This window comes from Mesorhizobium sp. M1329 (assembly GCF_040318035.1).
Taxonomy (GTDB): domain Bacteria; phylum Pseudomonadota; class Alphaproteobacteria; order Rhizobiales; family Rhizobiaceae; genus Mesorhizobium.
In genome coordinates this window covers 1-56218 of sequence record NZ_JAMYLN010000001.1, presented here as the reverse complement: position 1 = coordinate 56218, position 56218 = coordinate 1, and the positions used below count along the sequence as shown (strand labels likewise).

The following is a 56218-nucleotide window of genomic DNA, read 5'->3' as shown; positions in this document are numbered from 1 at the left end:
TCGAAGGCTTTTTACGACAGGGCGATGGCGCCGCTCGGTGCCTCGCTGCTTTACATGGTGCCGCAGGAATATACCGGCGGCGCCAAGGTCGGCGGCTACGGCCGCGACCGGCCGGTGTTTTGGCTGCATGCCGGCAAGGACAAGCCGAAGGATCATCAGCATGTCGCTTTCACCGCGCGCAGCCGCGCCGAGGTCGATGCCTTTCACGCCGCGGCGATCGCCGCCGGCGGCAAGGACAATGGCGGGCCGGGCCTGCGACCGCACTACCACCCCAACTATTACGCTGCCTTCGTCTTCGATCCCGACGGCAACAATGTCGAGGCGGTCTGCCATGCTCCGGAGTAATGCGCGATGAGCCTCGACAACAAACCAGTGTATTCAGGCGGCTGCCAGTGCGGCGCGGTGCGCTTCCGCGTCGAAGGCGCGCTCGGCGATGCTTCCGTCTGCCATTGCCGCATGTGCCAGAAGGCGAGCGGCAATTTCTACCTGCCGCTGGTCTCGGTGCGCGGCGCAAGGCTGGACTGGACGCGCGGTGAGCCCAAACGTTTCCGCTCGTCCAACGCGGCTTTGCGCGGTTTCTGCGCCGAATGCGGCACGCCGCTGACGTTCGAAGCGCCCGACGGCGTGGCGCTCGCCATCGCCGCATTCGACCACCCCGAGGAGATCGCGCCGACGATCCAATGGGGTGTCGAAGCCAAGCTCCCCTACGTAGATCACGTCCACGAATTGCCCGGTGAGGAGACAATGGCCGACGTTTCGTCTGCCTCCTATCTCGCCGATCTCGTCTCCTACCAACATCCCGACCACGACACCGAACAATGGCCGCCGGAGGAAAAATCATGACCGAAACCGTTCGTACCGGCGGCTGCCAATGCGGCGCCGTGCGCTTCCGCATCCACGGGGCGCTCGGCCGCCCGTCCATTTGTCATTGCCGCATGTGCCAGAAACAGTTCGGGTCGTTTTTCGGCGCGCTGGTGACAGTGCCGAGCGACGGCGTTGAATGGGTGCGCGAGGAGCCGAGTTACTTTCAGTCGTCGGTCAACATCGATCGCGGCTTCTGCGCCCGCTGCGGCACACCGCTGACCTACCGCCAGCCCGGCGCGCTGGAGATCGCCATCGGCGCCTTCGACGACCGTTCCGATCTGGCGCCGCAGATCCAGGTCAACTACGCCGCGAGGCTGCCTTGGGTCGAGACGATCTTCGACGCGCCGATCCATGACGACCCGGATTTCTACGCGCGGCAGGAATCCATCATCTCCTTCCAGCATCCCGATCACGAGACGGCCAACTGGCCGCAGCAGGGCCTGAAATTATGAGCAGCGAATTCCGTATCCTCTATCCCGAGATCGAGGCTTTCGAGTCCGGCATGCTCGACGTTGGCGATGGCCATCAGGTTTATTGGGAGCGCTCCGGCACCCGCGGTGCCAAGCCGGCTGTATTCCTGCATGGCGGGCCGGGCGGCACCATTTCGCCAAAGCACCGGCGGCTGTTCGATCCGAAGCTGTACGATGTCATCCTGTTCGACCAGCGCGGCTGCGGAAAATCGACGCCCAATGCCTCGCTTGAAGCCAACACCACCTGGCACCTGGTCGCCGACATCGAGCGCCTGCGAAAAATGTGCGGCTTCGATAAATGGCTGGTGTTCGGCGGCTCGTGGGGTTCGACGCTGGCGCTGGCCTATGCCGAGACCCACCCAGAGCGGGTCAGCGAACTGGTCGTGCGCGGCATCTACACGCTGACTCGCGCCGAACTCGAATGGTACTACCAGTTCGGCGTGTCAGAGATGTTCCCCGACAAGTGGGAGCGGTTCATGGCGCCGATCCCGGAGGCTGAGCTCGGCGACATGATGGCCGCCTATCGCAAACGGCTGGTCGGCAGCGATCCTGTGGCGCAGGTCGAGGCCGCTCGCGCCTGGAGCCTGTGGGAGGGCGAGACGATCACGCTGCTGCCGGAACCGGAAACCAGTGGTCCCTTCGGCCAGGATGATTATGCCCTGGCTTTCGCCCGTATCGAGAACCACTATTTCGTCCATGCCGGCTGGCTGGAAGAGGGACAGCTGCTGCGCGATGCATGGAAGCTTAAGGATATCCCGGGTACCATCGTTCACGGCCGCTACGACATGCCTTGCTCGGCGCGCTATGCCTGGGCGCTGCACAAGGCGTGGCCGAAAGCGGATTTCCATCTGATCGAAGGCGCCGGCCACGCCTATTCGGAGCCGGGCATCCTCGACAGGCTGATCCGCGCAACGGACATGTTTGCCGGGAAATGACCATGGATCGCGAGCGCCTTTATCTGTTCGACACCACGCTGCGCGATGGTCAGCAGACGCCGGGTATCGACTTTTCCGTCGAGGACAAGATCGCCATCGCCAAGCTGCTCGACGAGTTCGGCATCGACTACGTCGAGGGCGGCTACCCCGGCGCCAATCCAACCGACACCACCTTCTTTGCCGAGCGTCGCACGGCCGATGCCAAGTTCGTTGCCTTTGGCATGACCAAACGGGCAGGAGTGTCGATCTCGAACGATCCCGGCCTTGCCGCGCTGGTCCAGTCGAAGTCGGACGCCATCTGCTTCGTCGCCAAGAGTTGGGACTACCATGTCCGCGTCGCCCTCGGCTGCACCAATGAGGAGAACCTCGAGGCGATCAAGGCCTCGGTCGAGGCGGCGCTCACTGCCGGCAAGGAGGCGATGGTCGACTGTGAGCATTTCTTCGACGGCTTCAAGGCCAATCCCGATTATGCGCTGGCCTGCGCCAGGACGGCCTACGATGCCGGCGCGCGCTGGGTGGTGCTGTGCGACACCAATGGCGGCACGCAGCCCTCCGAGGTGCGCGCCATCGTCGAAAAGGTGATCGCGGCCGGCATGCCGGGCGACCATCTCGGCATCCACGCCCATGACGACACCGGCCAGGCAGTGGCGAATTCGCTTGCCGCCGTGGAGGCCGGCGTGCGCCAGATCCAGGGCACGCTAAACGGCATCGGCGAGCGCTGCGGCAACGCCAACCTGATCTCAATCGTGCCGACACTGGCGTTGAAGCCGGCCTTTTCGGGGCGCTTTGCTACAGGCATTTCGGCAGAGGCGTTGACCGGTATATCGCGCCTGTCCCGCGCCTTCGACGAGTTGCTGAACCGCGCGCCGGAAGCGCAGGCGCCCTATGTCGGGGCCTCCGCTTTCGCCACCAAGGCCGGCATCCATGCCTCGGCGCTGGCCAAGGAGCCGGCGACCTACGAGCATGTGCCGCCAGAGACAGTCGGCAACCGCCGCCGTGTCATGGTTTCGGACCAGGGTGGCAAGGCCAATTTCCTGGCCGAGCTGAAGCGGCGCGGCATCGACATGCCCCGGGATGACCATCGCCTCGACGCTCTGATCGCTGTAGTCAAGGAACGTGAGGCGGAGGGCTACGCTTACGAAGGCGCCGACGCCAGCTTCGAGCTTCTGGCGCGCAAGATGCTGCACGGCCTGCCGGAATTCTTCCGCGTCACCTCGTTCCGCTGCATGGTCGAGCGCCGCTTCGACGCCAACGGCCAGCTGAAGACGGTCTCGGAGGCGATCGTGAAAGTGCTGGTCGAGGGCGAGGAGAAGATGTCGGTCGCCGAAGGCCATGGCCCGGTCAACGCGCTCGACATTGCGCTGCGCAAGGATCTCGGCAAATTCCAGAGCGAGATCGCCGATCTCGAGCTGGCCGACTTCAAGGTGCGTATCCTCAATGGCGGCACCGAGGCGATCACCCGCGTGCTGATCGAATCGCATGACGGCACCGGTGCGCGCTGGTGGACGGTCGGCGTCTCCGAAAACATCATCGATGCTTCGTTCCAGGCACTGATGGATTCGATCGTCTACAAGCTGATGAAGAACCGCGACATGGCGGGATTGGCAGCGGCGGAGTGAGGAAATGGGCTTCACGATAAGCTGGGTCGCATTCAATGGTCTGCCACTCGCGAAGGCAGCGCTGGCTTTCGGTCTGGCTCAGAGCAGACAATCGGACGAGGTTTTTGATTTTGACTACAATGGCGTGACGGTTGGTCAAAATTGGTCTGTTGTCATTTTTAACGACGTGAACATGGACCTGGTGGACGAGAAGCGCCTGGCTAACCTTTCGACGGGCAGGGACATTGTCGTCGTTCACAATATCGATACGGTCATGCTGCAATGGGCCGAACAGTGGCGCGACGGGCACGAAGTCTGGAGCATACGACACACCAGCGCAGACGGTGCGCGCAACCTGGAAGCGACAGGAAACCTTCCATCCTGTTTCGAGGAGATCCGCCGCGAGCGCTTCGCAGATCAGGATCGCGAGGACGCCGGTGCTGCCACCATAGACTTCATCGCAGATATTCCGCTCGAGGTGGCAGAATGCGTGACGGGCTTTCGTCACGACACCGTTGGAGCGGAATTCATGGAATTGGTGCCTGCGCCCGGCGAAACCAAATGACTGCGGGCTTCGCGCATTTCAATGAACTGGTGAAAACGCCGGGTTCTTGAACCATCAGCGAGACTCCATTGATCCATCAGCAATTTGCGATGGTTTTGGGCAAGCCGCTGGCGCATAGCCTTGGGCCATGACTACCCAAACACTTCAAATCGAGGCCGACACCAAAGCTCGTCGCGGCTTCCTGCTGGCGCTCGGCGCCTACCTGCTTTGGGGGCTGCTGCCCTTCTACATGAAGGCTGTCGCGCATCTGCCGCTGGCCGAAGTCATCGCCCACCGCATCGTCTGGTCGGTGCCGATCGCTGCCGCCGTCCTGGTCTGGGCGGGCCGCACTGCCGATTTCAAAGCGGCAGTTCGTTCGCCGCGCATCATTTCGATGGCGGTGCTGACGGCGGCGCTGATCTCGGTCAACTGGGGCATCTATGTCTGGGCGATCGCGGTCGACCGCACCATCGAGACCGCGCTCGGCTACTACATCAACCCGCTGGTCAGCGTCGTTGTCGGCGCTCTGCTCCTCGGCGAGCGGCTCGACCGCCTGCAGATTGCGGCGGTGGTGCTGGCGGCAATCGCGGTCGCGGTGCTGACCATCGACGCCGGCAAGCTGCCCTGGGTGTCGCTGGTGCTGGCCTTTTCCTTTGCCGCCTATGGCTTCTTCCGCAAGACGCTGCCGATCGGCCCGAGCCAGGGCTTCCTGCTTGAAGTGCTGCTGCTGTCGGTGCCGGCACTCGGCTACATCATCTTCCTGATCGCCACAGGACAGGATCATTTCGTCTCCAGCTCGCTGAACGACACCGCCTTGCTGATCGGCTGCGGCCCGGTCACCGCCGTGCCGCTGCTGTTGTTTGCATTCGGCGCCAGGCTGCTGCGCCTCTCCACCATCGGCATCATGCAGTATATCGCGCCGACAATCGTCTTTTTGATCGCGGTGCTGATTTTCGGCGAACCGTTCGGCAGCGTTCAGGCCATAGCCTTCGGGCTGATCTGGGCGGCGCTGGCGATGTACTCCTGGTCGATGTTTTCTACGGCGCGCAAGACCGTTGCCGCATCCGCTCGAGCCGCCTAACGAAGAAAGGCGGCTGGCCGGTCTTAATGCCGGCAGCCGCGTCTTTCACGAGCGCTCAGCGCTTCGGCCCAAAGCCGGGATATGGCTGCAGCGGCACGACGGCGGCAATATCCATCATGCCGGCCTTGACCACCGGTAAAGTTGCGAGATGGTTGCGCACATCGGCATCGCTGCCGGCTTCGAACATCATGCCGCTGCCGGGAATGTCGCCCCGATTCCACACCTGACGCACGGCGCCTTCGGCATAGAGCGTGCGGCGCTGCTCGGCCTCGCCAGGCAGCAGCGGCGCGAAATCGGCGTCGGTAAACTTTTCGGTGTTGCGCGCAAGAAGGGCAAAGAACTGCATCGGAGTCTCCTGATGTTGGCCGTTGGAATGGCGGAAATATTCACTTCTGCTGGCCAGACAGTCCAAGACTGATTAAGCTAAAGTTGAGACCTCACGGGACTTGAGAATCGAAGCAACAATGTTCGACCTGCGCCAGCTCCGCTATTTCATCACGGTGGCCGAAACCGGCAACGTTGGGCGTGCCGCCGCATTGCTGCACATCTCGCAGTCGCCGCTCAGCCGTCAGATCATGCAGCTGGAGGAGCAGCTGGGCGTCGCACTGTTCGAGAGGGCGAGGCAGCGTGTTCATCTCAATGCTGAGGGCCGCGCTTTTCTTGCCGAGGCGCGTGCGCTGCTGGCCCATGCAAGACGGCTGGAGGAGCTCGGCCGCAATCTCGCCGGCGGTACGGTCGGCCGTCTCGCCATCGGCTATGTCGAAGGTGCGGTCCATGCCGGGCTTGTCGCTCGGATGCTGCGCCAGTTTCGCCGCGACCGGCCCGAATTTCATCTTCAACTGAAGGGCCAGCGTTCCGCCGCGCAGGTCGAAGCGCTGCGCGAACGATCGCTCGATCTGGGCCTCGTCTACACGCCTCCTTCTGCCGACGATCCCGACATCGCCGCCATGCTCATCATGCGCGAGCCGCTGGTTCTGGCGATGCCGGAAAGCGATCCATTGGCCGATATCGCGGAGATACTGCCGCAGCAACTGGACGGACGCACCTGGATCACTGTGGTGCGCCAGCCTGACGACACCAACCGCAGCCAATTTCTCGCCGCCTGTGCGAAGGCCGGCTTCCTGCCCGACATAGCCTATGAGACGACCGATCCGTTGACGTCGTTGGGCTTGGTCAGCGCCGGGCTTGGGCTGGCGACGGTGCAGGCCAGCCTGCGGAGTGCCGCGCCGCCTCAGATCGTGTTTCGCGATCTGCCGTGGTTCGAACGCACCGTCTCGATCCATCTCGCCTGGCGGCGTCAGGACAAGCGCGCGGTCATTGCGGACTTAAGGAAGGCGGTAGGGAAGGAGTGAATAGTGAATAGTCAGTAGTCAGTAGTCAGTAGGCAGGTGCCGATTCGGAAGGTCTTGTACTTCGCTATTCACTAGTCACCATTCACTCTACATCTTATCAATCACCGACTGCACGCCCTCCGTCGGTGCATCGACGGAGGATCCCGCCACCATGATAGCGGCGACGATTGCTTCCGGATCCTCGACCACCAGCGGCTTGACCCGTTGCGCCGTGTGGATGAAGCCCTCCGTTGCCATGTGATCGAGCAACGCCAGCATCGGATCCCAGAACCCTCCGACGTTGCCGAAGACGATCGGCTTGCGGTGATGGCCGAGCTGCGCCCAAGTCATGATTTCGACGATCTCCTCGACGGTGCCGATGCCGCCGGGCAACGCCACAAAGGCGTCGGATTTCTCGAACATCCTGTGTTTGCGCTCGTGCATGTTGTCGGTGATGACGAGCTCGTCGAGCCGGTTAAGCGCGGTTTCGGTCGCCTCCCGGTTGATCAGAAAACGTGGAATTATGCCGGTTACCTTACCGCCGGCCTTTAACGCCCCTTCAGCGACGGCACCCATGATACCTTTAGTGCCGCCGCCATAAATCAGACGCAGGCCGGACTTGGCGATCGAGCGGCCAAGCAGGTGTCCGGCCTTGATATAGGTTTCATCTCGGCCCGGGGAGGAGCCGCAATAGACGCAGACAGATCGAATCGTGTTCATGTTATGATTGGTGATAGGGACTATTGGCATGGTCAAGCCCTGGGGCGGGCTTTTTCTTGTCGGCTTTGGCAAAACAGGCTAGACCGAAATTAGGTGGCTAAGGGGCAGGGAAACATGGCAATTAATCCGTTGAAGGCGTTTTTGTTCGCGGCTGGCGGCTCTGTCGCCGCGGCGGGAACCGCCTATGTATCGGGCGCACTCGACCCGTATCTCAATCTTACCCGGCCTGCGGAGGTCGCGGCGCTGACGCCGCCGGCTTCGAAACCGGCCGCTCCGGCGACCGAGGGCCGGCTGCCGCCTGCGCCCGCCGCGTCCACCGATGCCGCAGCGCCCGCCGCGCCGGCCGCAGCAGGTGCAATAGTGCCGACCTTCGACATCGTGCGCGTCGAAAGCAACGGCTCGATCGTCGTCGCCGGCAATGCGGCGCCCAACGCCACGGTCGAGATTCTCAACGGTTCGGCTGTACTCGGCTCGACGGTCGCCGGTCCCGACGGCGCCTTTGCCATTATTCTCGACGATCAGCTGAAGCCCGGCGACTACACGATCACACTGCGCTCGACTGCTGGCAATGTCGTGACCGCCTCGGCGCAGACCGCCGTCGTTTCGATCCCCCAGAATTCCACCGGCCAGGTGCTGGCAATGGTCGAGGAGCCGGGCAAGCCGTCCGAACTGCTCACTGTTCCGGCCCCTCAGGCGAAATCTGACGCCTCGCCGCCTGTCGGCGAACCGGCGGCCGTTCAGCCACCCGCCACCGACACCGAATTGCCGGCTGCCGTAGCGCCGGCGCCAGCCGCCCCGGCGGCTGATGTTCCAGCAGCGCCTGCTCCTGCCGCGCCGGCCGCTGTTGAAGCCGCGCCGGCGGCTTCGGCAGCACCCGCCACACCGGCAGCGCCCGCTACTCCCGCGGTGGAGCCGAAGATCGTCGTCGAAGCTGTCGAAATCGACGGCAACAAGATTTTCGTTGCCGGGCTCGCCGATCCCGGCCGCAAGGTGCGCGCCTATGCTAACGATATCCTGCTCGGCGACGCGAAGACCTCGCCCGACCGCCACTTCCTGGTCGAAGCGACACGTGACATCCCGGTCGGCACCTACACCATCCACGTCGATGCGCTCGACGCCGACGGCGTGACGGTGGTGGCCCGTGCCGCTGTGCCGTTCGAGCGCGAGCCTGGTGAGGCGGTTGCCGCCGTAGCGCCCGCCGAGCCGAATGCTCCGGCGACCGAAGCCGCACCGGCAACGGCCGCCGAAACGCCCGCAACTGCCCCCACTCCTACAACCGAGGCCCCGGCCGAAATGGCCGCCACAACGCCTTCGGGCGAAACCCCCGAGACCGTGGCTCCAAAGCTCGAACATGCCGATGGCGCAGTCATTATCCGCCGCCATGACACGCTGTGGCGGATTTCGCGGCGGGTCTATGGCCAGGGCATGCGCTACTCGACCATCTATCTCGCCAACCAGGACCAGATCAGCAATCCGAACCGCATCTGGCCGGGGCAGGTGTTCAAGGTGCCGGAGAAATCGAAGGAAGGCGAGCCCGCCGATCTCAAGGCAATGGGCGACCAGATGACGACGGCGCCAGCCAAGGCCGAGTAGCGTTCTGCCCATCGGGATAGCTTGCGGCGGGGCCAGTCATCGTTTATCGCCGATGGACGATGACCGAATCCCCCCTCGTAACGGACCGAAGCCGCGCGGCAGATGAACGCGCGCCGGCCAACTGCATGCCGGCGAACTGTACGCCGGATAGCCGCGCTGTCGCCGTCCGGCTCGCGGCCCTTTCGCATCCCGCGCGGATCGAAATTCTCAAGCACCTTTCCGCCAGCCGTTCCTGCTGCTGCCGCGAGGTCGTCGAGCATCTCGACCTGGCGCAGTCCACTGTTTCCCAGCATTTGAAGATCCTGGTCGAGGCCGGGCTGATCCGCTTCGAGCCTGACCGCCAGCGCTCGCGCTATGAGATCGACCGTGCCGCGCTCGCCGATGTTTCGGCATCGCTGGCCGCGCTGGTCGATTCCTGCTGCTCCGGCCGCTAAAATCATAAAGGTAAACAAGAATGGCCGAGAAAACCGTTTCCGCCGATTCCGGCTCGACCTTTAGAACGTTGCGCAATCTCTGGCCCTATATGTGGCCGGCCGACCGCGCCGACCTGAGGGCGCGGGTGGTGTGGGCCACCGTGCTGCTGGTTGTCGCCAAGCTGACCCTGGTGGCCGGACCCTATTTCTTCAAATGGGCGACCGACGCACTGGCCGGCGATAGCAAATCGCCGCCGCCGCTGCCGGCCTTCCTCCTGGCGCCGGTCATGCTGGTCGTCGCCTACAATGCCGTGCGGCTGGTGCAACTCGGCTTCAACCAGTTGCGCGACGCCCTGTTTGCACGGGTCGGCCAGCATGCGGTGCGCCGGCTCGCCTTCCGTACCTTCGTGCACATGCACGAACTGTCGCTGCGCTTCCACCTCGAACGGCGCACCGGCGGACTGTCGCGCGTCATCGAGCGCGGCACGAAGGGCATCGAGACGATCGTCCGCTTCACCATGCTGGCGACGGCGCCGACAATCGTCGAATTCGCGCTCACCGCCGGCATCTTCGCCGTCACCTATGGCTGGCTATACGTCTTGGTGATCGCGGTCACGGTCTGGCTCTATGTCTGGTTCACCGTCAGGGCGAGCGATTGGCGTATTTCGATCCGCCGCGAGATGAACGACAGCGACAATGAAGCCAGCACGAAGGCGATCGACTCGCTGCTCAACTACGAAACAGTCAAATATTTCAACAACGAAGCCATGGAGGCCGAGCGCTTCGACCGGTCCACGGCGCGCTATGAGGTGGCGGCGACCAGGACCTGGACCTCGCTTGGCTGGCTGAACTTCGGCCAAGGTGTGATCTTCGGCATCGGCATGACCGTCGTCATGGTGATGTCGGCGCTCGAGGTGAAGGCAGGCACACAGAGCGTCGGCGATTTCGTCTTCGTCAACGCCATGCTCATGCAGCTTTCGGTGCCGCTGAATTTCATCGGCATGATCTACCGCGAAATTCGCCAGGGCCTGACCGATATCGAAAACATGTTCGATCTGCTCGACGTCAAACGCGAGATCGTCGATCGGCCGGGCGCCAAGCCGCTGGGCGTCGATGCCGGCAAGGTCGAGTTCCGCGACGTACATTTTTCCTACGACCCCAACCGCAAGATCCTGAAGGGCATCAGCTTCGAGGTGCCAGCCGGCAAGACGGTGGCCATTGTCGGCCCCTCCGGAGCCGGCAAGTCGACCATTTCGCGGCTTCTGTTTCGCTTCTACGACATCCAGCGCGGCAAGATTCTGATCGACGGCCAGGACATTCGCGACGTGACGCAGGAGAGCTTGCGCGCCGCCATCGGCATGGTGCCGCAGGACACGGTGCTGTTTAACGACACCATCGCCTACAACATCCGCTACGGCCGCGTCGGCGCCAGCGAGGAGGATGTGCGCAAGGCGGCAGAACTGGCCCAGATCGGACCGTTCATCGAGCGGCTGCCCGACGGCTATCGCTCAATGGTCGGCGAGCGCGGGCTGAAACTGTCCGGCGGCGAGAAGCAGCGGGTGGCGATTGCCCGCACCATTTTGAAGGCACCGCCGATCCTGATGCTCGACGAGGCGACCTCGGCGCTGGACAGCCACACCGAGCAGGAGATCCAGGCGGCACTCGACCTGGTCAGCCAGGGCCGCACCACCATCGTCATCGCCCACCGGCTGTCGACGGTGATTTCGGCCGACGAGATCATCGTCCTGCAGGATGGCCAGATCGCCGAGCGCGGCACCCATGTCGCCTTGATAGCCAAGCGCGGCCTTTATGCGTCGATGTGGGACCGTCAGCGCGAGGCAAGCGAGGCCGAGGAGCGGCTGCGCATTGCCCGCGAAAGCGACGAGTTCGGCGTCGTCGTCCGCCGCCGCACCTCCGAGGTGAGCTGAAAATTCGTGCTTGACCTCAACTTAAGTTGAGATCGTAGGCCGTTTTGGATCGCAGCAAGATGCGTCGTTCAAAACGGAGACAATCGATATGAATGGGATAAATCAGGCAGTCAGTGGCGGCAGCGTATTCCGGGTGGACAAGTTTGTCGTTCCGGCCAATGCCCGCGAGGAGATTCTTGCCAAGGTCCGGATGACGCATGAATTGCTGCGCCAGCAGCAAGGGTTCGTCCAGGATTTCCTGCTCGAGCAATTCTCGGGGCCGGGCGAGTTCAACCTCGTGACCATTGTCGAATGGGAAGGGCAGGCCGCTGTCGACAAGGTCGTGCCGATCATCAAGGCTGCGCATGAGCGCAGCGGCTTCAATCCTCAGGAGACCATTGCGCGACTTGGCGTCAAGGCCGATATCGCCAACTATCGGCGGATCCCCGGGATGTAAGCTCTCTACGGCCAGCCGGCGCCCGGCGCGATAGCCTCGACGCTGAGCACTTGGCCGGTACGGGCATCGCTGATCATATGTTCGAAGCCGCGCCATTCGGCGGCGACGATGAACAGCGTTTTTCTCTCGCTGCCGCCGAGCATGCAGGCAAAGCAGCCGCGATCGACGTCGACGCTTTCGAGCATCGCGCCGCCCTCGCGCACCCGCACGCAATGCCGGTTCGGAACATCGGCATACCACGCCGCACCTTCGGCATCGAGGCAGATGCCGTCGGGAAAACCGTTGCCGAGATTGGCCCAGACCCTCCGGTTGGAAAGGCCACCATCGGCAGCGATGTCGAAGGCGGTCAGCCGGTTGGCGTGGGACTCGGCAACGATAAGCGTCTTGTTGTCAGGCGTAACCGCCATGCCATTGGCGAAGGCGAGGTTCTCAGCCACCTGCTGAACCGAGCCGTCAGGCGCGACCAGTACGATGGTGCCGGGGCCGAAATGCTGGCCGGGAGCCGGAGCAGGCCCACCGCCATTGACGTATATGTTGCCGCGCCCATCGACCACGATCTCGTTCCACGGGCTCTTCGACAGGTGTCTCAGGTCGGCATGGGTGACCAGCCTCCCGTCTGCCTCCTGCCTGAGGACCAGCCCTTCGCGGCCGGAGACGACAAGCAGGCGCCCGTCCGGAAGCCAGTCAATGGAATAGGGCAGGGTGGCCGGCACGGTGAGCACGATCTCGCTGTTGCCCAGAGCGTCAACGGCAATGATCTGGCCTGTGCCCCAGTTGCAGAACCACAGCCGGCCGTCGTGCCAGCGCGGCGACTCGCCGAAGGCCAAGCCGTTCATGACCACTTGCACTTGCCTAGCTGCTGATTTCTGCATGGGCCGAGAACCTCCGGGTTTGCGCAAATCGTCATGGCTGAAAGGCCGATGAGAGGCGCTGTTTTGCCAAGGACGGGCGAGAGTGCTGCGTTCCGACAATGAGGATGGCGACGGCGTCGTTTATATTTGACCTGAGTAGCCGCACGGAACCGCGCGATGCGCCGTGCGCATCCACGGTCGCTGTCGACCTCTTGCTGCGCAGGGCCGGGTTCGATCCGACCGATGCTGTCGTCTCTGCGAACTCGGTCGTGCCTATGGAAGGTGGCACGGTTGTGAACTGGGTGGTTATGGCCGACGAGCATGTATTCCTCCTCCAGTCGACCCCGAAAGGCGGCGTGCTACGCGGCAGCCACGAAGAGAGCTTGGCGGAGGCCGATCGGCGCGAGCTCGAGGAGTATTTCGACCAAGCGGCGGCAGCGGGTGCCTGAGGGGATTTCGCTTGACCGTTCTGAGACGGCGACGACCGCCACCTCCAAGCGCTCCCATTGTCGCGTTGCGAGCGCGGGGTGTTTCCGCTATTGAGGCCGGACTTGGAACCAAGGTTATCCTCATCCCATGAGCCTCGTCGACACGATCAAGAATGCGTTCGTTCCGATCCATCGCGAGGGTTATCCCTTTATCGCTGCGTTCGGCGCGGCGACGCTCTTTCTTGGCTATTTGTCCTCGACCCTGTTCTGGATCGGTCTCATCCTGACCGCCTGGTGCGCCTATTTCTTCCGCGATCCCGAGCGTGTCACGCCGATCGACGACCGGCTGGTTGTCAGCCCTGCCGACGGCATCGTCTCGGCGGTCGGCCCGGCCGTGCCGCCGCGCGAGCTCGGCCTAGGTGGTGGTGAAATGACCCGCATCTCAGTGTTCATGAACGTCTTTTCCTGCCACGTTAACCGCTCCCCGGTGCGTGGCCGCATTTCCAGGATCGAGCATCGGCCAGGAAAATTCCTCAATGCCGAACTCGACAAGGCAAGCACCGAGAACGAGCGCAACGGGCTGGTCATCGAAAGCCCCAATGGAACAGTCGCCGCGGTGCAGATCGCCGGCCTGGTAGCGCGGCGCATCGTCTGCTGGGCCGAGCCCGGCGGCGCCATCGGCACCGGCGAGCGCTTCGGCCTGATCCGCTTTGGCTCGCGCGTCGATGTATTCCTGCCCTCGACCGCGACGCCGCGCGTCGCGGTCGGCCAGACCGCGGTCGGCGGTGAGACGGTGCTGGCGGAATTCGGCGGCGTTGCCGCAACGCCGCTCGTGCGGATCTCCTGACCGGTGGCGCCGCCGTTCAAGAAATTCGAGGCGCATGGCGGCGGTGGCCCGCGCATTCGCGAAATCCCAATGCGCATGGTGCTGCCCAACCTGGTGACTGTGCTCGCCATTTGCGCCGGCCTGTCCGGTATTCGCTTCGGCTTTGAGGGCCGCTTCGAGCCAGCGGTGGTGATGGTGCTGCTCGCCGCCTTCCTCGATGGTATCGACGGCCGTCTGGCGCGAATGCTGAAGGCGACTTCCAAATTCGGCGCCCAGATGGATTCGCTGGCCGATATCGTCAATTTCGGCGTGGCACCGGCGCTGGTGCTCTATGCCTTTCTGCTCGACAGGGCAGGTTCGCCGGGCTGGATCGCGGCGCTGCTGTTCACCATCGCCTGTGGGATGAGGCTTGCCCGTTTCAACGTGCTCGACGAAGAGCTCGACCGCCCGCAGTGGCAGACCGAATATTTCGTTGGCGTGCCGGCGCCGGCGGGTGCGGTGCTGGTGATGCTGCCGCTCTATCTGTTCTTCCTCAGGCTTGGCCTTGAACCCAGCCGCCTGGCAGCCTTCATTGCCACCGGCTTTACAATATTGGTGGCGTTCCTGCTGGTCAGCAGACTGCCGGTCTATTCCGGCAAGAGCGTCAGGATACCGGGCGACAGGGTGCTGCCGATCATCCTCGCAGTCGTCCTTTACGTCCTGCTTTTGATGACCTATCCCTGGTATACGCTGACGGCCTCGGTTGCCGGCTATCTGGTCTTCTTGCCGTTCAGCGTGCGCGCCTATTCGAGACGCGCCAAGCGCGAAGGCGAGAAGGTGCCGTCCTCGGATATTGGCTGACAGATTTGGTGCCAGTTCGCGTTGCACCTGGCAGTGCATGATTCCGAAAAGGGTCATCCGTTTAGACTTAGGACCGGCTCGCAGAGCGCGCGGCGCCGCGGAATGCACTTCAAAAACCCGTTTTCGGAACTTGCTGGGCGGCTAGACCGTTTGTGCTTGGTAGGTCCGTTTTAAGCGGCAGCTGGTAGTACGCAATCAGCGTCGCGCAAGCTGCCGCATCGGGCGCAGAACCATCGGAAACGAGGAGAAATGGCTGTCATCCTCATCGGCGCGTTACTGACTGTCGCCGGCCTCGTCTATATGGCGGTTGCTGCCATCATGCGCGGGCGGCTTAGTGAGCCGGCCGCTGTCTCCACCGCGCCGGATAGTGCGACGCCCAATCTCGCAACACCAGGTCCAACCCTGGAGCCGCGGCGGCGCGGGCTCCGTTTTCTCGGCCTGTCGCAGAACTGGCCGGGCCTGCTGATGATGGCCGTCGGCGCCATTCTGCTGTTGTCGGTGGTGGTCTTCTGATGCATGTCGCGCAAAAGTGTGCAGCGGTTTTGCGATAACGGCATGCATAAAAGCAAGAATCCAAAGCGCGTCGCACAAGGCAGGTCGAACGCGACGCGCTTTAGAGTTTTCGACAGCAAACCTCACGCGGCTGCGCTCAGTCCCAGCCTCTCGAGTGCCAGCTTTCTAGTCGAGACATAGTCTGTCTTGCCCGAGCCCAGTACAGGGATCTCCGCGACCTTGACGATGTCGTTCGGCACCATCAGTTCGGCCGCCCCGGCTTTTTTGCCGAATTCGCGCAATTCGTTGGGATCGGCATTATCGGCGGTGGTGACCAGGACGAGGCGCTCGCCGCGCCGCTTGTCCGGCACTGCCACCACGGCGTGATGCTCTTCGGGCCACAGCGACTGCACCAGCATCTCGACCGCACCAAGCGATACCATCTCGCCGGCTATCTTGGCGAAGCGCTTGGCGCGGCCGCGAATGGTGATGAAGCCTTCGCGATCGACCGAAACGATATCGCCGGTGTCGTGCCAGCCTTCGAGCGGCTGCAACTCGCCAGGCCGGTCGCCGGTCATGTAGCCCATCATCAGGTTCGGCCCGTCGAGCCATAGCCGGCCGGCGTCGCTGATGCCTTCGACCGGTTCGAGTTTCATGCGCATGGCCGGCAGCAGCCGCCCGACCGTGCCGTCGCGGCCGTGGATGGCGGTGTTGACGGCAACCACCGGTGCGGCCTCGGTCAAGCCAAAACCTTCGATGATCTCGGCCTGGAAGCGTTCCCGGTAAACCCGGCGCGTCTCCGGCTTCACCGCCTCGGCACCGGCGACAACGAAGCGCAGGCTGGAAAAATCGCCGTCCTTGGCGGTGCGGGCATAGTTGGCGAGGAACGTGTCGGTGCCGAACATCACCGTCGGCCGGACCTTGCGCGCCACCTCCGGAATAAGCTTATAGTGGAGCGGTGAGGGGTAGAGGAACAGCTTTACGCCGGTGACCAGCGGCAGGATGGTGCCACCGGTCAGGCCGAACGAGTGGAACACCGGCAGCACGTTGAGCAGGATGTCGACCGGCGAGATGGTGATGCGGGCTTCCGCCTGCATCGCATTGGCAAGAAGGTTCCGGTGCGACAGCACCACGGCCTTGGGCGTGCCTTCCGAGCCGGAGGTGAACAGGATCACCGCCGGCTTGGCTGCATCCTGGCGCTGCAACGGCCAGCGCCACAGCAAGCCGGCTGCGGCCTTGTCCAGCACGGTCACGCTTGCGTGAACATCCTCCAGCCACAGCAGCTTCGCCCCGCCCTTTTCCACCGCCTCGACGATGTCGGCGAGGTTGGCCTTTTCGACAAAGGCGCGTGAGGAGATCACGGTGCGGATCATCGCCGTGCGGACGGCGGCGGTGACGCTGGCCGGGCCGGCGGTATAGTTGATCATTGCTGCCACCCGCGCAGCCGACAAAAGTCCGACGAACGACAGCACGACGCCATTGACGTTGGGCAGGAGCAGCCCGACCGCTTCGCCCGGCGCTGTTATTGCCTCAAAGCGGCGGCCCAAAACCCTGGCGCCGATGAACATTTTCCGGTAGCTCAGCGCACCGCCAATGACGTCCTCGATTATTGGGTGCGAAGCGCCAACACGGTCGGCCGCATCGCGCATGGCGAGGAACAGCCCTCGGTCGAGATCACTGCCGAAAAGCCTGGCCTCGGCGAAGCGATCAAACAGCGCATTGGTGTTGGAGGCCTGATCTGGGTTCCGCGCCACCAGCTCGGCGACGGTCATCGGCTCCAGCGCGCTGATCGACAGCCGCGGAAACCAATGGCGCGGCGCCTTGTCCGCCGGCGTCAGCGAGGCCGGCAGGCCGCGTGCGCCGGCAACGAAGATCGGAACGATGCGGGCGTCGGCCTGCATCGCGATACGGGTGATGGCACGAAACAGCCGAAACGATTTTACGTCGGGCTCGACCGCATCCGGCAGGTAAACGGCGAGCCGGCCCTTGCCCTTCAGCACCCGCACCAATCTGCGGCTGACGAAGACATGCTCGGCGTTGAAGGCGATGGTGCGGCCGAGCTCGCGCCACGGCTCCAACCACGGCGATCTGGCCGAAGCCTGATCGAGGATGTGCAGCGTGTCCTCCGGCAGCAGCGACAGCATCAGCGCCGGCTCGATGCGTGACTGATGCCAGATGACATAGATGACCGGGGCCACCGACCTGCGCGCAATCTTGATGCGCTCGTCGCCGATCCGGTAGGCGAGCTTGAACGGCACGTAGAGCAGCGCCTGGCTCAAACGCAGGCCGAGGCGGAACTTCTCCACCACGCCGATCAGCAGCCAGGCCGCGACAAGACCCGCAAGCAGCGCCAGTGTCAGGATCATCGCCGCATCTCCCAACGATCTCACGTCGCGGCTCTTCAGTGGCCGCTTCGGGTGAGAACCTAGCCGAAGTTGGATCAACGTCAATGCGGCTCCATTTTTCCTTCTCTCTTATGTTTGATTCGGCTCGGCTGCCTATCGCAGCTATGCCGCTTTCATCCTTCCGCTGATGAAGCGGAATTCCTGCGTCTTGCCGCCAAAGCCATAGGCGGCCGCAGGCACTTCATGCACGAGGGCGTAGCTTTCCTCATGCACCTTACCCAGCAGCCGGCCGAATGCCGCGAAAATTGCCTGCAGATACGCCTCCAGTTCGAGCTTGGTGTTGGTGCCGTCGACAACCTTGATGTCGAGCCAGGCCGTGTTGGTGCCATGCTCGGCCAGCGACTTGCCGCCGGCGAACCAGTGCTCGGGGTCGTGATAGGAAATGGCAACAGCTGTGATCGTCGCGTCCTTGCGCAGATGCGTGGCCGCCAGTTCGGTCACTTCCTTGGCAATGGCGGCGGACAAAGCGGCATCAGGCTTGCCGGTAACGCTGACATTGATGATCGGCATATTTCTTCTCCTCGGTTTGGCGGTTCCCTGGCGCGGGCTGCGTCGATCGTCGGCCGCTCGCCGTCCGCAGTGACCGCGCAGATGCAGCGGCTGGAGGACGTTGTCGGCGAACCGCTGCTGGTGCCGCAGGGGCGAGGGCGCGGCCTGACGCTGGCAGGCGAGGATCTGGTCGGCCACGCGCGTCGCATCCTTGCCGCGCATCGCGAGGCGTGGCTGGCCCTCAAAGGGGCGCACGCCGACGGGCGCGTCGCCATCGGCACGACGCAGGATTTCGCCGACAGCGGCTTGCCGCAGCTGCTCAGGGCTTTTGCTGTCAGCCATCCGCGCGTCAGGATCGAACTGCGCGTCGGCCGTTCCGCCGAACTGGCGCAGGCTTTGCAGGCCGGCACCCTTGATCTGGCCATTGCCATGCGGCAGGTGCCGACACGGGACGAAGTCGGTGTGCTCAAGGAACCAATGATCTGGCTTTGCTCACAGAACGGGCTGGCCACCCGCCACGACGAACTGCCATTGGCGCTGCTCGATCCCCATTGCGGGTTTCGCGAAGCGGCGACAAGTGCACTCGATGCGGCCGGCCGTCGCTACCGCATTGCTGCCGGCAGTGCCAGCCTTGCCGGCCTGCGCACGGCGGTGCACGCCGGCATCGCCTTGACGTTGAGGACGGCGCGCTTCGCTCATTCCGGCATCGTCGAGGCGCCGCGCGATCTTGATCTGCCGCCGGTGCCGGTCGCCGCATTCGCCGTCCGCTTGCGTGAGGATGCCGACCGGCCGGCGCAGGATCTGGCCGCGTTGTTGAGCGGCAACCTAGCCTTGGCCAATTGAGCCAGCAAAGAAAAAGCCGACCTTGCGGTCGGCTTCTGAGTAGGACGGGCCGAGGGGTTTGGGGGGACTTGGGGTGGCCCGTCGCAGCCATAATGCCTGAGCCCTATGATGGTTCCATGACTTTTCAAATTAATTTTCAGGACCGGATTTCTCGTGATCGGACCACCAATTCGCGCTCGGACGCGGCGAGGATTGGTCGTGCATCCGCTGCGCGCTGCCTCGCCATCAGCCAGTCGCGGCCAGCGTGAGCGAACACCGCGCAAAGCACGATGGCGCCGCCGACCATGCTGGCTGCCGGCGGAATCTCCGCCAGGAACAGGAAGGCAAACAGGATCGCGAATGGCACTTCTGCCGAGCCCAGCAATCCGGACTCGGCCGCCGAAATAAGCCGGGTGCCCTCCGTCCACAGGATCGAGGCCAGCGCGAACGAGGCGCCGAAGGTGGCAAGAAGCACAGCGTCCCTGGCCGAGACAGCCAGCGGATCGGTGATGAACCAGCCGAGCACGAACAGAAGGAACGCCGACACGGCACCCGCCCACACCACTGGCGTATCACGGAAGGCGCGCACCATGATCATGTAGAGGGCGCTCCCGATCGTCATCAGCAGCGCCAGCCCGTCGCCGAACAGATGGCCTGTGCCGAAGCCGGACCAGACCATGATCGCCACACCGCATAGTGACACGGCGGCGGCGGCAAGCGTCTGCAGCCGGAACGGTTCGCGGACCAACAGGAGGGCCAGCAGCGCGGTGACGAAAGGGGCGGTGGCATAGATGATCGCGACATTGGCGACAAAGGTGAACTTGAACGCCGAGATGAAGGCGATGCTGGCGAGCGCGCCCTCGATCGTCAGCAGCCAGCCGCGCCAGCCGAGCCGCAGGCTGTCGCGACCGCCGGAGCGCTGGCGGCGCCATAGCACATAGAGGCTGATCAGGATCGAGCCGACGAAGCCGCGCCAGCAGGTAATAGTCAGCGGGTCGGCATGGATCGATTTGGTCAGCACGCCTGTGAGGCCGAAGACGGCCGCCGATGCCGAGACCAGGATGATGCCAAGGGTACGTTCGCGGGCGCTTTCCACTGTGCCTGGCATGTCCAGCAATTCCGTCATCTCACCAGCCTACTCTGCCCCGTCCTGACACCATAGTGTCAGCTTGATCGAGGCGTCGAAACAGCAGACCGGCAGCCCCGGTGAACAGGATGCCGGCGAAACCCTTTCGCGGGTTTCGAGGATGGCGATATCGGCCATATGTCCGCCGGCCTTACGAATGTGTTGCGAGAGAGGGTTTGAAGGCGTTGGATGCTCCCGTATCGTCAGGCTATACGGGCAAAACCCTGCCAAGCGCTACGCCAGCCGGGACTTGCGTTTGGGGCAGGCGACACCGCCGTTAAGCAGCGAAGCCGGGCAACTATGGGAGAGAAATGAAATGGACGCGATCGCATTGAAGGCCATGCAAACGCCGCTGAAGGAGGCCTATCGCGACGACGCCTCGCGCGCGCTGATTACCCTTAGGGCCAAGGGATCGATCGACGATCAATCGATCGCCTGCAAGGTTGAAACGGGCAGGGCGATTGCCATTGCCGGGCTGCATCCAGCGACCGGCGGCACCGGGCTCGAACTCTGCTCTGGCGACATGCTGCTGGAGGCGCTGGTGGCTTGCGCCGGCGTCACGCTGAAGGCGGTGGCGACGGCGCTGGAATTCCAGCTTGGGGCCGCCACAGTGGAAGCCGAAGGCGATCTCGACTTTCGCGGCACGCTTGGCGTGGCGAGGGATGCGCCGGTTGGCTTCCGCGCCATCCGCCTGACATTCGGCCTCGACACCGACGAGCCGCAGGAGCGCATCGATGCGCTGCTCAAACTGACCGAGCGCTACTGCGTGGTGTTCCAGACCATCAACCAGAAACCGGAGCTGACGGTAAGCGCGCGACGCTGAGGCTGCTGATCTCCCTCCTTGAGGGGGAGATGCCCGGCAGGGCAGAGGGGGTTGTCGCGCATGAAGCGCTAACCCCTCTTTTCGCAAATGGAAGGTAGCGTCAGGACGCGACGACCCCCTCTGTCGCCTTCGGCGACATCTCCCCCTCAAGGAGGGAGATCAAGTCCTACTGCGCCGACGGCTCCTCGGCGTCGCCCTCGTCGGCGAAGGGAGAGGCGCTCGGCACGCACTGCACCGACCAGCCGGCCGGCGTCGGTTGCTTCTGGTATTCGGTTATGGCGAAGGTGCACTGTTCGCGGGTGTCGAATGTGCTGGGCAACACGACCATGCCGCCTTGCGGGCCGGCGATCACCAGATACCAGACTAACGCTACGCTCGGTGCCGCCATGGGTATTTCCTCGCTCTGCTTGTTTTGGGAGTCGCACGATCCTAGCAACTCTGGCCCAGCGGCGAAAGCTGGGCCAAAGCGCGGCCTTAAGCCACGGCATCACAGCCGCGTGATGTTAGGCCGCTTACTCCGGCTGCCGGTAGGCGACAAAGCGGTTGTGCTTGGCCTGGAAGATCAGCCCCGTTTCCTTGAGCGTGGGGCTGGCAAGCGGCACGATACGCTTGGCGATCTCTGAAGGATGCGGCAGCGTTTCCGGATCCTCGCCGGGTACGGCCTGCGCCCGCATCGCGGTGCGCGTCGCCCCCGGATCGGCGGCGTTGACCCTGAGCGGCAGGTTTTCGGTTTCATGCGCCCAGGAACGCGTCATGGCCTCGACCGCAGCCTTCGACGCCGCATAAGGCGCCCAGAAGGCGCGTGCAGAGTGGGCAAGGCTGGAGCTCAGCACGATAGCGCGGCCGGCATCGGAGAGCCGCAGCAGCGGGTCGACCGAGCGGATCAGCCGCCATGTTGCGGTGACGTTGATGGTCATCACCTTCTCGAAGGTCTTGGCCTCGACATGGCCGATCGGGGCGATGACGCCGAGCACAGCGGCGTTGGCGACCAGTATGTCGAGCTTGCCCCAGCGCTCGTGGATGGCGCCGCCCAGCCGGTCGATCCCCGCCATGTCGGCAAGATCGAGCGGGACGAGCGTCGCTTGTCCGCCGCCTGCCTTGATCTGGTCGTCGAGCTCGTCCAGCCCGCCGACGGTGCGGGCAACCGCAATCACATGTGCACCGGCCGCGGCAAGCTCCCTGGCGATGAAATAGCCGATACCGCGCGAGGCGCCCGTGACGACCGCAACGCGGCCGGAGAGATCGAGGGTCATGCTTGAACTTCCATGAGGTCGGCGTGAGGCACCCCCCTCTGCCCTGCCGGGCAGAGGGGGGTAACCTGGCGAAGACAAATGGCGATCCGGCAACCTTACGACCCGCCGGCCGCTAACAGCGACAGCGTGCGCACATTGTCGGAGCCTTCGAAGTCGGCCAGCCGGGTCGGATACTGGCCGGTGAAGCAGGCGTCGCAGAATTGCGGCTGCTCGTTGTCGCGGCCGGCCTCGCCGACGGCGCGGTAGAGCCCGTCGATCGATAGGAAGCCGAGCGAATCGACGCGGATGAACTCGGCCATCTCCTCCACCGACATGCGCGACGCCAGCAGCTTCGACTTTTCCGGTGTGTCGACGCCGTAAAAGCAGGAGGCGCGCGTCGGCGGCGATGCGATGCGCATATGTACTTCCTTGGCGCCGGCATCGCGCACCATCTGCACAATCTTCTGGCTGGTGGTGCCGCGCACGATGGAATCGTCGACCAGCACCACGCGCTTGCCTTCGATCATGCGGCGGTTGGCGTTGTGCTTGAGCTTGACACCCATGTGGCGGATCGAATCGCCGGGCTGGATGAAGGTGCGCCCGACATAGTGATTGCGGATGATGCCGAGCTCGAACGGAATGCCCGCGGCCTGCGAAAAGCCGATCGCCGCCGGCGTGCCCGAATCCGGCACCGGCACGACGATGTCGGCCTCGACCGGACTTTCCTGCGCCAGCTCGGCGCCGATGCGCTTGCGCACTTCATAGACGTTGCGGCCTTCGACCGACGAATCCGGCCGCGCGAAATAGACATATTCGAAAATGCAGAAGCGGGTCTTCTGCGGCTCGAACGGGAACAGGCTTTCGATGCCCTTACTAGTGACGACGACCATTTCGCCGGGCTTCAGGTCGCGCACGAAACGCGCCCCGATAATATCGAGCGCGCAGGTCTCCGAGGCGAGAATCCAGGCACCGTCGAGATCGCCGAGCACCAGCGGCCGGATGCCGAGCGGGTCGCGGCAGCCGATCATCTTCTTGGACGTCATTGCCACCAGCGAGAAGGCGCCTTCGACCTGGCGCACCGCATCGATGAAGCGCGAATTCAGGTCGCGCTCCTTGCTGGTGGCGACCAGGTGCAACAGCGTCTCGGTGTCGGAGGTGGAAGAAAAGATGGCGCCTTGCTTCTGCAGCGCGCGCTGTACGGTCATGGCGTTGGTGAGATTGCCGTTGTGGGCGACGGCAAAGCCGCCATCGGCAAGTTCGGCGAAGAAAGGCTGGATGTTGCGCAGGCCGGAGCCGCCGGTGGTGGCATAGCGTGTGTGCCCGATGGCACGGTTGCCTTGCAGGCTGTCGATGACACGCTGCTTGGTAAAGGTGTCGCCGATCAGGCCGACATGGCGTTCGACATGGAATTGGGTGCCGTCATAGGAAACGATGCCGGCCGCTTCCTGGCCGCGATGCTGCAACGCATGCAGGCCGAGCGTTACGATGGCTGCGGCGTCCTGCCGGCCGAAAATGCCGAACACGCCGCATTCGTCGTGGAAATGGTCGTCGGCTTCGGCGGAAAGCACGTCGTCTGCGTCTGCCACTGAGGCTGCCATTGGGGGCTCAAGCTCCGCTAAAGTCGCCATATAAGGTCATAACGCATCGAAAGCAACGCACGTCGTGCGGCATTCACATGATCGTCAGTCTTGAGCCTCGCCAAGTCGGCAGATTGGCAAGTCTGCCGAAATCAGTTTGCCGGCGCCGGGTTTGCAGGTGCCGGCGTGGCGGGCGCATTGTCGGCCGGCGGCGCGTCGCTGTCGTCGGGTGCTGGAGCAGTGGCGTCGTCGCCGGCGGCAGGGGCTTCCGCTGCAGGCGCATCGGGGGCCAGAGGCGTCTCGGTGGCCGGCTGATTCGGATTGAGCTTGTTGAGGATGGCGTTTTCCGGATCCTCTGGCAGCAGGCTTTCGAGCTTGGCGCCGATCGATTCGAGCAACGGCTTTGACTTGGCGTTGGCAATCCAGCCTGGAGCCTTGGCGCCGGCCAGCCAATTGAAGAAAAGCAGCGCAACAGCGACGACCAGGACGCCACGCGCCGCGCCGTAGAGGAAGCCAAGTGTACGATCGAGCGCACCGATCCTGGAATCGATGATCCAGTCGGCGAGCTTCATGGTGATGACGGAAACGACGATCAGCGCGACAATGAAGACGATACCAGCGGCCGCCGCCATGGCGGCCTTTTCGTTGTCGATATAGGGCTGAATGTAAGGCAGCACCGGCTTGTAGAAAAAGAAGGCCGCCGCAGCAGCAGCTGCCCAGGAGATGATCGACAGGATCTCGCGCGAAAAGCCGCGAACCATAGCGAGCATCGCCGAGACCAGGGTGAAGCCGACGAGAATTCCGTCAAGCAGCGTAATCGGCATGTTTTTCGCCCCACTCCGATCTCTTTTTCACGGCTCGACGAGCCGCATCACTCTTGCTCGTCGGCGCGGCTGCGCCGAGAGCCGGCTATGCGCGCCACGAGATCGGCCAGCTCGGTGGGCTGGAAAGTGCCGGCTCCGATCCCCCCGACCCCATTACCACCAGCAAGTTCCTCGCTGCCCAAGGGCAGAACCGCGCTTCCGAAACCCAGCTTTTCGGCTTCCTTGAGGCGCTGCTGCGCATGCGCAACCGGCCTCACTGCACCGGAAAGGCTGATTTCGCCGAAATAGACGCAATCGGCGGGAAGGGCAAGACCGGTGAGCGAGGAAACCAGTGCCGCCGCCACGGCCAGGTCGGCCGCCGGCTCTGAAATGCGGTAGCCGCCGGCAACGTTGAGATAGACGTCGTGCGTGCCGAAGCGGACGCCGCAATGGGCTTCCAGAACCGCCAGGATCATCGACAGCCGGGCACCGTCCCAGCCGACGACGGCGCGGCGCGGTGTGCCCAGCGTCGACGGCGCCACCAGCGCCTGGATCTCGACCAGCACCGGCCGTGTGCCTTCCATGCCGGCGAAAACCGCGGCACCCGGCGACTTCGCATGGCGTTCACCGAGGAAAAGCTCGGACGGGTTGGCGACTTCCCGCAAGCCTTTGTCCGACATTTCGAAGACGCCGATCTCGTCGGTTGGCCCGAAGCGGTTCTTGACCGTGCGCAGGATGCGGTAGTGGTGGCCGCCTTCGCCCTCGAAATAGAGCACCGCGTCGACCATGTGCTCGACCACCCGTGGTCCGGCGATCTGGCCCTCCTTGGTGACGTGGCCGACCAGAACGATCGCCGCTCCTGTGGATTTTGCATAGCGGATCATCGCTTGGGCGGCGGCACGCACCTGGGTGACCGTGCCGGGTGCCGAATCGGCCATGTCGGTCCACAGCGTCTGGATCGAATCGAGAATGACCAGATCCGGCCGCTTGCCGTCGGCGATGGTGGCGAGGATGTCCTCGACATTGGTCTCGGCGGCGAGTTCGACCGGGGTGTCGGCGACGCCGAGCCGCTGGGCGCGCAGCCTGATCTGGGCGACCGCTTCTTCACCCGAGACATAGACGATGCGGTGGCCCTTTGCGGCCAGTGCGGCAGCGGCCTGGGTGAGCAGCGTCGATTTGCCGATGCCTGGATCGCCGCCGACCAGCAGCGCCGAGCCGCGCACGAAGCCGCCGCCCGTGGCGCGGTCGAGCTCGCCGATGCCGGAGACGATGCGCGGCGCATCCTCGATGTCGCCGGAGAGGCTGGTCAGCACCACCGCGCGGCCCTTGCGGGCGTTGCGCGTATTCGCCGGGCCGGAACCTATGCCGCCCGACGTGCCTTCCTCGACCAGCGTGTTCCACTCGCCGCAGGCATCGCATTTGCCGGCCCAGCGCTGATGCACCGAACCGCAATTCTGGCAGATGAACTGAATGCGGGATTTGGCCATCAGCGTCGCGTCGCTTGCCAATTGCCGAGGCTCGGCGATCCGGCCCACCCCCCTCTGTCCTGCCGGACATCTCCCTCGCAAAGGGGGAGATTGGCTGTCATCGACGCAGTCGCCAATCTCTGATGTCGCAGGAAGAGAGCCGGCGGCAAAACTGCCGATCTCCCCCCTTGCGGGGGAGATGGCCGGCAGGCCAGAGGGGGGTGTGACGGAGCGCGACGGTTGGTCAAAAGCTACTCGAACCGATCCGGCAAATGATGCTCCTCGGCAAGGTCCGAGAAGCGGGTGAATTCGCCCTGGAAGGCGAGGCTGACCGATCCCGTTGGACCGTGGCGCTGCTTGGCGACGATGACTTCGGCCTTGCCGCGCATTTCGTTCATCTCGTGCTCCCACTTGATGTATTCGTCGGTACCCGGCTTCGGCTCGCGGTTCTTCAGATAATATTCCTCGCGGTAGACGAACAGCACCACGTCGGCGTCCTGCTCGATCGACCCCGATTCGCGGAGATCCGAAAGCTGTGGGCGCTTGTCGTCGCGGCTCTCGACCTGGCGCGACAGCTGCGACAGGGCGATGATCGGGACCGCCAGCTCCTTGGCCAGTGCCTTGAGGCCGGTGGTGATCTCGGTGATTTCCTGGACGCGGTTTTGCGATGATTTCGCGCTCGATCCCTGCATCAGCTGGATATAGTCGATTACGATGACGTCGAGGCCGCGCTGGCGCTTCAGGCGACGCGCGCGGGCCGACAGCTGAGCGATGGAAATGCCGCCGGTCTGGTCGATGAACAGCGGGATTTTCTGCATTGTCTGCGAGCAGGCGACCAGCTTTTCGAAATCCATCTCGCTGATCTCGCCGCGGCGGATTTTCGACGACGGGATTTCCGTCTGTTCGGAAATGATGCGGGTGGCCAGCTGTTCGGATGACATTTCGAGCGAAAAGAAGCCGACGACGCCGCCATTGGCCGCCTTGAACGAGCCGTCCGCCTGCTGCGCCGGGACATACGCCTCGGCGATGTTGAAGGCGATGTTAGTGGCGAGCGAGGTTTTGCCCATGCCGGGGCGGCCGGCAATGATGATCAGGTCGGACGACTGCAGGCCGCCCATGCGGCGGTCGAGGTCGCGCAAGCCGGTGGCGACGCCCGACAAATGCCCGTCACGCATATAGGCGGCATTGGCCATGTCGACGGCGGTCTTGACGGCATCGGTGAAGCTTTCGAAGCCGCCATCGTAGCGGCCGGTTTCGGCCAATTCGAACAGGCGCCGCTCGGCATCCTCGATCTGGTCGGAGGGCGACATGTCGACCGGCGCGTCATAGGCGATGTTGACCATGTCCTCGCCGACAGTGATCAGCGCGCGCCGCGTCGCCAGATCGTAGATGGCGCGGCCATAGTCGGTTGCGTTGACCACCGTGACGGCCTCGACCGCCAACCGCACGACATATTGCGCCACCGTCATGTCGCCGACCTTCTCGTCGGCCGGCAGGAAGGTCTTCAGCGTGATCGGCGTCGCGATCTTGCCCATGCGGATGAGCTCGGCCGCGACCTCGAAGATCTTTCTATGCAGCGGCTCGTAGAAATGGCCGGGCTTTAGGAAGTCGGAGACGCGGTAGAAGGCATCGTTGTTGACCAGTATGGCGCCGAGCAGCGCCTGCTCGGCCTCGATATTGTTCGGCGCCTCGCGATAGAGCGGTGTTTCCGCCACGCCGAATTTTCGTGCTGCCTCTGCCATGATGTCCCCGGTCCTGATCCCCGTCTCTCGATATCAGAACGAGACAAGTCGGTGATGACTTATCTGCATCAGTCCCCAACCAACCAACTTTGATGCCCGCGATTCACAGCCAGGATCTTTCGGTGGAAAGAATCTCGATTGACTCGAATCAAGATGGCGAGCCTAGCCGTTCTCAGGCGAGAACAAAACAGGAAAATAGCTGCCGGTCATTCCGGCAAGGCATCACCCCAGTCCAGTCGCCGCGCGGCCTTGAACGCCTCGCCGTCGCGCTTGGTGAACAGTCGCTCGGCAGCACTCCCATCCTGTTCGCAAAGCTTCAGCAAGACCTTGCCGGAGCCCGACTTCGGCGGCCCGATCACTCGCGCGCGAGGCGGAGCGGCCGGATGGCGGGAGGCCGCGACAAAGATGAATTTCTCGTCCTCCCACGGCACCTCGGCATCCTTGGCCAGACGGTGCAGGCGCGAGCGGGCGACGCGGCGGGCGAAATGGCACCAGTCGGGAGCGACGAGCGGGCAAGGCGCCTCATGCGGGCAGGGCGCAAGCACGTGCGCCCCTGCCTCGATCAGCTGCCGCCGCACGGCAAGGATACGCTGCCAGCCGGCCGGCGTGCCCGGCTCGACGACCAGCAGCGTGTCTGCGGTCAGCTGCCAGAGCCGGTCGACGAGTTTTGCCAGCGATGCCGGCGCGATCTCATCCAGCACATAGGCTGAAGTCACCAGCTCGGCCGGCTCGAGATCGACCAGGTCGATGGTGATGTCGCCAGTCCGCCAGGCGGTCCTGGCCGTGATCGCATCCGCGGCAAGCGCCTCGCCGACCCGCCGCACCGCGGCGCCGGCCTCGAGCAGCACCGCCTGTTCGAGATCGGGCCAGAGATTGATTGTGGCCCAAAGCACCGTGCCAGGGCCGGCGCCGACATCGAGCAGGGTTCTCGGAGCATAATCGGGCTGCGCCTCGCTTACCGCATCGAGGCTGGCGCGAACGGCAGCATAGGTCGCCGGCAGCCGCGTTGCCAGATAGGCCTTCACCGCCATGTCTTCGGCCATGTGCAGGCGGCCGTCGCGCAACTCGGCGCGGTAGCGGTCCGACAGCGTCTTTGCCGCTTGCTTAAGCATCGGCAGCGGCACCTGTTCGAGAAGGCGGTCGACGCCTTGTCTGAGTAGGACGGGCAGTTCCATCGCTCACGCGGTCCGAGGTGCGAGCAGAATGACCGAGGCGCCAATGATGCAGATCGCGGCACCGGCAAGATCCCAACGGTCGGGGTGCACGCCTTCCGCCAGCCACAACCAGGCCAGCGAGGCGGCAATGTAGATGCCGCCATAGGCGGCGTAGGCCCGGCCCGCCGCGCTGGTGTCGACCAGCGCCAGCAGCCAGGCGAATAGTACGAGCGAGACGAGACCGGGCGCCAACCACAGCGGCGATTTTTCCAGCCGCCACCACGCCCAGAACGAAAAGCAGCCGGCGATCTCGGCAAGTGCGGCGGCGACGTAGAGGAGGTAGGTCATGAAAAAAGGTCCCGCGTTGACGGGACCCTTTTCAGCGTGCCAGCCGGCAATGGCAAGCGGCAATGGCGCGATCGCCGATCGTCTACTCCGGATCCGCCACCTTGCGGCGGCGAGCAGGCTTGGCCGCCGGGGCCTTTTCACGACGTCCAAGATCGCGCATCTCCAGCGCCTTCTCGCAACTGGCCATGTAGTCGCGCGTCACCGGCAGCGTGTCGTTCTTCTTGGCAATCTGGATCTGGAAGATCACCAGGTCCTGCCAGCGGAAGGCAGCTTCCGAGGCGGCAAGATAGAACTCCCACATACGGCAGAAGCGCTCGTCATAAATCGCCTTGGCCTTGTCGCGGTTGGCGGCAAAGCGCTCGCCCCAATGCTTCAGTGTCTCGGCATAATGCAGCCGCAGAACCTCGATGTCGGTGACGACGAGCCCCGATTTTTCGATGGCAGGCATCACTTCGGAGAGCGACGGGATGTAGCCGCCCGGGAAGATGTACTTGCGGATGAAGGCGCTGGTTGCCCACGGCACGCCGGAGCGGCCGATCGTGTGCAGCAGCATGACGCCGTCCGGCTTCAGCAGCGTCGCCGACTTGTCGAAGAAGGTGCGGAAATGATTGACCCCGACATGCTCGAACATGCCGACGGAGACGATGCGGTCGAAACGCTCATTGAGTTCGCGATAGTCCTTGATGTCGAAATGCACCCGGTTTTGCAGGCCTTGCGCATGGGCGCGGTCGGTGGCGACGCCGTGCTGCTCGGTCGACAGCGTCACGCCCTGTACGTCGACGTCGAATGCCTTGGCGAGATAGAGACCAAGCCCACCCCAGCCGGAGCCGATATCAAGAACCGTCTGGCCGGCCTTCAGCCTGAGCTTGGCGGCGATATGGCGCTTCTTGGCCGCTTGTGCCTCGTCGAGCGTCATATCCGGCTGCTCGAAATAGGCGCAGGAATATTGCATGTCCTCATCGAGGAAGAGGCGGTAGAGGTCGCCCGACAGATCGTAATGGCGCTGCACGTTGCGGCGCGCCCGCGACGCCGTGTTGATCTGCTGCAGGCGCCGGAAGGCGTGGCGCAGACCTTCGATCGCCTTGGACCAGGTGGCATCGATACCGCCGCTGCCCATGTTCTGGAAGGCAATCCGCATCACCCCCAGCACGCCGCCCTCGAGAATGTCGAGTTCACCGTCCATGTAGGCTTCAGGCACCGCCAGCATCGGGTCGAAGGTTATCGCTCGCTCGGCATGCCTTGTCTTGATGTGCATGTGCACCGGCTCGCCGCTGCCGTCACCGAAAGTCACCATCGAGCCTTGCGGCCCTGTCACCTTGAGATTGCCTGTGCGGACCAGGCGGTCGAGAACGCGTTTCAGCAGAATATTCATGACCAAATGTCCCCTCTCGGTCAGACAGGCTGTCTTATTCTGCATCAAGATATAGGGTTCGAAAAGTTCCATTTGGCATAAAAATGCCCGGGTACGAGGCCCGGGCATTGGTCCAGAATAGCGATTAGCCGGCGAATGCCGGCGAATGACGATCAGCCGTTGTCTTCGCCGCCCTCGAACTCCGCATTCGGATCGAAGAAGTTTTCCGGCCGCGCATTGTCGTTGATGTCCTCGCCGTAGATGGCTTCGGCGGTGGTCAGCGTTTCGCCCTTGGCCTGGCGCTCGGCTTCGTCGGCCGTGCGGGCAATGTTGAGCGTGATGGTGACCTCGACTTCCGGGTGCAGAGCGATCGCCACATTGGTGACGCCGATGGTCTTGATCGGCTGGTTGAGCAGGATCTGGTTGCGGTTGACCGAAAAACCTTCCGCCGTCACCAGCTCGGCGATGTCGCGCGTCGAGACCGAACCATAAAGCTGACCGGTTTCGCCGGCCGAGCGCACGGCGATGAAGCTCTTGCCGTCGAGCTTTTCGGCAATCTGCGCGGCCTCGGACTTGCGCTCCAGGTTGCGAGCTTCGAGCTGGGCCCGCTGTCCCTCGAACTTCTTCTTGTTAGCTTCGTTGGCGCGCAGCGCCTTGCCTTGCGGCAGCAGGAAATTGCGGGCGAACCCATCCTTGACCTTGACGGTGTCACCCATCTGGCCGAGGCGGGAAACGCGTTCGAGAAGAATGACTTCCATGGTTTTGTTCCTTCGCTTGGGCGCTATCCTCAGGATCGGCGCCGAATTGTCTGGGACAGGTCAGGAAGCTTGGGCGTCGCCGCCTGTGTCGCTGTCCTGCCTGTCGCGGCAGTTAGGATCTCTCATCGAAATCCAACCCGGGATTTGGTGTTCGATCCGGCTACGCCCGTCGTGGCCGTGAAAAAAAGCGGGCGGCGAACCGCCCGCGTAGATTTAGCGAACCACGTAAGGCAGCAAGCCGAGGAAGCGGGCGCGCTTGATCGCCTTGGCGAGTTCGCGCTGCTTCTTCTGGCTGACGGCGGTGATGCGCGATGGCACGATCTTGCCGCGCTCCGAAATGTAGCGCTGCAGAAGCCGCACGTCCTTGTAGTCGATCTTCGGCGCATTGGCGCCGGAGAATGGGCAAGTCTTGCGGCGACGATGGAAGGGGCGCCGGGTTGGGATCTGATTGATGTCGACCATTATTCTGCGGCTCCTTCAAAGCCTTCGCGCGGACGGCGCGGGCCACGATCGGCACCGCCATCGCCGAAGCTGCGCGGCGGACGATCACCACGGTCCCCGCGATCGCGGTCACCGAATGAGCGCGGGCCACGATCGCCACGGTCGCGATCGCCGAAGCCGCCGCGTTCCGAGCGCTCTTCGCGCTTCTGCATCATTGCCGACGGACCTTCCTCATGCGCATCGACCTTGATGGTCAGGAAACGCAGTACGTCCTCGGACAGGCCCATCTGGCGCTCCATTTCATTGAGCGCGGCCGGCGGGCAGGTGATGTCCATGAGTGTATAATATGCCTTCCGGTTCTTGTTGACCCGGTAGGTGAGGGACTTCAGTCCCCAGTTCTCGACCCGGCCGACGGACCCGCCATTCGCGGTGATGACGCCCTTGTACTGTTCGACAAGCGCATCGACCTGCTGCTGCGAGAGGTCCTGCCGGGCAAGAAACACATGTTCGTATAGAGCCATAGTGTTCGTGCCTTTCTTCGTTTCTCTCCCGGTTCCCGGCGGCAAAAGCCTCTGCAACTTCTCTGACCCGCAATCCTTGCGAAGGCGGGGAAGAAAGGAGCATGACGAGACGGTCGAGAGCGGAGACACGGGAGGCGGAAGCGCTTCTGGCTTCACGCGAAGGTTTAGAAAAACCTCCGGCCCTCCGTTCAGCCCCCAGCAAGGACCGGCAGATTGCGAGCGTCTATACAGGAATTTGACCGCAAAGCAAGGCCAAACCACGGAGCAAACGGCCCTACCGTCCAGAGCGCCACGGGCCTCGAGGCAAGGTTTTACGGATTTTTTGAAACCGGCCCTTAACCACCATGCGAAGTTCCAGCACCGGCGGGCGTGGCGGCAACCCGTCGTTCATCATGCGGATGCAAAACCAAACGGTCTGCGCGAGGTCGGCAGCAAGGCGGTTTGGGGATAAAAATGCTTTTCGACAAATTCTGCCGTTCGAAGAGCGGCAACCTGTTCAAGCAATTGGGCGTCGAATGGAGAGGCTGCGTCGAAGCGCGGCCCGGAACCAACAATGTTTCCGACATTTCGCCCGACCAAAACAAACCGGACACCCTGTTTGTACCCTATTTCGCGCCGGACGATCCAGGTAACGCTAAAAATCCAAACAGCTCCTACGGCAATTCAGCGACCGGCTACAACAATTCCTATCTCGACGATACCGTTATCTCCCTGCTTCCCGGCCTCACCGGCGACATGGCGAAGTACAGTTTTTCGACGATGAAACTGATCAACGACAAGAGAGGCCCGCTGACTATCGGCCCAAACCGGGCCTGCCCGACGCCGATAGTGCCGCTGACCGACGATTTCGACAAGTTGCGTAAGGCCGTCGGTGAGATGATCGAATGGAACGGTTCGGGGACCAATGTTTCGGAAGGCTTGTCATGGGGGATGCGGGTGCTCTCGCCGGAACCGCCTTACAGCGACGGCGCGCCTTTCAGGGCGTCAGGCACGACCAAAACGGTGCTGCTGCTCACAGACGGCGAGAATGTTGTCTATGGCGCGAAGGATACGCCACAGAAGTCGGACTATGGCTCTTACGGATTCCTGGCCTCGGGTCGGTTTGGATCCAGCGACCAGACCGCGGCTGCGCGCAATGTCGACGATTGGACAACCAATGTATGCAACACGTTGAAGAAGCAGGACGTGCAGATCTTCACAGTGCTGCTGCAGGCCGACACCGCAGCCAACCGCAAGCTCTACGAGGCCTGCGCATCGTCGCCGTCGGACTATTACCCGACCAACGACGTCAGTCAGCTCGAAAGCGTCTTCTTGAAGATCGGAAGCTCGATTTCGCAACTGCACTTGACGAACTGAACGACGTCGGCCGCTCTCCCGCCGCCACTGCTCAACTCGTGTGTGCAGCCACTTTGCCTGTTGTTTCAGGGAAAAAATCGGGCGCCGCATGGCGCTTGCCGAACATCATGTCGTATTGCAGCAGACGGAAGTCGCGGATCGCCGGATCGATCTCTTTCTGACGCGACCAATCGGGGGTGGCGTCGCCCCCCGGTGCCAAAAGCAAATTGCGATCGATAACGCGGTAGCGATCCCGCAACTGGCCGAGGAAGCCGGTGTAATAGGGATGACTGATGCCGGCCGTCTTGAGGATATGGTAGGGCAGAAAGGCCGGGCTGACGGCGCCTAGATCCTCGGCCGGGCCGCCGCGGTTCGACCAGACGATCAACGGCGTCTGGTGGTGCAGCAGCATCTGGTCGGCCGCCTCCTTGCGCGGCGCGACATTGTCCTTCAGGAAGCCGGTCTCGACGTAGACCGGCCCAAGCGGCGGCAGATGGTCGCCGAAGAAGGCAATGACGGTCGGCCGCTCGCGTTTCTTCGCCCATTCGATCAGCCGCTCGAGGCCGCGGTCCGCGTCGGAAGAGCCTTCGGCATAGCTCAACAGCGATTCACGCGCCCATTGGCTGATCGGCGCCTGCACCTTGTGGGTCGGATTGTTATAGCGATACGGCTCATATGGTCCGTGGTTCTGCAGGCTGACGGCGAAAAAGAAGACCGGCTCGGCGCTGGTATCGGCCTCGTGGATGATCTCGTCCGTCATAGCTGCGTCCGACGCGAGCGGTCCGCGTTTTTGCATGGGCGGCAACGTTTCCTCGGACTTGAAGTCGTTGAAGCCGAAATCGGCATAGACGGCTCCCCGGTTCCAGAACCAGTTGGTTCCGGGATGGATGGCACGCGCGCGGTAGCCCTGACTTTTCAGGAAGGTCGCCAGCGAGGGGGTCGGTGTCCGCACATATTGCTGGTAGGGAATGCTGCCCGCCGGCAGGAAGGCGTTGGAAAAGCCGGTCAGGGCCTCGAACTCGATGTTGGCCGTCATGCCGCCGAATTCGGGCGAGAACATGTAGCCCGTGCGCAGTGCCCGCACATTGGGGATAGGGTCGGGTGTGATGGTGACGCCGGGCAGCTTGGTCGGATCCCAAAAGGATTCGCTCATGACGACGATGATGTCGGGCTTCTCGGCGGGTACCGAGGCCGTTACCTGCGGTTTGCCTATCGCTTCGATCGCCTTGTCGGAATAGCCGGGCGGCGCCGAGACGTGGGCCATCGGGACGTTCAACGCGAAGGCGAGCGCAAAACCGTTTGAGGCATAGTTTTCCTTCTGGTCCCACATGATCGGGATGATCTGCAGCCGGTCGCGCGTCCACGAGAAAGTGGCATAGTCCATGATGGAGACGAAGAAGGCGATCAGCGGCACCGTCAGCGTCAGCCGGGCAAGGCGGCCCTTGTGGCTGAGTGCCGGGACCCGGCGGCGCCATAGCCGCCAGCCATAGACGAGCAGCGACAGCCCGCCGACGATGCCGATCGCCAGGGCAATGGCGGTTCCCGGGCGATCGCGTACCAGGAGCGGCATCAGTGCCACGATCTGCCGGGAATAGAGGAAATCGGTCGGATAGAGCGGATCGCCGAGATAGAGCGACTTCTGGTGGCCGACGAACGCCAGCGACAATGTCAGCGGCGCGACGATCATCAGGCTCTGATGGCTGCGGCCGAGCACGGCGTCGAGGCCGATGAGGATCAGAGCAAAAATGATGATCGTGGTCCAGCCGGGTTTGAAAGGCTGGAGAAAGAAATCAACGGTGCCGGCAAAGTTGCCGCGCACGATCAGTTCGATGGCAAACACCAGGATGGCCGCAGCCAGCAAGCTGATAAGCCCATAGCGGATGACAGGCCATTTGCGCGCCGGCAGATAGCCGGTCGACGGATCGCCTTCAAGAAACTGGGGCGCCGCCTCGGCTGCGCTCTGCTTGGTCTTTGCCACTTCAATAGTTCCCCGGCCCGCAACAAAAGCGTCACTCGATTGTCATCGAACTGTCACGCAAAGCTTAGCGCCTGCGGCGGAAATAAGAAGAGCCAGCAAACAAATCGTGAGCGGTTTTCATCATGAGTGATCGCCAAAAAGCCTGCCGAAACAGGCACTCGGCCGACATTGCGCGGTCAAGGTTGGGCTTGACTTGGCCGCACGCCTTGCGTCACAGGCAACGAGAACCAGCAGCTGGGAGCCGACTATGGCCATCGCATTCACCTTTCCGGGGCAGGGCAGCCAGGCTGTCGGCATGGGCAAGGACCTCGCCGATACTTTTGTGGAATCACGGCGGATCTTCGAGGAAGTCGACGACGCGCTCGGCGAAAAACTATCGCAGCTGATCTGGGAAGGCCCGGAAGAGATGCTGACGCTGACCGCCAATGCCCAGCCGGCGCTGATGGCGGTGTCACTTGCCGCAGTCCGGGCGCTGGAGGCGCGTGGCTTCTCGCTGAACGGCGAGGTCACCTATGTCGCCGGCCACTCGCTCGGTGAATATTCGGCACTTGCGGCCGCTGGTTTCGTTTCGGTCGCCGACGCCGCCCGGCTGTTGCGTATCCGCGGCAATGCCATGCAGGCGGCTGTACCGGCCGGCGAGGGCGCCATGGCGGCGATCATCGGGCTCGAACAGGCCGACGTCGAGGCCGCTTGCGCAGAGGCCGCCCAAGGCGCCGCCAAAGATCCCGCGCAAGCCTTGGTTTGCCAGATCGCCAATGACAATGGCGGCGGCCAGCTGGTGATCTCCGGTGCCAGGCCGGCGGTCGAACTGGCGGCGAAGCTATGCACGGAGAAGGGCGCCAAGCGGGCGCTGATGCTGCAGGTCTCGGCGCCCTTCCATTCGGCATTGATGAAGCCTGCGGCCGAGATCATGCGGGAGGCGCTGGCCGCCGTGACGAAGAGTGCGCCGGTCGTGCCGCTGGTCTCCAATGTTACGGTGACCCCGACGAGCGATCCCGACGAGATTGCCCGCCGCCTCGTCGAACAGGTGGTCGGGCGCGTGCGCTGGCGCGAAACGGTGGAGTGGTTCGGCAGCAACGGCGTCGGCACACTTTACGAAGTGGGCGCCGGCAAGGTGTTGTCGGGGCTGGCGCGCCGCATCAACCGCGATATTGCCACCGCTGCCATCGGATCCGCGGCGGATGTCGAGGCGGCGCTGGCGAAACTTGCATAATCAACTGGCGATTTGACACCGCTCCATGCGAAGGGTGTTCGCTCAGATCAGGAGGCAAGAATGTTCGAATTGACCGGCCGCAAGGCGCTCGTCACCGGCGCATCGGGGGGCATCGGCGAGGCGATCGCCCGCGTGCTGCATGCCCAGGGCGCCATAGTCGGCCTGCACGGCACACGTATCGAGAAACTGGAAGCGCTGGCCGCCGAACTGGGCGACCGGGTCAAGCTTTTCCCGGCCGATCTTTCCAATCGCGACGACGTCAAGGCGCTCGGCCAGAAGGCGGAGGCCGATCTCGAAGGCGTCGACATCCTCGTCAACAATGCCGGCATCACCAAGGACGGGTTGTTCGTACGCATGTCTGATGCCGACTGGGATAGCGTGCTCGAGGTCAACCTGACCGCCGTGTTCCGGCTGACCCGCGAGCTTACCCATCCGATGATGCGACGCCGCCATGGCCGCATCATCAACATCACCTCAGTGGTTGGCGTCACCGGCAATCCCGGCCAGACCAATTACTGCGCCTCCAAAGCCGGTATGATCGGCTTTTCCAAGTCGCTGGCGCAGGAGATCGCCACCCGCAATATCACCGTCAACTGCGTCGCCCCGGGCTTCATCGAATCGGCGATGACCGCCAAGCTCAACGACAAGCAGAAAGAGGCGATCATGGCGGCGATCCCGACCCGGCGCATGGGCACGGGCGCCGAAGTCGCCTCTGCCGTCGCCTACCTCGCTTCCAATGAGGCAGCCTACGTCACCGGCCAGACCATTCATGTCAATGGCGGCATGGCCATGATCTAACACTTGGGAAAACGCTTCATTCCATCTTGGATGCACGGGATTTTTCGTGTAATGCCGCCCGCAACCCGGCGGTTCGGGCAAAAACCGGTCCTGTTCCGCTGCGTTTCCGGAAGGACCATCTTTCAGCTTGATTAGCGGCATTCTGCCCGCTAACGAAGACAGACAACCAAAAGACGAGGATGCCCAAATGAGTGACACCGCAGAGCGCGTCAAGAAGATCGTCATCGAGCACCTTGGCGTCGATGCCGACAAGGTGACGGAGCAGGCGAGCTTCATCGATGATCTGGGCGCGGACAGCCTCGACACGGTCGAACTTGTCATGGCGTTCGAAGAAGAGTTCGGTGTCGAAATCCCGGACGACGCCGCCGAGACCATCCTGACTGTTGGCGATGCGGTGAAATACATCGACAAGGCCTCCGCCTGACGCTATTTGCAGTCATCACCGGGGAGGACCTGCGATGAGGCGTGTCGTCGTCACGGGCCTTGGGCTGCTTTCGCCGTTCGGCATGGGCTTCGAGCACAGCTGGAAGGAGCTTCTGACCGGCCGCAGCGCAGCCAAGCGCATCACCGAATTCGAGGTGGAAGACCTTGCCTGCAAGGTCGCCCACGTCATTCCGCGCGGTGACGGCTCCAATGCCACTTTCAATCCTGAAGCCGTTCTCGAGCCGAAGGAACTGCGCAAGATCGGCGACTTCATCCTGTACGGGATCGCGGCCGCCGACGAGGCACTCAAGGATTCCGGCTGGCAGCCGAAGACGCATGAGGAACAGTGCGCCACTGGCGTGCTGATCGGTTCGGGCATCGGCGGCATCGAAGGCATCGCCGAGAATGCGATGATCCTCAAGGAACGCGGTCCGCGCCGCATCAGCCCGTTCTTCATTCCCGGCCAGATCATCAACCTCGTCTCCGGTCAGGTCTCGATCCGGCATGGGCTGAAAGGCCCCAACCATGCCGTCGTCACCGCTTGCTCGACCGGTGCGCATGCCATCGGCGATGCCGCCCGGCTGATCATCTGGGGCGATGCCGACGTTATGGTCGCGGGCGGCGCCGAAGCGCCGGTGACGAGGCTCTCGATCGCCGGATTCGCCGCTTGCCGCGCGCTCTCCACCGAGCGCAACGACGCGCCGCAAACGGCCTCACGCCCCTATGATCGCGATCGCGACGGCTTCGTCATGGGAGAGGGCGCCGGTGTTGTCGTGCTCGAGGAACTCGAACACGCCAAGGCCCGCGGCGCCAAGATCTATGCCGAGGTCACCGGCTACGGTCTGACCGGTGACGCCTATCACATCACCGCGCCTGCCGAGGATGGCGACGGCGCTTTCCGTTGCATGACCGCGGCGCTGAACCGGGCGAAGCTGACGCCGGCCGATGTCGACTACATCAACGCGCACGGCACCTCGACCATGGCCGATACGATCGAACTCGGCGCCGTCGAGCGGCTGGTCGGCAACGCCGCCTCGAAGATATCGATGTCGTCGACCAAATCGTCGATTGGCCACCTGCTGGGCGCGGCTGGTGCTGCCGAGGCGATCTTTTCGATCCTCGCCATTCGCGACAACATCGCGCCGGCGACCATCAATCTCGACAATCCGGAGCGCGAAACGGCGATCGACCTGGTGCCGCACAAGCCGCGAGCCCGGCAGATCGACGTGGCGCTGTCCAACTCCTTCGGCTTCGGTGGCACCAACGCCTCGCTCGTCTTCCAGCGCTACAATGGCTGACCGCTCTGCCGGTTTCCGTCTGCCGTCAATTTTGCCATATTCGCCCCTACTCTGCCCGAGGGGATTCGTCGCAAGATCAATTGGTAGGGCGCTATGAACACTAATCCGGCCGATAACGGGGAATTCGGGCAACGGGCGGCAACGCCCGGCCCGATCGTGCCGAAGACGGCCAGCGAGGCGTTGCGGCCCGAGGCCGGCACGCCGCCGCCGAAGCGCTCGCGTGCCTCGCGCAGCCAGTTCGTCGTGTTCATGAACTTCGTCATCTCTTCGGTGATGCTGATGGTCCTGGCGGCAGGCGTTGCGCTGTATTTCGGCAAGCAGGAGTTCAACGAGCCTGGCCCGTCGGCCAATGGCGACACTTTCCTGGTCAAGCCGAATAGCGGCGTCCAGGAGATCGCCGACCAGCTTGAGCGGCGAGGGCTGATCAGCGACGCCCGTATTTTCCGCCTTGGCGTACGCGCCTTCGGCAATGATTCCGCCCTGAAGGCCGGCGAATACGAGATCAAGCCGCAGGCGTCGATGCACGATATCATGGAACTGCTGAAGAGCGGCAAGTCGGTGATGTATTCGCTGACTATCCCCGAGGGGCTGACGGTCGCGCAGGCGCTGCAACGAATCGCGGAGCAGGACGCGCTGACCGGCGATATGCCGTCGACCACTCCACCTGAGGGCAGCCTCGCCACCGACACGTTGCGTTTCACCCGCGGCGCAACACGCCAGCAGATGGTCGACAAGCTTCTGGCCGACCAGAAGAAGCTGGTCGACGAAGTCTGGCAGCGCCGAGCACCGGATCTGCCGATCGCCAACATTGAGGATTTTGTCACACTGGCCTCGATCGTCGAGAAGGAGACCGGCAAGGGCGATGAACGCTCGCGCGTAGCCGCCGTCTTCCTCAACCGGCTGGCCAAGGGTATGCGGCTGCAGTCGGATCCAACCATCATCTACGGCCTGTTCGGCGGCAAGGGCAAACCCATCGACCGCCCGATCTATCAGTCGGACATCCAGAAGCCGACGCCCTACAACACCTATCTGATCAACGGCTTACCGCCGACGCCGATCGCCAATCCCGGCCGTGCGGCGCTGGAGGCCGTCGCCAATCCGTCGAAGACCAGCGATCTCTACTTCGTCGCAGATGGCAGCGGCGGGCACGTCTTTGCCTCGACGCTCGATGAGCATAACGAGAATGTCGCTCGCTACCGAGCACTGCTGAAAAAGCAGGCGCAAGACGCCGCCAAGGCCGGGGCAACCAACACCGGGGCCGACACGCCGGCGGGAGCCATCGTTGACGATGCGGGCGCCACCGCCGCCCAGTAGGGCCGGACGCCATCAGGTTGGCCCTGTGCATGTCCGGGTGGATGTGCAAGGGCTGCTATGGCATTGAAATTCACGTGATCCTGTCCGGAGAAATCGCTCCGGCTTGAAGGGCATTCGGCAAAGGGACGCACGGCTACATGAACTTGCAGAGCATGACCGGTTTTGCGCGCAGTGTCGCCGAACACGACGGCACTTCGATTGCCTGGGAAGCCAAGTCCGTCAACGGCAAAAGCGTCGAGGTCAGGCTGCGGCTGCCGCAAGGTTTCGACCGGCTGGAGCCGGCCGTCCGGCAGACGGTACAAAAGCGTTTTGCGCGCGGCAATTTCCAGATGACGCTGACCATTGGCCGCGCCGCCGGCGCGCAAGTGCAACCCGTGGTCAACGAGGCTTTCTTGAAGGATCTGGCGGGGTTGGCCAAGCGGCTGCAGGAGCAGTTTGGAGTAGCCCCTCCGGGGGCCGACGGGCTGCTTGCGCTGCGCGGCGTCCTCGACATTCCCGAAACCATCGAAACCGAAGAGGCGCGCAGTGCGCTTGATACCGCGATACTGTCGGCGCTGGAAGCTGCATTGAGCGGGCTGCAGCAGGCGCGCCAGGGCGAAGGTGCCGCGCTTCGTTCCCTGCTGTCCGGCCATATCGATGCCATCGAGGCGCTGACGCTGCGGGCCGAGGCCGATCCATCACGCGAGCCGGCCACGATCCGCGAAAGGCTCGCCGAGCAGATCCGCCTGTTGATGGACGCGTCTGCCAACCTGGATGCCAGCCGGCTGCATATGGAAGCGGCGTTCCTGGCCACCAAGGCCGACATACGCGAGGAAATCGACCGGCTGAAGACGCACGTGGTGTCGGGGCGGGCGCTGCTCGCCGGCGGTGGCGCCATCGGCCGCAAGCTCGATTTCCTGGCACAGGAATTCAACCGCGAATCGAATACGCTGTGTTCCAAGTCGAATGCCGCTGCGGTCACCGCCATCGGGCTGGAACTGAAGGCGGTCGTCGACCAGTTTCGCGAACAGGTCCAGAATCTGGAATGATCCCGATGCCAAGCCACATGACTGCCAAGCCCCATGACCACTAGGGATGTGGGTTCCCGCATTCGGCGCCGCGGGCTGATGCTGGTCTTGTCGTCGCCGTCAGGCGCTGGCAAGTCGACGATTGCGCGCAACCTGCTGGAGAGCGATTCCAGCCTCGAATTGTCGGTCTCGGTCACCACGCGGCCACGCCGCGGCAGTGAGATCGAGGGCGTCCATTATCACTTCCGCACCATGCGCGAGTTCGAGCGGCTGCGCGATTCGGACGCGCTGCTCGAATGGGCCGAGGTGCACGGCAATTGCTACGCGACGCCGCGCGAGCCGGCTGAACAGGCGCTGGCCGAAGGCCGCGACATGCTGTTCGACATCGACTGGCAAGGCGCCCAGCAGCTCAAGGAGAAGATGCGCGCCGATATCGTCTCGATCTTCATCCTGCCGCCATCGATGAAGGAATTGAAGGCGCGGCTGAAGCGTCGCGCCGAGGACCAGGAAGCGGTGATCGAGACGCGGCTCAAGAACGCCCGCAACGAGATCGAGCACTGGAAGGAATATGATTTCGTCATCGTCAACGACGATCTCGACCGCGCTTTCGCCGAGGTGCGCGGCATCGTCACGGCCGAACGGCTCAGACGCGATCGCCGGCCGGGCCTGTTCGATTTCGTCTCGGGGCTGCTCGACGAAAAGACGGATTGATCAAGGCGCTGTCCCCGCGACCAGGATCAGATTGCGGCTGAGCGCGGCGTCGCGCAGTTCCAGTGCCGCGGCATATTCTGGGGAGCGGTACCAACGCCGCGCCGTGTCCATGTCGGGGAATTCCACGATGATCAGCGGCCCGGGAGACCAGTCGCCTTCCAACATTTCCACCTCGCCGCCGCGTACCAGATAGCGCCCGCCATGCTGGGCGATGGAGGCAGCCGCGCGGGCGCGATAGGCTTCGATAGCCTCTGCGTCACGGATTGTGACGTCGGAAATGACATAGGCGGCCACTGTTTGTCTCCGGGCAGGGTCTGTCCGGCTATCTATGCCATGAGTGCGGAAATTCCACGCGGACGCTTCCCGGCATCACACCGCATTCGTCAGCCGCACGAATTCCTCGACGCTGAGCGTCTCCGCACGCCTGGTCGGATCGATGCCGGCGCGGGTGAGCAGCGCCTCGCCGCCGAGGCTTTTCACGCTCTGCCGCAGCATTTTCCGGCGCTGGCCGAATGCCGCTTCGGTGACGCGGCTGAGCCGTTTCACCTCTGCCGGCAAGGGGTTGGCGCGCGGCACCAGATGCACCACCGAGGACGTCACCTTGGGTGGCGGCGTGAACGCCTGCGGCGGTACGTCGAAGGCAATCCTCGCCTCCGTCCGCCAGCTTGCCAGCACGCCGAGCCGGCCATAGGCCTCGCTGCCGGGGCTGGCTGCAATGCGTTCGGCAACCTCGCGCTGGAACATCAGCGTCATCGATGCGTAGAAAGGCGGCCACTCGGTGACGGTCAGCCAGCGGATCAGCAATTCGGTACCGATATTGTAAGGCAGGTTGGCAACGATTTTCGCCGACCCGCCGCTTCCCGGCACTCCTTTGGCAAGCGCTGCAAAATCAGTTTTCAGCGCATCGCCGGCTACGATCTCGAGCCGACCCGGATAGTGGTTCGCGATCTCGGCCAAAGCCGCCAGGCAACGCTCGTCGCGCTCGATCGCGACGACTCGCCGGGCGCCGTTGAGGAGCAGGGCTCGAGTCAGCCCGCCCGGGCCGGGACCGACCTCGATAACCGTAACATGGGAAAGGTCACCGGCGGCTCGCGCAATCTTGCTTGTCAGGTTAAGGTCGAGCAGAAAATTCTGGCCGAGCGCCTTTTTCGCCTGCAGCCCGTGGCGCTCGATCACCTCGCGCAGTGGCGGCAGGCCGTCTATGGTCATCGGACTGGGCTCATCGGGCTGGGCTCATCGGGTTAAGGCCATCGAATTGGGCTCATTGGGCTCAGGGGCCTACGGCCTTTTCCCGGCATCGGCAAGCAGGCGAGCGAGTTTCAGCGCCGCAATCAGGCTGTCGGCACGGGCGATGCCCTTGCCGGCAATGTCGAAGGCGGTGCCGTGGTCGGGCGAGGTGCGGACGAAGGGCAGGCCGAGCGTGACGTTGACTGCCTCGTCAAACGCCAGCGTCTTGGCCGGGATCAGCGCCTGGTCGTGATACATGCAGAGCGCCACGTCGTAGCCGGCGCGGGCGCGAGCGTGAAACAGCGTGTCGGCCGGCAATGGCCCGAAGGCGTCGATCCCTTCCTGCCTCAGCCGATCGATCGCCGGGCGCACGATCCGCTCGTCTTCGGTGCCCATCGCGCCGCCTTCGCCGGCATGCGGGTTGAGGCCAGCAATGGCGAGCCGCGGCTTGGCAATTCCGAACCGGTTTGCAAGGTCGGCGGCGGTGATGCGGCCGGTGGCGACGATCAGGTCGGTCGTCAGCGCCTTCGGCACCTCGGCCAGTGCGATGTGGATGGTGACCGGCACGGTGCGCAAGTCCGGACCGGCAAGCAGCATCACAGGCGTCGCTTCGGTGCCGGTGTGAAGCGATGCCAGATGCGCCAGATATTCGGTGTGGCCGGGAAAGCGAAAGCCGGCATCGTAGAGCGGCTTTTTGGCAATGGGGCAGGTGACGACCGCGGCAGCCCGGCCGGCCAGGCAGTCGGCAACGGCGCGGTCGATCGCCTCGATGATGCCCGCAGCGTTGGCTGGATCCGGGCGGCCGGGACTGTCGACGAAACGGGCAGCAAGCGCCACCACCGGCAGCGCGCGCGAAAACACCCCCGGCGCTTGCGCCGGCGTCGTCTCGACAATCGCGATATCGGTGCCGCGCCTGTGCGCCCGCGCGGCAATCAGTGCCGGATCGGCAAGGAGATAAAAAGACGGAACGCCAGCGCTATCGCGGGCCCGCCAAGCAGCGATGGCGATTTCCGGCCCTACGCCGGACGGATCGCCGACGCTCAACGCCAGCGGAAGCTCTGCATCAGGCACGGCGATCGCGACTTCAGCGCTCGATTATGCGGGCTTTCTTCCGCAACTCCTCGACATATTTCTTCGAGAGCTCGTCGGCGTTCTTGTCGCTCGAATCTTCACTCTGGAACACCATCTGCGCGGCTTTGTCGTCTGACACTTCGCGCGACGAGCAGATGCCGATGAATTCGACACCGCGGTCGGTTTCGCGGGTCGTGGTGGCGCCGCCGACCTTTGTAGCCTTTATCTGCTCGGCCCAGTCCGCCGGCAATTGCGGCGCCAACACCCGGCCGAGATCGCGAACAGTGACATCGATCAGGCCCTTGGCGAATTCGCGCGTGGTGTTGCAGCCGTTGAAGCGGGCGCGCATGGCGTCGGCTTCGCGTTTGCGCTTGGCCAGCGTAGCGCTTCGCTCGGCGGCCGGCACCACGAAGATGACCTGCTGCAACATGTACTCTGTGGCGCTCGGTTTGCTACCGCCTTTTTCGAGCATGCGCTTGACGAGGTCCTGCTCGCCCATTGCGCCGCCGCCGTCGCTAGAACGGTGACGCGCGGTCAGCGCCTGGTTCCAGGCCATCTGCGCCCGGATAAAGTCCTTGAAATGCTCCTTGGTGACGCCGGATTGCGCCATCGCGCCGTCAAGCTGCTTGAGCGGCATCTTGTTGCTGGTAGCGAAACGCTGATAAGCGGCATCGACCTGCGCGTCGCTGATGCGGATGCCGAGCCGCCGGGCTTCGGCCAGACGCAGCGTCTGATCGATCATTTCCTGGCCGGCATCGCCCTTTCTGTGCTGCAGGCGCAGGAAAGCGGCCCGATGCTGGATGTCGCCGGTGGTGATCGGTATGTTGTTGACGACGTATTTGATCTCGGTGGCGAAAACTGGCTGCGTCACTGCGGTGGTCGAGAACGCCACCAGCAGCGCGAACCCTGCTGAAAAGAGGTATTTCCTCATCGAAAGCATCCCAATTCCATCCCGATTCGGCCCAACCTATCCCAGTTCAGGCCGTCAAAATTCGTGCCTGCTCTATGCGGCGAAACAATGTCGTCCGCCAGCCGCCCCGTTGCCGACCGCTGCCCGTTATTGGATGGTGTCGATGGAGCGTTGCGACGAGCCGAAATCGCCAAGCGTACGGAACGACAGGTTGAAGCCGACGTTCTGCGATACTTCCTTGGTGTTCAGGTCACGTCTTTCCGAAAACGTCATCAAATAGGTAAAGCATGAATCACTATAGGCAAAGCCGACCCCGTCCTTGACCAGAACGCTCTGCTCCAGATCATATGTGCCGGTGCCAAAGACGCGCCAATTCTCAGCAAGATGTGTCGAGGCGCCGAGCGTAACCTCATGGCGATCGGTCGAGAAGCCATAGAGCGGCTGCGCCTGGATGAAGGCGTATTTGGCGCTCAGCGATACCGGCAGGCCTGAAAAGGCGGCCTTTACCTCAGCGCGGCGGATCTCGAAGCTTTGCTCGTCGAAACGGCCGCTGACCGAGCCGGAAAACCCGCTGGGGCTGTTGAAGCCGACAAGGCCGACATAGTCGGAGGTTGCAGTTTCAAGACCCGAATAGGCGCCGACATTGACCAGGTCCGGCGTGCCGAACGAGTTCTGGCCGCCGAGCTGGTAGGATTGGCCGAACACCGCATTGGTGCCCCAGCCATTGTCATATGCGCCGGAATAGCGCAGCCCGACATTGGCGCGTGTGCCGCCTTCCATGCGGTCATAGCCCGAGAACTTGTCGCGCTCGAACAGCGTCGTGGCGTCGAAGACGAAGCTCTGGGCGTCCTCGTTGGGGACCGCCAGCCCGCCGACATATTGCTCGTTCGGACGCATGAATACTTGCGCCATCGGTTCGAAGACATGGCTGGAACTGGTCATCGAGAACAGCACCGGCCAGCGCATCTCAAGCCCGGCCGTCGCCATGTAGCGGGCAAGCGATGAACGCATATCGTCCTCGACGCCGAGATTGGTCGCCATCTGGTTGATGGCGTCGAGCGAGGCCGAGGAGGCGTTGACGTAGCCGGCGTCGCCGCGCAGCGCCAGGAGCGGTGTCAGCAGCAGCCCGCCATCGGTGGTGAAGGTGCGCTTCCATTCCGCTTCCGCGGTAAGGCGGCCGGATTGACCGTCGATGCCGCGGACGTTGTTGACGGACGAAGGGATGCCCGAATTTGCAAGAGCCGTATCGAGCCTGTCGCGGTCAATGCCCCGCGCGTTGACGTCGAACGACAGCTGCCCGCCGGCCACCGGCATGTCGGGGATATAGGCGTAGTCGAGCGAGGGCAGCACCCAGGGCTGCTTGGCGGCGCGTGCGGTCGGATCATTGGCGAGCGTGTCTTCCTGAACGTCGAAGTGCATGGCGCGCACATCGAAGTAATTGCGATCGTTGAGCCCCGTCAGGTACACCTCGGAGCGGTGCACGCTATCGTTGAAGCCATCGATGTCGTAGGTGCGCGCGAAATTCTTGTCGCTCTGCAGCAGGATGTCCCAGCCGAAGTCCCAGCGCGGGTTGATGGCGAACTGGCCCTGGGTGCCCATCATGCCGCGGAACCTGTTCGGGTCGCCTGCTGTACCCGAATTCACGTTGTGGCCATTGTCGTCGATGAAGGCGTCGGGATTCTCCTGCCGGATACCCGCAATCTTCAGGCTGTACTGACCGTTGTTGAAGCGCTGCCGCCACTCGGCCTCACCGAGGAAACCTTGCTTGGTATAGCCGCTGCCGGTGACAGTGAGATCGTAGGTCGGCGAGAGCGCGAAATAATAGGGGACTTTAACACCGACGCCGAGATCGCTCTTGTAGGCGACGCCGGGGATCAGGAAGCCGCTCTTGCGCTTGACCGTTGGGTCGGCGATCTCGAAAGCCGGCAGATAGGCCAGCGGAAAGCCGAAGAACTCGAAATTCGAGTTCTCGAAGCGAACCGTCTTCTTCTCGCCGTTCCAGATGATCTTCCTGGCCTTGATACGCCAGGTCGGCGCTTTGTCGGGCTTGTCCTCGCACGGCTCGCAGGCGGTGTAGACGCCATTGTGGAACGTCGTCAGCACGCCGCCCATGCGCTCCGCGCTTTCGGCGGCGAAATACGCCTTGTCTATGGTCTCGACACGCAACGCGTTGACGAAGCCGTCCGCGAAATCGTCGGTGATGTCGGCATGCTGCGAATAGATTTTGGTGCCGTCGCTATTGACGAGTTCGACATTGCCGCTGGCGACGAGACGTTTGGTGTTGCGGTTGTATTCGACCCGCTGGGCGACCAGACGGTTGCCGCCATAGTCGATCTGGACGCCGCCGACGGCCGTCACAGTCTGCTTGTCGTTGTCGTAGACCAGCGTATCGGCTGCCAGCAGCATCTGCGTGCCGCTCGGAACCTTCGTTGCCAGCTCACTGACGTCCTGGGCAAAAGCCGGAGCAATCGGGGCGACGCTGGCAAGCAGGCATGCCAAGGCGCTCGCCGCAGAGAGGCGTGCCAAACCGGCGTGCCTATGGCTGCGCAAAACCGCCTCCCTCACTAGCCGTCTTCCTTGTATAGCAGGAATGTCACCCCGAAGAACATAGCCACGACAACCGGGACCCAAGCCGCTACGGCAGTGGGTACGAATCCCGCTACGCCGAATGCCTTGACCAGCACCGAAACGACATAAAGCAGAAAGCCGGCCACGATGCCACCCAGAATCATCGTTGCCGACTGCCCCATCCTCGCAAATCGCATTGATACCGTTGCCGCAATCAGCGTCATCGCGACAAGCAGGAAAGGCAGCGCAATCAGGGAATTGAACTGCATGGCGAAGGCATTTGCTTTGAGGCCGAAGGAGCGGGCCACTTCGATCTTGCCGGGCAGATCGTAGAAGGGAATGGTCTCAGGGCGCGCCAACCGCTCTTGCACGAATTCCGGCTTGAGATTGGTCGGCAGCCGATCGCTGGGCAACGACTGGATGGTGCCGTCCCGGAACACCTTGACGTCCTGCAATTCCCAGTAGCCGTCCCGCAAAAAGGCGCGCGCCGCATCCTTGCGCTCGATGATGTCGCCTTGCGGGCTGAAACTGAAGAAGACAGCGTCGGCCATCTCCAGGCCTTGATTGAGAATGGCGCGCGCGCCGATGATGGTGTCGCCGGCGTTGGTTTTCTGCCTGATCCAGGGCGCGGCATCGGCCGAGACGCTGTTCGACTTGCCCGAACGGAGCTGGGTCTCGATCTCCTCCGACCAGGAATAGGCGTGCGCGGCTACCGGATTGATGACGCCGACCGACAAGGCTCCAAACAGCAGCGCCCCGATGCAGCATGGCAGCAGGAACTGCCATGCGGAAACCCCGGCGGAACGGGCGATGACCAATTCATACTTGCGATTGAGCGACACCAGGGTCGCCATCGCCGAGAACAGGCCGACGAACGGCACCGTCTGCAGCATGATCATGGGCATCCTGAGCCCCGAAATGGCGAACGCAGTTGCGTAGGTGAAGCCCGGCACGCCGGTCGTGCGGCCGGAAAGCTCGGTGAAATCGATCAGGAACACCAGCGCCAAGAGGCCGATGAAGAACCAGATGGTGATCGTCACATAGCGAAAGAAGAAGTACCGACCCAGAGTCCAGCCCATCAGCCGGCTCCCTGTCCGGATGCGCCATGCCTGGCAAAACGGAGCTTGATAGCGCCCCAGCCGTCACTGAAGCGGCCGGCAAGATTGGTTATCCAATCGGCCCAGGCAACCGGCAGTTCCATGGTCCGGTTGGAAACAATGAACCAGATGGCGATCGCAGATGCCATGATCGGGACGCCGTAGACCATATAGGCATATTGCGGCACCTTGTCGGCCTTGCCGGCGGCAAAGAACCCGAGCCAGCGTACGAACAGCGCGATCGCGATTGCCGTGATCAGCGGGTGCACACGCGCCTCGCGATGCGAGCGCGCATCTCCGGCGACGGCGAGCGCGATCAGCGCGAAGACGAGCGAATAGGACCACTCGGAAAAACGCTGGTTGAGCTCGGCCAGGTACCTGTTCGGCTTTTGCTGGTACATCTTGTCGTTCGGACTGGGGTTGAGCAGATACTGGGTCGTCCGGTCCTTCGGCAAAAGCAGGATGTCAGATGATGCCGACATGAAAGCGGACAAGTCGAAGGCATAGGAGGTGAACCGGATCACCGAGAGGTCGCCGGTCATGGTTTTGCGATGGATGACGCCGTCATTCATCATCAGCACCTTCTCGTCGCCGCGTTCGATGATGCTGCCGGTCTTGGCGTAGTAGATGAGATTGACGCCTTCTTCGCGCGAATCGGCGACGAAGATGCCGCCGAGGCGATTGTCGGGAAGCCGTTCGCCGACCTGCAGGAACAGGCCGTCATCAATCTTGCGGAAGGTGCCTTCCTGGATGATCAACGACAACAGATCGGCACGCGACGACGCAATCAACTCGCGATTCTTCTGGCGTGCGTATGGGTCGACGCCATTGTCGACGGCGAAGGAAAAAACGCTGGCTGCGAGTGCCAGAAGCATGATCGGCCTGACGATAGTCCAGCGTGATGCGCCGGCGGCATTGATGACGGCCAGCTCCGAATCCGAATTCATCACGCTGAGGATCTGGGCGACCGCGACCACCAGGGCGAACGGCACGACGATCGGAACGATCGTCGGGATGATCAGCGCTGCGACTTCGAAGAAGGTGAGGGCCGACTGACCGCTATCGGTGACGAGGTCGATGCGGGCGAGCACCTGAGTCGTCCACACGATCGCCAGCGTCCAGACGAGCGCCAGCGCGAATACCGCGAAAGCACGGCGCATGATGTAACGTTCAACGACCTTCATGAAGGCTTTTCTCGGCGATTTCGAACGGCATCATGCCTTGGAACAAGGTAGTCGTCCGGCGCCGGCTGCACAACTGGCTCAGTTTGGCGGTTCGATCTGGGTTCTGTTCCGGATCGCAAAGTCCGCTGGGCCGGAGTGTCGGCGGCAATGGATAAGAAAGGGCGAACATTGTTGGTTAACAACAGGTTGCGGCGGGAAGCGGGGCCGTGCCGCGACGAATCGTGGATGGTTCGATATCGCATATGGGAGCGATTTCGGCCAAAGTCTTGTCAAATGCGGCAAAACGACCAAATGTCGCGCCGGTCGCGACCGCCGCGGCGTGATAAGACGGGTCAGGATCTGTTGAGCCCCAGCATGGAAGCGGAAAAATTGCGCAGTCAAACCGGTCGGGAAACCGTCTTTGACGGCGCGATCGTGGTCGGCGCCGGCGCGGCCGGCCTTGCCGCCGCCCACGCCTTGATGAAGGCCGGCGTACCGACGCTCGTCCTGGAAAGGGAGAGCCGGCTTGCCGAACCCTGGCATCGGCGGCACCAGCGGCTGCACCTCAATACGCATCGCGATCTCTCGACGCTGCCCGGCGTCGGCTATCCCGCAGGCACCCCGGCTTTTCCGCATAAATCGGCCGTCATTCGCCATCTGAACGATTTCAGCAAGGCGCATGGTCTGCCGGTTGCATTCGGCGTTGCCGTTGAAGAGATCACGTTCGATGGCGATCACTGGACCGTGCGGACGAACGCCGGATTCCGTCCGGCGCGCCATGTCGTCGTCGCAACCGGGCGCGACCGGCAGCCGTTTATCCCCGCGTGGAAAGGCATGAACGATTTTGCAGGCCGGATTATCCATTCAGCCGATTTTGGCGCGGCGAAGGACTACGCCGGCAAAAAGGTGCTGGTGGTCGGAGCCGGCAATTCGGGGTTCGACGTACTTAATCATCTTGCAAATGCAGACGCCCAAAGCATCTGGCTGTCGGCCCGCAACGGCCCCTCACTGCTGCCGAAACGCATTGGCAAGGTCGCCGTCCACAGGCTTTCACCGTTAATGGCGAGCTTGCCGGTGCGACTGGCCGACGCGGTGATGGCGACAACCCAGCGCCTGGTTTTCGGCGACCTGACGAAATTTGGGCTTCCGCCGGCCGCCATAGGCGGTGCGAGCCGTCTGAGCGCCGACTACACCGCGATCGCAGCCGATGACGGCGCGGTTCGCGCCATCAAGGCAGGCACGATCGTGGTGGTGCCACCATTGCGGGAATTTACCCAGGACGGCATCGTATTGAATGACGGCAGGTTGATCACGCCCGATATCGTCATTGCGGCGACCGGCTATCGCACCGGTCTGGAACAGATGGTCGGCAAGCTCGGCGTTCTCGACGGCAAGGGCGTTCCGCTTTTCAATGGCGGCGACGCCGATCCGAAATTGCCCGGTCTGTGGTTTACCGGCATGCGGCCGAGCATTCGCGGTTGTTTCGCCAACGCCCGCATTCAGGCCAGGGCGATAGCGGCGCGGATTGTCAAGCAGCGATAGTGAGCCGGACTATGCCGACTGTTCCGCCCGCAATAGACACGCCTTGTTGAAACGTGCTCGAACCGAAAGGTCAATGATCATGACGCCAGTCAGCATTCGCTACATGGTCGATGATGTCGCCGCCTCGATCGACTTCTACTGTGGACATCTGGGCTTCGCTGTTGAACAGGACGCGCGACCGGCTTTTGCTTCCGTCACACGCGGCGCGCTACGGCTCCTTCTAAGCGGACCCGGCAGTTCGGGTGCACGGGCGATGCCGGATGGCCGGCAGCCGGTGCCGGGAGGCTGGAATCGCATCCTGTTGGTGGTGCCGGACCTGAAAGAAGAGGTTGCGCGCCTCAAGAGTGCTGGACTTGTCTTTCGCAACGATATCATAACGGGCGTCGGCGGTTCCCAGACCCTGCTCGAAGACCCATCGGGCAATGTCATCGAGCTGTTTCAACCCGCCGCTCACTGACGCAACAACACGGCACCTTCGGTCCGATCTGCCCAATCGAACGCCTCCCGCGATAAATCCAACGCACTTCCCCGAAAGCAGGACATGATGAATTCAAGACCCTCGATCGCCTTTGCCAAATTCGCCGCGCCCAAAAAAGGCAGCGTTTTCGTTCTGTCGGCCGACGAGGGCGGCCTCGGCGATGCCGCCAGGGCTTGCGATCCGGCAAAGACCCTCGATCGGGCTTTTCCTGTCGCCGACTTCACCGGCAAATTCGCCAGCATAGTCGAAGTGCTGGCACCGGAAGGGACATCGCTCGAGCGGCTGGTGGCGGTCGGCACCGGCAAGGGCTCCAACCTCGATGACTACGCCTGGCTGAAACTCGGCGGCACGATTGCCGCGTCCTTTCGCAAGGCAACCGAAGTGGCCGTCGTGCTCGATCTTCCCGGTGCGGCCGTCAGCGGCAGGCAAGCCGTTCAGCTTGCAGCGGGCATCCTGCTGCGCAGCTATTCCTTCGACAAGTACAAGACCAAAAAGAACAATGGTGACAACAAGCGCGAGCCAAAAAAGCCGGTCAAGGTGACTATTCACACCGCCGATCCGGCTGCTGCAAAGAAGGCCTTCGCCGATGAAGCGGCAATAATCGACGGTGTCTTGCTGGCCCGCGATTTGGTCAATGAACCGGCCAATGTTTTGGGACCGGTGGAATTCGCCGCCCGCATCGCCGAACTGGAGGCGCTCGGCGTCACGGTCGAGATCCTGGCCGAGAAGGAGATGAAGAAGCTCGGCATGGGTTCGCTGCTGGGCGTCGCGCAGGGCTCGCCGCGTGGCGCCCGCATCGCTGTCATGCGGTGGGACGGCGGCAAGGCCAAGGAAAGCCCGGTCGCCTTCGTCGGCAAGGGCGTCACCTTCGACACTGGCGGCAATTCGATCAAGCCGGCGTCGGGCATGGAGGACATGAAGGGCGACATGGGCGGCGCTGCTGCCGTCACCGGGTTGATGCACGCGCTGGCCGCGCGCAAGGCGAAGGTCAATGTCGTCGGCATCGTCGGGCTGGTTGAAAACGCCGTCGACGGCCACGCTCAGCGACCGGGCGACATCGTCACCTCGATGTCGGGCCAGACCATCGAAGTGCTCAATACCGACGCCGAGGGCCGCCTGGTGCTGGCCGATGCGCTCTGGTACTGTAACGACCGCTTCCAGCCGAAATTCATGATCAATCTGGCGACGCTGACCGGCGCCATCATGGTCGCGCTCGGCCAGCATTATGCCGGCTTGTTCTCCAATAATGACGAGTTGGCGGACCGGCTGACGGCTGCCGGACAGGCGACGCAGGAGCGGGTTTGGCGCATGCCGCTCGGCGCCGAATACGACAAGCTGATCGATTCCAAGAATGCCGACATGAAGAACATCGGCGGCCGCCATGGCGGCGCCATCATCGCCGCGCAGTTCCTGCAGCGCTTCGTCAAGGACACGCCCTGGGCGCATCTCGATATTGCCGGCACCGCGATGGGCGCGCCCTCCAACGAGATCAACCAGTCATGGGCTTCCGGCTTCGGCGTCAGGCTGCTCGACCGGCTGCTGCGCGATCATTACGAGCAATGAGCGGCTGGGGCGGGACTCCGACAATGTAGACTAAACGCATGGCTGAGATTCTGTTTTATCACCTGACCGAATCGACGCTGGAGGATGCGCTGCCCGGCCTCCTGGAGCGCAGTATCGATCGTGGCTGGCGCGCCGTGGTGCAGACCGGCACCAAGGAACGACGCGACGCGCTGGACCAGCATCTGTGGACTTTCCGGGACGATTCGTTCCTGGCCCACGCAACGGACCGTGAAGCCCATCCCGCCGAGCAGCCGGTGCTTCTGACCGTCGGCCCCGACAATCCGAACCAGGCGCAGATACGGTTCCTGGTCGATGGGGCGGTGCCGCCGGAGCTTGGCGGCTACCAGCGCGCCGTGTTCCTGTTCGACGGCCACGATGCGGCTCAGGTCGAGGCGGCACGCACGTACTGGAAGACAATGAAGGAGGCCGGCCACACCGTGACCTACTGGCAGCAAACGCCCGACCGGCGCTGGGAACGCAAAGCTTAGAGCATTTGCAGCCAAGTGAACTCACTGGCGCCGCAAGAATGCGAAAAACAAAAAGATGGACCGCCAGCTATCCAGAAGATCTGAGCAAGCCCGATGCCGCCCAATAAACGAACACCAGGCATGTCGATAGATGCCGCACTTGTTCGCCGGCTGATTGCGGCGCAGCTCCCCAAATGGGCGGACCTGCCGGTAGAGCCGGTCGAGCCTGGCGGCTGGGACAACCGCACCTTCCGGCTGGGCGACAGCATGTCGGTGCGGCTGCCGAGCGCTGCCGCCTATGTCGCCCAGGTCGAGAAGGAGCATCGCTGGCTGCCCCGCCTGGCGCCTCACCTGCCTCTGCCTATACCCGTGCCGCTGGCCAAAGGCGCGCCAGGGGAAGGCTATCCATGGCCTTGGTCTGTCTATCGCTGGCTTGGCGGCAGACCGGCGGCTAGTGAACTGATTGCCGATCTCACTGAGTTCGCCCGTTCGCTGGCCGGCTTTCTGGTTGCGCTCTACCGGATCGACGCCGCAGGTGGGCCACCGGCAGGGCAGCATAATTTCCACCGCGGTGGCCGGCTTTCGGTCTACGACGCCGAGACCCGAGGTGCGCTCTCGGCGCTCGGCGGCCGCATCGACAAGGCCGCAGCCGAGGCCGTGTGGGCGACTGCGCTTGCCTCGCGATGGCAGGGGCCGCCGGTCTGGGTCCATGGCGACGTCGCCTCGGGCAATCTGCTCGTCGAAGATGGCAAGCTCTGCGCGGTCGTCGATTTCGGCAGTTCGGCTATCGGCGATCCTGCCTGTGACCTGGTGATCGCGTGGACGGAATTTTACGGCGAGAGCCGCCAGGCGTTCCGCGACGCCATTGCCCTTGATGAGCACAGCTGGGCGCGCGCACGGGGCTGGGCGTTGTGGAAGGCGCTGATCGTCGCTTCGGGACATGACGGCAACCAGCGCGAGGCGGAAAAATCGTGGCGGGTTATCAATGAGGTGCTGGCGGATCATACAGAACAGTCAGAGCGGGATGGCTAATTCAGTCTGAACGCAGCCCGCTCTGATAACGAAGGCATTACTGCCCGCCCATCTCCTTCTTGAATGTGTCGAAATCGACCTGCATGCCGCTGAAGATGGTGCTCCAATGGCGGGTCAGCGCTGAAACGGCGACCGCCTCCTGGATCTCCTCGTCGGTGGCGCCGGCGCGCCTGGCATCCTGCGTGTCCGACCAGATACAGTAGTTGCACGGGATTTGCGCTGCCACCGCCAGCGAGATCAGCGACTTGACCTTCGGCGGCAGCGCCGTCTTGTCGCTGAGCTGGATGGCCTTGACCTCGGCCCATGCACCGGGCAGACCGGCTTTCGGGAACTGCTTTACGAAACTCGGTACGCCGCCCATGGTCGACTGGATGTCCTTGACGGTTGCGTCATACTCGTCTTGACCTTGCCCCTCTGATCTAATCCGGTTTGAAGTTCGTTCTGGCCATCGAGAGGACCAGGACATGAAACGTAGCCGCTTCTCTGAAGAGCAGATCATCGGAATTTTGAAGGAACATGAGGCCGGGGTGTCGGTTGCCGATCTGTGCCGCAAGCACGGGGTCAGCGACGCCTCGATCTACAACTGGAAGGCCCGCTTCGGCGGGATGGATATCT

Annotated in this window: 59 protein-coding genes (1 of these 59 cut by a window edge); 32 read left to right on the top strand and 27 right to left on the bottom strand. The window is 63.2% G+C overall.

What is annotated here, in order from left to right; translation table 11 throughout:
* The 7 genes from NKH21_RS00295 to rarD form a co-directional block, all read left to right on the top strand.
* Positions 1–345, top strand: the 3' portion of a protein-coding gene (locus NKH21_RS00295; protein ID WP_352862650.1) for a VOC family protein. It extends 42 nt beyond the left edge of the window; the window shows 345 of its 387 coding nt (coding positions 43–387); its start codon lies off the left edge, out of view; the stop codon is at positions 343–345.
* A 6-nt stretch (positions 346–351) separates the two neighbouring features.
* Entirely contained in the window at positions 352–843 is a 492-nt protein-coding gene (locus tag NKH21_RS00290) for a GFA family protein (RefSeq protein WP_352490919.1), read from the top strand.
* Positions 840–1316, top strand: coding sequence for a GFA family protein (locus NKH21_RS00285; RefSeq protein WP_352448982.1), 477 nt, complete (start codon positions 840–842; stop codon positions 1314–1316). The genes NKH21_RS00290 and NKH21_RS00285 overlap by 4 nt, the downstream gene beginning before the upstream one ends.
* Positions 1313–2269 (top strand): prolyl aminopeptidase, encoded by a 957-nt coding sequence (gene pip / locus NKH21_RS00280; protein WP_352862649.1) that lies wholly within the window; start codon positions 1313–1315, stop codon positions 2267–2269. Before NKH21_RS00285 ends, pip begins: the two co-directional genes overlap by 4 nt.
* Positions 2266–3888 (top strand): citramalate synthase, encoded by a 1623-nt coding sequence (cimA, locus tag NKH21_RS00275; RefSeq protein WP_352862648.1) that lies wholly within the window; start codon positions 2266–2268, stop codon positions 3886–3888. The genes pip and cimA overlap by 4 nt, the downstream gene beginning before the upstream one ends.
* 4 nt (positions 3889–3892) lie before the next feature.
* On the top strand, positions 3893–4432 hold the full coding sequence (locus NKH21_RS00270) for a hypothetical protein (protein ID WP_352862647.1): 540 nt from the start codon (positions 3893–3895) through the stop codon (positions 4430–4432).
* Positions 4433–4559: 127 nt separating this feature from the next.
* Positions 4560–5492 carry an EamA family transporter RarD gene (rarD, locus tag NKH21_RS00265; RefSeq protein ID WP_352862646.1) on the top strand — a complete coding sequence of 311 codons (933 nt, stop codon included), beginning with the start codon at positions 4560–4562 and terminating at the stop codon, positions 5490–5492.
* Positions 5493–5547: 55 nt separating this feature from the next.
* On the opposite strand, the gene NKH21_RS00260 is transcribed toward rarD, so the two are convergent.
* On the bottom strand, positions 5548–5838 hold the full coding sequence (locus tag NKH21_RS00260; RefSeq protein WP_352862645.1) for a muconolactone Delta-isomerase family protein: 291 nt from the start codon (positions 5836–5838) through the stop codon (positions 5548–5550).
* A gap of 118 nt (positions 5839–5956) precedes the next feature.
* Between NKH21_RS00260 and NKH21_RS00255 the strand changes: the two genes are divergently transcribed.
* Positions 5957–6844 (top strand): LysR family transcriptional regulator, encoded by an 888-nt coding sequence (locus NKH21_RS00255; RefSeq protein ID WP_352862644.1) that lies wholly within the window; start codon positions 5957–5959, stop codon positions 6842–6844.
* 87 nt (positions 6845–6931) lie between these two features.
* Here the strand turns inward: NKH21_RS00255 and NKH21_RS00250 are convergent, their stop codons facing one another.
* Complete coding sequence (locus tag NKH21_RS00250; RefSeq protein WP_254820219.1) at positions 6932–7543, bottom strand: LOG family protein; 612 nt, start codon at positions 7541–7543, stop codon at positions 6932–6934.
* A gap of 114 nt (positions 7544–7657) precedes the next feature.
* On the opposite strand from NKH21_RS00250, the gene NKH21_RS00245 reads away from it, so the two are divergent.
* From NKH21_RS00245 to NKH21_RS00230, 4 genes are all read left to right on the top strand, one after another.
* Positions 7658–9136 (top strand): LysM peptidoglycan-binding domain-containing protein, encoded by a 1479-nt coding sequence (locus NKH21_RS00245; protein WP_352862643.1) that lies wholly within the window; start codon positions 7658–7660, stop codon positions 9134–9136.
* Positions 9137–9195: 59 nt separating this feature from the next.
* Positions 9196–9570, top strand: a complete 375-nt coding sequence (locus NKH21_RS00240; protein WP_352667277.1) for an ArsR/SmtB family transcription factor — start codon at positions 9196–9198, stop codon at positions 9568–9570.
* Between the two features lie 20 nt (positions 9571–9590).
* Positions 9591–11477, top strand: a complete 1887-nt coding sequence (locus NKH21_RS00235) for an ABCB family ABC transporter ATP-binding protein/permease (protein ID WP_352862642.1) — start codon at positions 9591–9593, stop codon at positions 11475–11477.
* 88 nt (positions 11478–11565) lie between these two features.
* Positions 11566–11913 (top strand): antibiotic biosynthesis monooxygenase, encoded by a 348-nt coding sequence (locus tag NKH21_RS00230; RefSeq protein ID WP_352862641.1) that lies wholly within the window; start codon positions 11566–11568, stop codon positions 11911–11913.
* A 5-nt stretch (positions 11914–11918) separates the two neighbouring features.
* On the opposite strand, the gene NKH21_RS00225 is transcribed toward NKH21_RS00230, so the two are convergent.
* Entirely contained in the window at positions 11919–12785 is an 867-nt protein-coding gene (locus tag NKH21_RS00225; protein ID WP_352667270.1) for an SMP-30/gluconolactonase/LRE family protein, read from the bottom strand.
* Positions 12786–12889: 104 nt separating this feature from the next.
* Between NKH21_RS00225 and NKH21_RS00220 the strand changes: the two genes are divergently transcribed.
* The 4 genes from NKH21_RS00220 to NKH21_RS00205 all read left to right on the top strand — a co-directional run bounded on the left by NKH21_RS00220 (position 12890) and on the right by NKH21_RS00205 (position 15371).
* The gene (locus NKH21_RS00220; RefSeq protein WP_352862640.1) at positions 12890–13213 is read left to right on the top strand and encodes a hypothetical protein; all 324 of its coding nucleotides are present in this window, start codon (positions 12890–12892) and stop codon (positions 13211–13213) included.
* A 127-nt stretch (positions 13214–13340) separates the two neighbouring features.
* Entirely contained in the window at positions 13341–14039 is a 699-nt protein-coding gene (locus tag NKH21_RS00215) for a phosphatidylserine decarboxylase (protein ID WP_352862639.1), read from the top strand.
* Positions 14040–14042: 3 nt separating this feature from the next.
* A complete protein-coding gene (locus NKH21_RS00210) occupies positions 14043–14858 on the top strand; it encodes a CDP-alcohol phosphatidyltransferase family protein (RefSeq protein ID WP_023677728.1) in 816 nt (271 codons plus the stop codon).
* 249 nt (positions 14859–15107) lie between these two features.
* Positions 15108–15371, top strand: a complete 264-nt coding sequence (locus tag NKH21_RS00205) for a hypothetical protein (RefSeq protein ID WP_352667264.1) — start codon at positions 15108–15110, stop codon at positions 15369–15371.
* A 122-nt stretch (positions 15372–15493) separates the two neighbouring features.
* On the opposite strand, the gene NKH21_RS00200 is transcribed toward NKH21_RS00205, so the two are convergent.
* A complete protein-coding gene (locus NKH21_RS00200) occupies positions 15494–17716 on the bottom strand; it encodes an AMP-binding protein (protein WP_352862638.1) in 2223 nt (740 codons plus the stop codon).
* 141 nt (positions 17717–17857) lie between these two features.
* Complete coding sequence (locus NKH21_RS00195; RefSeq protein ID WP_352862637.1) at positions 17858–18265, bottom strand: tautomerase family protein; 408 nt, start codon at positions 18263–18265, stop codon at positions 17858–17860.
* On the opposite strand from NKH21_RS00195, the gene NKH21_RS00190 reads away from it, so the two are divergent.
* Positions 18251–19087, top strand: coding sequence for a LysR substrate-binding domain-containing protein (locus tag NKH21_RS00190; RefSeq protein WP_502911835.1), 837 nt, complete (start codon positions 18251–18253; stop codon positions 19085–19087). The two genes, NKH21_RS00195 and NKH21_RS00190, sit on opposite strands and share 15 nt — an antisense overlap.
* 136 nt (positions 19088–19223) lie before the next feature.
* On the opposite strand, the gene NKH21_RS00185 is transcribed toward NKH21_RS00190, so the two are convergent.
* The gene (locus NKH21_RS00185) at positions 19224–20192 is read right to left on the bottom strand and encodes a DMT family transporter (RefSeq protein WP_502911821.1); all 969 of its coding nucleotides are present in this window, start codon (positions 20190–20192) and stop codon (positions 19224–19226) included.
* A 316-nt stretch (positions 20193–20508) separates the two neighbouring features.
* Here NKH21_RS00185 and NKH21_RS00180 point away from each other — a divergent pair, with 316 nt between their 5' ends.
* Positions 20509–21015: an OsmC family protein gene (locus tag NKH21_RS00180; RefSeq protein ID WP_352862635.1), complete on the top strand. Its 507-nt coding sequence runs from the start codon at positions 20509–20511 to the stop codon at positions 21013–21015.
* 166 nt (positions 21016–21181) lie between these two features.
* Here the strand turns inward: NKH21_RS00180 and NKH21_RS00175 are convergent, their stop codons facing one another.
* The 12 genes from NKH21_RS00175 to rpsF form a co-directional block, all read right to left on the bottom strand.
* Complete coding sequence (locus tag NKH21_RS00175) at positions 21182–21403, bottom strand: hypothetical protein (RefSeq protein ID WP_292662211.1); 222 nt, start codon at positions 21401–21403, stop codon at positions 21182–21184.
* 124 nt (positions 21404–21527) lie between these two features.
* The gene (locus NKH21_RS00170) at positions 21528–22268 is read right to left on the bottom strand and encodes an SDR family NAD(P)-dependent oxidoreductase (protein ID WP_352862634.1); all 741 of its coding nucleotides are present in this window, start codon (positions 22266–22268) and stop codon (positions 21528–21530) included.
* 95 nt (positions 22269–22363) lie between these two features.
* On the bottom strand, positions 22364–23845 hold the full coding sequence (purF, locus tag NKH21_RS00165; protein ID WP_502903425.1) for an amidophosphoribosyltransferase: 1482 nt from the start codon (positions 23843–23845) through the stop codon (positions 22364–22366).
* Between the two features lie 131 nt (positions 23846–23976).
* Positions 23977–24648: a CvpA family protein gene (locus NKH21_RS00160; protein ID WP_352862633.1), complete on the bottom strand. Its 672-nt coding sequence runs from the start codon at positions 24646–24648 to the stop codon at positions 23977–23979.
* A 47-nt stretch (positions 24649–24695) separates the two neighbouring features.
* Positions 24696–26114 carry a DNA repair protein RadA gene (gene radA / locus NKH21_RS00155; RefSeq protein ID WP_352862882.1) on the bottom strand — a complete coding sequence of 473 codons (1419 nt, stop codon included), beginning with the start codon at positions 26112–26114 and terminating at the stop codon, positions 24696–24698.
* A 230-nt stretch (positions 26115–26344) separates the two neighbouring features.
* Positions 26345–27835, bottom strand: coding sequence for a replicative DNA helicase (locus NKH21_RS00150; protein WP_023677714.1), 1491 nt, complete (start codon positions 27833–27835; stop codon positions 26345–26347).
* A 206-nt stretch (positions 27836–28041) separates the two neighbouring features.
* Positions 28042–29010: a small ribosomal subunit Rsm22 family protein gene (locus NKH21_RS00145; RefSeq protein WP_352862632.1), complete on the bottom strand. Its 969-nt coding sequence runs from the start codon at positions 29008–29010 to the stop codon at positions 28042–28044.
* Between the two features lie 3 nt (positions 29011–29013).
* The gene (locus tag NKH21_RS00140) at positions 29014–29337 is read right to left on the bottom strand and encodes a YnfA family protein (protein WP_352862631.1); all 324 of its coding nucleotides are present in this window, start codon (positions 29335–29337) and stop codon (positions 29014–29016) included.
* 82 nt (positions 29338–29419) lie between these two features.
* Positions 29420–30709: a cyclopropane fatty acid synthase gene (locus NKH21_RS00135; protein WP_352862630.1), complete on the bottom strand. Its 1290-nt coding sequence runs from the start codon at positions 30707–30709 to the stop codon at positions 29420–29422.
* Between the two features lie 152 nt (positions 30710–30861).
* Positions 30862–31446 carry a 50S ribosomal protein L9 gene (gene rplI, locus NKH21_RS00130; RefSeq protein ID WP_254820243.1) on the bottom strand — a complete coding sequence of 195 codons (585 nt, stop codon included), beginning with the start codon at positions 31444–31446 and terminating at the stop codon, positions 30862–30864.
* Positions 31447–31659: 213 nt separating this feature from the next.
* On the bottom strand, positions 31660–31908 hold the full coding sequence (rpsR, locus tag NKH21_RS00125; RefSeq protein WP_006203718.1) for a 30S ribosomal protein S18: 249 nt from the start codon (positions 31906–31908) through the stop codon (positions 31660–31662).
* Positions 31908–32408, bottom strand: a complete 501-nt coding sequence (rpsF, locus tag NKH21_RS00120) for a 30S ribosomal protein S6 (protein ID WP_292663863.1) — start codon at positions 32406–32408, stop codon at positions 31908–31910. The genes rpsR and rpsF overlap by 1 nt, the downstream gene beginning before the upstream one ends.
* A 453-nt stretch (positions 32409–32861) precedes the next feature.
* Here rpsF and NKH21_RS00115 point away from each other — a divergent pair, with 453 nt between their 5' ends.
* A complete protein-coding gene (locus NKH21_RS00115) occupies positions 32862–33764 on the top strand; it encodes a vWA domain-containing protein (protein WP_352862629.1) in 903 nt (300 codons plus the stop codon).
* 31 nt (positions 33765–33795) lie between these two features.
* Here NKH21_RS00115 and NKH21_RS00110 read toward each other — a convergent pair whose 3' ends face one another.
* Positions 33796–35721, bottom strand: coding sequence for an LTA synthase family protein (locus NKH21_RS00110; protein WP_352862628.1), 1926 nt, complete (start codon positions 35719–35721; stop codon positions 33796–33798).
* 247 nt (positions 35722–35968) lie between these two features.
* On the opposite strand from NKH21_RS00110, the gene fabD reads away from it, so the two are divergent.
* The 7 genes from fabD to gmk all read left to right on the top strand — a co-directional run bounded on the left by fabD (position 35969) and on the right by gmk (position 42485).
* Positions 35969–36934 carry an ACP S-malonyltransferase gene (fabD, locus tag NKH21_RS00105; RefSeq protein ID WP_352862627.1) on the top strand — a complete coding sequence of 322 codons (966 nt, stop codon included), beginning with the start codon at positions 35969–35971 and terminating at the stop codon, positions 36932–36934.
* Positions 36935–36994: 60 nt separating this feature from the next.
* Complete coding sequence (gene fabG, locus NKH21_RS00100; RefSeq protein WP_352862626.1) at positions 36995–37732, top strand: 3-oxoacyl-[acyl-carrier-protein] reductase; 738 nt, start codon at positions 36995–36997, stop codon at positions 37730–37732.
* A 187-nt stretch (positions 37733–37919) separates the two neighbouring features.
* Positions 37920–38156: an acyl carrier protein gene (locus NKH21_RS00095; protein ID WP_006203723.1), complete on the top strand. Its 237-nt coding sequence runs from the start codon at positions 37920–37922 to the stop codon at positions 38154–38156.
* 34 nt (positions 38157–38190) lie between these two features.
* Positions 38191–39453: a beta-ketoacyl-ACP synthase II gene (fabF, locus tag NKH21_RS00090; protein ID WP_352862625.1), complete on the top strand. Its 1263-nt coding sequence runs from the start codon at positions 38191–38193 to the stop codon at positions 39451–39453.
* Between the two features lie 93 nt (positions 39454–39546).
* A complete protein-coding gene (gene mltG, locus NKH21_RS00085; protein ID WP_352862624.1) occupies positions 39547–40767 on the top strand; it encodes an endolytic transglycosylase MltG in 1221 nt (406 codons plus the stop codon).
* A gap of 137 nt (positions 40768–40904) precedes the next feature.
* On the top strand, positions 40905–41795 hold the full coding sequence (locus tag NKH21_RS00080) for a YicC/YloC family endoribonuclease (RefSeq protein WP_352667225.1): 891 nt from the start codon (positions 40905–40907) through the stop codon (positions 41793–41795).
* Positions 41796–41828: 33 nt separating this feature from the next.
* Positions 41829–42485, top strand: a complete 657-nt coding sequence (gene gmk, locus NKH21_RS00075; RefSeq protein WP_023719822.1) for a guanylate kinase — start codon at positions 41829–41831, stop codon at positions 42483–42485.
* On the opposite strand, the gene NKH21_RS00070 is transcribed toward gmk, so the two are convergent.
* The 7 genes from NKH21_RS00070 to lptF all read right to left on the bottom strand — a co-directional run bounded on the left by NKH21_RS00070 (position 42486) and on the right by lptF (position 50542).
* Positions 42486–42779 (bottom strand): DUF1330 domain-containing protein, encoded by a 294-nt coding sequence (locus NKH21_RS00070; RefSeq protein ID WP_352667223.1) that lies wholly within the window; start codon positions 42777–42779, stop codon positions 42486–42488.
* Between the two features lie 75 nt (positions 42780–42854).
* A complete protein-coding gene (gene rsmA / locus NKH21_RS00065; RefSeq protein ID WP_352862623.1) occupies positions 42855–43694 on the bottom strand; it encodes a 16S rRNA (adenine(1518)-N(6)/adenine(1519)-N(6))-dimethyltransferase RsmA in 840 nt (279 codons plus the stop codon).
* A gap of 69 nt (positions 43695–43763) precedes the next feature.
* On the bottom strand, positions 43764–44783 hold the full coding sequence (pdxA, locus tag NKH21_RS00060; RefSeq protein ID WP_352862622.1) for a 4-hydroxythreonine-4-phosphate dehydrogenase PdxA: 1020 nt from the start codon (positions 44781–44783) through the stop codon (positions 43764–43766).
* 13 nt (positions 44784–44796) lie between these two features.
* Positions 44797–45723 carry a peptidylprolyl isomerase gene (locus NKH21_RS00055; protein ID WP_352667215.1) on the bottom strand — a complete coding sequence of 309 codons (927 nt, stop codon included), beginning with the start codon at positions 45721–45723 and terminating at the stop codon, positions 44797–44799.
* Positions 45724–45840: 117 nt separating this feature from the next.
* Positions 45841–48258: an LPS-assembly protein LptD gene (locus NKH21_RS00050; protein ID WP_352862621.1), complete on the bottom strand. Its 2418-nt coding sequence runs from the start codon at positions 48256–48258 to the stop codon at positions 45841–45843.
* Positions 48258–49343 (bottom strand): LPS export ABC transporter permease LptG, encoded by a 1086-nt coding sequence (gene lptG / locus NKH21_RS00045; protein ID WP_023677695.1) that lies wholly within the window; start codon positions 49341–49343, stop codon positions 48258–48260. The genes NKH21_RS00050 and lptG overlap by 1 nt, the downstream gene beginning before the upstream one ends.
* Positions 49340–50542: an LPS export ABC transporter permease LptF gene (gene lptF / locus NKH21_RS00040; protein ID WP_352862620.1), complete on the bottom strand. Its 1203-nt coding sequence runs from the start codon at positions 50540–50542 to the stop codon at positions 49340–49342. The genes lptG and lptF overlap by 4 nt, the downstream gene beginning before the upstream one ends.
* Positions 50543–50896: 354 nt before the next feature.
* On the opposite strand from lptF, the gene NKH21_RS00035 reads away from it, so the two are divergent.
* From NKH21_RS00035 to NKH21_RS00015, 5 genes are all read left to right on the top strand, one after another.
* A complete protein-coding gene (locus NKH21_RS00035; protein WP_352862619.1) occupies positions 50897–52063 on the top strand; it encodes a flavin-containing monooxygenase in 1167 nt (388 codons plus the stop codon).
* 73 nt (positions 52064–52136) lie between these two features.
* The gene (locus NKH21_RS00030; protein WP_031212013.1) at positions 52137–52520 is read left to right on the top strand and encodes a VOC family protein; all 384 of its coding nucleotides are present in this window, start codon (positions 52137–52139) and stop codon (positions 52518–52520) included.
* A gap of 87 nt (positions 52521–52607) precedes the next feature.
* Positions 52608–54104, top strand: a complete 1497-nt coding sequence (locus tag NKH21_RS00025) for a leucyl aminopeptidase (RefSeq protein WP_352862618.1) — start codon at positions 52608–52610, stop codon at positions 54102–54104.
* 38 nt (positions 54105–54142) lie between these two features.
* Positions 54143–54592 carry a DNA polymerase III subunit chi gene (locus tag NKH21_RS00020; protein ID WP_352862617.1) on the top strand — a complete coding sequence of 150 codons (450 nt, stop codon included), beginning with the start codon at positions 54143–54145 and terminating at the stop codon, positions 54590–54592.
* Between the two features lie 120 nt (positions 54593–54712).
* Positions 54713–55603, top strand: a complete 891-nt coding sequence (locus tag NKH21_RS00015) for an aminoglycoside phosphotransferase family protein (RefSeq protein ID WP_352667199.1) — start codon at positions 54713–54715, stop codon at positions 55601–55603.
* Between the two features lie 37 nt (positions 55604–55640).
* Here the strand turns inward: NKH21_RS00015 and NKH21_RS00010 are convergent, their stop codons facing one another.
* Positions 55641–55964, bottom strand: coding sequence for a carboxymuconolactone decarboxylase family protein (locus NKH21_RS00010; protein ID WP_352862616.1), 324 nt, complete (start codon positions 55962–55964; stop codon positions 55641–55643).
* A 103-nt stretch (positions 55965–56067) separates the two neighbouring features.
* On the opposite strand from NKH21_RS00010, the gene NKH21_RS00005 reads away from it, so the two are divergent.
* The coding region (locus NKH21_RS00005; RefSeq protein WP_352862881.1) for a transposase at positions 56068–56218 on the top strand (151 nt) is incomplete at its 3' end.

Coding starts and splice junctions, on each gene's coding strand:
- NKH21_RS00095 (WP_006203723.1), top strand. CDS start 37,920: ATGAGTGACACCGCAGAGCGCGTCAAGAAGATCGTCATCGAGCACCTT.
- NKH21_RS00015 (WP_352667199.1), top strand. CDS start 54,713: ATGTCGATAGATGCCGCACTTGTTCGCCGGCTGATTGCGGCGCAGCTC.
- rpsF (WP_292663863.1), bottom strand. CDS start 32,408: ATGGCTCTATACGAACATGTGTTTCTTGCCCGGCAGGACCTCTCGCAG.
- lptF (WP_352862620.1), bottom strand. CDS start 50,542: ATGAAGGTCGTTGAACGTTACATCATGCGCCGTGCTTTCGCGGTATTC.
- NKH21_RS00205 (WP_352667264.1), top strand. CDS start 15,108: ATGGCTGTCATCCTCATCGGCGCGTTACTGACTGTCGCCGGCCTCGTC.
- NKH21_RS00180 (WP_352862635.1), top strand. CDS start 20,509: ATGGACGCGATCGCATTGAAGGCCATGCAAACGCCGCTGAAGGAGGCC.
- pip (WP_352862649.1), top strand. CDS start 1,313: ATGAGCAGCGAATTCCGTATCCTCTATCCCGAGATCGAGGCTTTCGAG.
- NKH21_RS00225 (WP_352667270.1), bottom strand. CDS start 12,785: ATGCAGAAATCAGCAGCTAGGCAAGTGCAAGTGGTCATGAACGGCTTG.
- NKH21_RS00170 (WP_352862634.1), bottom strand. CDS start 22,268: ATGACCCTCGATCTCTCCGGCCGCGTTGCGGTCGTCACGGGCGCCTCG.
- NKH21_RS00140 (WP_352862631.1), bottom strand. CDS start 29,337: ATGACCTACCTCCTCTACGTCGCCGCCGCACTTGCCGAGATCGCCGGC.
- NKH21_RS00195 (WP_352862637.1), bottom strand. CDS start 18,265: ATGCCGATCATCAATGTCAGCGTTACCGGCAAGCCTGATGCCGCTTTG.
- rarD (WP_352862646.1), top strand. CDS start 4,560: ATGACTACCCAAACACTTCAAATCGAGGCCGACACCAAAGCTCGTCGC.
- fabF (WP_352862625.1), top strand. CDS start 38,191: ATGAGGCGTGTCGTCGTCACGGGCCTTGGGCTGCTTTCGCCGTTCGGC.
- radA (WP_352862882.1), bottom strand. CDS start 26,114: ATGGCCAAATCCCGCATTCAGTTCATCTGCCAGAATTGCGGTTCGGTG.
- NKH21_RS00285 (WP_352448982.1), top strand. CDS start 840: ATGACCGAAACCGTTCGTACCGGCGGCTGCCAATGCGGCGCCGTGCGC.
- NKH21_RS00025 (WP_352862618.1), top strand. CDS start 52,608: ATGAATTCAAGACCCTCGATCGCCTTTGCCAAATTCGCCGCGCCCAAA.
- NKH21_RS00175 (WP_292662211.1), bottom strand. CDS start 21,403: ATGGCGGCACCGAGCGTAGCGTTAGTCTGGTATCTGGTGATCGCCGGC.
- NKH21_RS00240 (WP_352667277.1), top strand. CDS start 9,196: ATGACCGAATCCCCCCTCGTAACGGACCGAAGCCGCGCGGCAGATGAA.
- NKH21_RS00255 (WP_352862644.1), top strand. CDS start 5,957: ATGTTCGACCTGCGCCAGCTCCGCTATTTCATCACGGTGGCCGAAACC.
- rpsR (WP_006203718.1), bottom strand. CDS start 31,908: ATGGTCGACATCAATCAGATCCCAACCCGGCGCCCCTTCCATCGTCGC.
- NKH21_RS00290 (WP_352490919.1), top strand. CDS start 352: ATGAGCCTCGACAACAAACCAGTGTATTCAGGCGGCTGCCAGTGCGGC.
- NKH21_RS00145 (WP_352862632.1), bottom strand. CDS start 29,010: ATGGAACTGCCCGTCCTACTCAGACAAGGCGTCGACCGCCTTCTCGAA.
- mltG (WP_352862624.1), top strand. CDS start 39,547: ATGAACACTAATCCGGCCGATAACGGGGAATTCGGGCAACGGGCGGCA.
- NKH21_RS00080 (WP_352667225.1), top strand. CDS start 40,905: ATGAACTTGCAGAGCATGACCGGTTTTGCGCGCAGTGTCGCCGAACAC.
- cimA (WP_352862648.1), top strand. CDS start 2,266: ATGACCATGGATCGCGAGCGCCTTTATCTGTTCGACACCACGCTGCGC.
- NKH21_RS00245 (WP_352862643.1), top strand. CDS start 7,658: ATGGCAATTAATCCGTTGAAGGCGTTTTTGTTCGCGGCTGGCGGCTCT.
- NKH21_RS00115 (WP_352862629.1), top strand. CDS start 32,862: ATGCTTTTCGACAAATTCTGCCGTTCGAAGAGCGGCAACCTGTTCAAG.
- NKH21_RS00160 (WP_352862633.1), bottom strand. CDS start 24,648: ATGCCGATTACGCTGCTTGACGGAATTCTCGTCGGCTTCACCCTGGTC.
- NKH21_RS00020 (WP_352862617.1), top strand. CDS start 54,143: ATGGCTGAGATTCTGTTTTATCACCTGACCGAATCGACGCTGGAGGAT.
- NKH21_RS00055 (WP_352667215.1), bottom strand. CDS start 45,723: ATGCTTTCGATGAGGAAATACCTCTTTTCAGCAGGGTTCGCGCTGCTG.
- NKH21_RS00200 (WP_352862638.1), bottom strand. CDS start 17,716: ATGATCCTGACACTGGCGCTGCTTGCGGGTCTTGTCGCGGCCTGGCTG.
- NKH21_RS00230 (WP_352862641.1), top strand. CDS start 11,566: ATGAATGGGATAAATCAGGCAGTCAGTGGCGGCAGCGTATTCCGGGTG.
- NKH21_RS00135 (WP_352862630.1), bottom strand. CDS start 30,709: ATGAATATTCTGCTGAAACGCGTTCTCGACCGCCTGGTCCGCACAGGC.
- NKH21_RS00215 (WP_352862639.1), top strand. CDS start 13,341: ATGAGCCTCGTCGACACGATCAAGAATGCGTTCGTTCCGATCCATCGC.
- NKH21_RS00270 (WP_352862647.1), top strand. CDS start 3,893: ATGGGCTTCACGATAAGCTGGGTCGCATTCAATGGTCTGCCACTCGCG.
- rplI (WP_254820243.1), bottom strand. CDS start 31,446: ATGGAAGTCATTCTTCTCGAACGCGTTTCCCGCCTCGGCCAGATGGGT.
- NKH21_RS00030 (WP_031212013.1), top strand. CDS start 52,137: ATGATCATGACGCCAGTCAGCATTCGCTACATGGTCGATGATGTCGCC.
- fabD (WP_352862627.1), top strand. CDS start 35,969: ATGGCCATCGCATTCACCTTTCCGGGGCAGGGCAGCCAGGCTGTCGGC.
- purF (WP_502903425.1), bottom strand. CDS start 23,845: ATGGCAGCCTCAGTGGCAGACGCAGACGACGTGCTTTCCGCCGAAGCC.
- rsmA (WP_352862623.1), bottom strand. CDS start 43,694: ATGACCATAGACGGCCTGCCGCCACTGCGCGAGGTGATCGAGCGCCAC.
- NKH21_RS00035 (WP_352862619.1), top strand. CDS start 50,897: ATGGAAGCGGAAAAATTGCGCAGTCAAACCGGTCGGGAAACCGTCTTT.
- NKH21_RS00220 (WP_352862640.1), top strand. CDS start 12,890: ATGGCGACGGCGTCGTTTATATTTGACCTGAGTAGCCGCACGGAACCG.
- NKH21_RS00260 (WP_352862645.1), bottom strand. CDS start 5,838: ATGCAGTTCTTTGCCCTTCTTGCGCGCAACACCGAAAAGTTTACCGAC.
- NKH21_RS00250 (WP_254820219.1), bottom strand. CDS start 7,543: ATGAACACGATTCGATCTGTCTGCGTCTATTGCGGCTCCTCCCCGGGC.
- gmk (WP_023719822.1), top strand. CDS start 41,829: ATGACCACTAGGGATGTGGGTTCCCGCATTCGGCGCCGCGGGCTGATG.
- NKH21_RS00010 (WP_352862616.1), bottom strand. CDS start 55,964: ATGGGCGGCGTACCGAGTTTCGTAAAGCAGTTCCCGAAAGCCGGTCTG.
- NKH21_RS00185 (WP_502911821.1), bottom strand. CDS start 20,192: ATGACGGAATTGCTGGACATGCCAGGCACAGTGGAAAGCGCCCGCGAA.
- NKH21_RS00150 (WP_023677714.1), bottom strand. CDS start 27,835: ATGGCAGAGGCAGCACGAAAATTCGGCGTGGCGGAAACACCGCTCTAT.
- NKH21_RS00235 (WP_352862642.1), top strand. CDS start 9,591: ATGGCCGAGAAAACCGTTTCCGCCGATTCCGGCTCGACCTTTAGAACG.
- fabG (WP_352862626.1), top strand. CDS start 36,995: ATGTTCGAATTGACCGGCCGCAAGGCGCTCGTCACCGGCGCATCGGGG.